The organism is Mameliella sp. LZ-28 (assembly GCF_012274245.1).
GTDB classification, from domain to species: Bacteria; Pseudomonadota; Alphaproteobacteria; order Rhodobacterales; family Rhodobacteraceae; genus Antarctobacter; species Antarctobacter albus.
Genome location: NZ_JAANYX010000007.1, coordinates 56908 through 112747, shown reverse-complemented (window position 1 = coordinate 112747; position 55840 = coordinate 56908). Strand labels below are relative to the sequence as shown.

Below are 55840 nucleotides of genomic sequence, written 5' to 3'. Positions count from 1 at the left end.
GGCGCGGCTGGATGCCAAGCTGGCCCGGATCACCCTGCCGTTGGGCCGGGCCGAGGCGTTGAAGCCCGGCGACCTTCTCTCGCTGCCCCCGGATGCGCTGGACAGGATCGAGGTGACGGCAGGCCGTGGCGACCTGGTCGCGCGTGGCCGTTTGGGGCAGTTGAACGGGTTGCGCGCGGTGCGGTTGAACTGGCCAGCGACGGGTGTGACAGCAGCCTCGCTGGGGATGCCTGCTGCTGCGGAAACGCCGGAGGCGGGTTTCGGCCATGAGGCGCCTGAGGCGGCTGCGGCGGAACCGGCCGTGCCCGACCTGCCGCAGGTGACGGAACCTGCCGAGGAAGAACTGCCCGATCTGCCGCCGATGGATTTCGATGGCGGCGATTTCGATTTCTCGGACCTTGGGGGCGATACCTCGGCGGAGGATGGCGGGGAACCGATGGCCGCCTTGCCGGAGATCGACATGGGGGACGGTTTTGACGCCGCGCCACTGGATTTCGATTTCGAGGAGGATTGAGCGGCGTGCTCAAAAAGAAGTCACGTGCCGATCATTCAGGGGTGCACTAACGGGGCGCGGGGCCAACATGAAAGGCCCCCGTGTCGCGGACGCGGGAGCCTGACGTTCAACACTTCAGGGCTTGGACAGGGTTTCCAGCGTCGGGCGCAGCCCGGCAAGGTTGTAGCCCGCCTTGGCCGCGGTCTCGATCACCGCATCGGCGCCCAGCGTCTCTGCCTGACCCAGCGCCCAGATCACCGAGCAACGCGTGCCCGAGGCGCAGTAGGCCAGAACCGGCCCTTCGGCACCTGCGATCAGCTCTGCCTGCCGCAGGATGTTCTCCGCGGTCATGGTCTGATGCGTGATCGGCAGCACCTCGAACCGCAGGCCCTGCGCCTCGATCGCCTGGCGCATGGCGTTGGCCTGATGCGAAGGCGGAACCTCCGCATCGGGCCGGTTGTCGATGACCAGGGCATAGCCCGCAGCCTTGATCGCCTCCGCATCCTCGGGGTCGATCTGGGGAGAGACGTGATACTGGTCGGTCAATACGCGTGGTGTCATGGCTTTTGGTTTATTCCGCCGGAACGGCCCTGTCCAGACGCGCGCGCAGCATCGGTGCAATCAGCATCCCGCCGATCATCGCAACGAGGAAGGCATAGAGACCCGGGCCGCCATAGCTGAGCGAGGCGATCGAGGGGCCGGGGCAGAGCCCGACGAGTCCCCAGCCGATCCCGAACATGACAGAGCCGAGGATCAGCTTGCCGTCGATTTCTTTCGACGGCGCCGGCGGCAGCGGCAAGCCGGTCAGCGAGGTCGTGCGGCGGCGGCGGATGAGCCAGGCAATGGCCATCGGGATCATGGCGCCGCCCATGACAAAGGCCAGCGTCGGGTCCCAGTTGCCGAAGACGTCCAGCCAGCCCTGCACCTTGGTGGTGTCGGTCATGCCCGAGATGAAAAGCCCGGCGCCGAACAGCCCGCCGGCAAGGAATGCAACAAGAAGTCGTGCCATGTCAGATCACTCCAAGGATGTGGCGGAAGAGGACGACGCCAAGGCCGCCAGCAAGGATGTAGCAACAGGTGGCCACGATCCCGCGCACCGACAGCCGAGACATGCCACAGACGCCGTGCCCCGAGGTACAGCCGTTCGCGATGCGCGTGCCGATCCCGACCAGCAGGCCGGCGGCCACCAGAACCGTGTAGTTGTCGGTGATATGCGTATCCACCGCACGGTAGAAGGGCATCAGCAGCACCGGCAGCAGCGCCACGCCCACCAGGAAGACGATGCGCTCGGCGGCAGTGGACCAGCCCGAGCCATCGACGAGGCCGCCGATGATGCCGCTGGCGCCCATGATGCGGCCGTTGCCCAACAGGTAGACAGCGCCGCCTGTGCCGATCAGCATTCCGCCGATCAGGCCCCAGATCCAGTCGATAGGCATGTGTATGTTTCCTTTTTTGTCAGCCCGGCCCGCTCCCGGTTCGCCGCGGGAGGAAGTCTCGCCGGAAAAATGCCTCTGCGCGGAGGCAGGGACGCCCCCCGCGCAGAGTGCCGTCAGGGTCAGAGCTTGTTGACCGGGACCTTGAGAAAGACGTTGCCCTTTTCATCCGCCGGCGGCATCTGGCCCGCGCGCATGTTCACCTGCAGCGAGGGGATGATGAGCTTGGGCATGGCCAGCGAGGCATCGCGGGTGTCGCGCATGTGCACGAAATCTTCCTTGGTCTTGCCTTCGCCGACATGGACGTTGGTCGCTTTCTGTTCGCCCACGGTGGTTTCCCAGGCGTATTCGTCGCGGCCCGGGGCCTTGTAGTCGTGGCCGACAAAGATCCGGGTCTCGTCCGGAAGGGCGAGGATCTTTTGCACGGAGTCATACATGGTCTCGGACGAACCGCCGGGGAAGTCGCAGCGGGCAGTGCCGAAATCGGGCATGAAGAGCGTGTCGCCGACAAAGGCCGCGTCGCCGATGACATAGGTCAGGCAGGCGGGCGTGTGACCCGGCGTATGCAGGACGTCGACGCGCAACTGCCCGATGTGGACCGAGTCGCCCTCCTGGAAGAGCTGGTCGAACTGCGAGCCGTCGCGCTGGAACTCGGTGCCTTCGTTGAAGACCTTGCCAAAGGTGTCCTGCACGATCTTGATGCGGTCGCCGATGCCGATCTTGCCGCCCACGCGCTCCTGGATGTAGGGCGCGGCGGAAAGGTGGTCGGCGTGGACGTGGGTTTCCAGCAACCACTCGACCTTGTAGCCTTTTTCCTTGACGAAGGCGATCACGGCGTCGGCGGATTTCGTGTCGGTGCGGCCGGACGAATAATCGAAGTCCAGAACGCTGTCGATGATGGCACAGGACGTGCCATTGGGGTCGCGCACGACGTAAGAGATCGTGTTCGTGGCGTCGTCAAAGAAGGCAGTGACTTCGGGTTTCATGTCTGTTCCCTCCAAACTTTCCGGATCATCATATACGTAAACATGAATATGTTTCAAGAGGGAAGGTGCGATTGATATGCATCAAGGTCTGTGCTGCGACGGTTTGACAGAGTGCCGGAAAGGTCATGGAGGCTTGCATCATGTCGCATCACGCACGGAAACTGGCACTGCTTGAACGGCTGCGCGCGCTGGGCGTGCGGCTGGACGGAATCGAAGAGGCGCTGGAAGCACCTCATTCGAAGGACTGGGAAGACCAGGCCATCGAACGCGAAGGCGAAGAGGTGCTGGAGCGGCTGGGCGCCAGTGGACAGGCAGAGGTGGCGCGGATCCGCGCCGCCCTGGGTCGCATGGCGCGTGGCGAATACGGGATCTGTACCCGCTGTGGCGAGGAGATTTCACCGGAACGACTGGAGGCGGTGCCAGAGGCGCCGCTGTGCAAGACCTGCGCCGCCGAGGTTTGAGGCGGCCCCAAGTTCAGGAGGTACGAGATGTCAAAGGAACTGGAGGCGCGGCTCGAATCGTTGCGCGAGGAATTGGCGGCAGCCCAGGGCGAGGCGCGGGACGATCTTATGGAACACCTGGAACAAGCGGTTCTGGGGCTGGAAGGCGTCGGCGCCGAAATTCCGGCCTGGGCGCGCGAGATGGTCGAGGCGCATCACGAGGACGAAGCCGAGGACGGCTTTGACAACATGCCCGTCTGAATCGCGTTTCAGCGCGTTTCGGACGTGTCGGCCCGGGGTTAGACCAATAGGCAGGGCAACGCCCGCCGTCGGCCATGCCGGCCGGGCGGATCTGCTTGTGGTCCCTCTTGGAAGGGCCTGAAAACGGCGGCCGCCGAAACGGATCGGTATTCCGGGATTGCCAGGCCCCGGCCCATCGGGGGCTTTCGCCCCCTCGTCGCGCGCATCACGGGTGGCCCGAAGGGGCCAGGTGATCCGGTTTTCAGTGATCGATCGCGGGCAAGACTGCGCGCCGCGGGTTAAGGAAGGCTGACAGGACCGCGCGGTGCCTCGCGGGCCCGGACACGATCCGGCGCTTCAGCCCATGAAGATACCAAGGATCACCATCATCAGCCCGATCACCGACAGGAACAGCGCGCCCATGTTCAGCGGCACGACCTTGCGCACCACCGCGCGCAGCTCTTCGTCCGACAGGTTCGCGCGCCGCGCGCTCCAGACACGGACGATGCACCAGACCAGCCCGGCCAGTCCCGCCACCGAGAGCGCCGCGCCTCCCCAGATCAGTGCCGCCATTGTCGCTGTCCCCCTGGATATCTACGCCGCTGCGCCTAGCGCATGCCCGCCGCAGAGTGCAAGCCCCGGCTTGCGCGCTCTTGATGGGGGCCACGGGCCTGGGGTATCGAAGGACCCTATAAGGTCACGAGGCTGAAGAGGCAGACATGCAGGATACGGGAACCGACAGCTATGGCGTCGCCGCGGGCGAGCTCAAGCAGTTCATAGAGCGCGTCGAGCGGCTCGAAGAGGAAAAGAAGGAGGTCGCCGAGCAGATCAAGGAGGTCATGGCCGAGGCCAAGGGGCGCGGCTATGACACCAAGGTCATGCGCAAGGTGATCGCCCTGCGCAAGCGCGACGCCGACGACATCGCCGAGGAAGAGGCGGTTCTGGACATGTACAAGGCCGCGCTGGGCATGGGCTGAAGGCCCCGGAGGGCAGGGCGGGCCGGGGTCCGGCGCGCTCTGCCCGGTTATTGAGCATTTTGCCCGCAACGGGATCAGCACAGCCTTTCACGCCCGTTGCACCACTCGTCACGGCCCGTTAGCGTACCTGTTACAAGACAGTGATGGGGTGGACCGCACGGGCATGAACGATCAAGTCTATTTTGACGAGATGCTGGGCACGGAGGGCAAGGTACGCAGGCCCTACCAGCCCTTCAACACCTGGTTCGAAGGCGAGGATCCCAAGCATCTGCGCGCCAAGCAACGCGAGGCAGAGGACCTGTTCCGCCTCACGGGCATCACCTTCAACGTCTATGGAAGGGCCGAGGCAGAGGAACGGCTGATCCCCTTCGACATTATCCCGCGCATCATATCCGGCCGCGAGTGGCAAAAGCTGAGCCGTGGGATCGAACAGCGGGTGCGCGCGATCAATGCCTTTCTCTACGACATCTACCACGGCCAGGAGATCGTGAAGGCCGGACGCCTGCCCGAAGAAATGATCTCTCGCAACGACGCCTTCCTGCCCGAGATGATCGGCATGCGCCCGCCGGGCGGGGTCTATACCCATATCGTCGGCATCGACCTGGTGCGCACGGGTCCGGACGAATTCTATGTCCTCGAGGACAACGCGCGCACGCCCTCGGGCGTCAGCTACATGCTGGAAAACCGCGAGACCATGCTGCAGATGTTCCCCGAGCTCTTCTCGGAGAACCGGGTGCAGCCGGTGTCGACCTATCCCGGCGATCTCTACAATTCTCTTGCCGCCTGCGCGCCCGAGGGCCTCGGCCGCAAGCCCACCGTCGGCCTGTTGACGCCGGGGATCTACAACTCGGCCTATTTCGAACACAGCTTCCTTGCGGACGAGATGGGCGTTGAGCTGGTCGAGGGTCACGACCTGCGGGTCGAAGACGGTCGTCTTTGCATGCGCACGACCCTGGGGTACAAGCCGATCGACGTGCTGTATCGCCGGGTCGACGACGATTTCCTTGATCCGCTGACCTTCAATCCCGACAGCGCGCTGGGCGTGCCGGGGATCATGGACGTCTACCGCGCCGGCAATCTGACCATCGCCAACGCACCCGGCACCGGCATCGCCGACGACAAGGCGATTTACAGCTACATGCCTGAAATCGTGGAGTTCTACACCGGGGAACGGCCCTTGCTGGAAAACGTGCCGACCTGGCGCTGTTCCGACAAGGAGTCGCTGGCCTACGTTCTGGACAACCTCAAGGAACTGGTCGTCAAGGAGGTGCATGGCTCTGGCGGCTACGGCATGCTGATCGGCCCCACCGCCACCAAGAAAGAGCTGGCCGAATTCCGCAAGAAGCTGGAAGCGCGGCCCGGAAACTACATCGCCCAGCCGACGCTGAGCCTGTCGACCGTGCCGATCTTTACCAAGTCGGGCCTGGCGCCGCGCCACGTCGACCTGCGGCCCTTCGTGATGGTCAGCCCCAAGGGGATCAACATCACGCCGGGCGGGCTGACCCGCGTGGCGCTGAAGAAGGGCTCGCTCGTGGTGAACTCCTCGCAGGGCGGGGGCACCAAGGACACCTGGGTGCTGGAGGACTGACGCGCGATGTTGGGAAAAACGGCAAACGGCCTGTTCTGGATGTACCGCGCGCTGGAGCGCGCCGAAAACACTGCCCGCCTGATCGAGACCGGACAGCGCATCGCACTGACCCGCATGGGCGCTTCGGACGAGGAATGGCGGTCCGTCCTGCAGTCGGCGGGCGCGCTGGACGGGTATACTGCGGGCCATGAGAAAGTGACCAAGGACGCGGCCATCGACTGGTTGCTGCGGTCGCGTGACAACCCGTCTTCGGTCCTGTCCTGTGTCGAACAGGCGCGGTTGAACGCCCGTATGGTGCGCACCGCCCTGACCGGCGAGGTCTGGGAGGCGATGAACGGCACCTACATGCGGGTCAAGGAGGTGCTGTCCCGCAAGGTCGGCGAACGCGACCTGCCACAGGTGCTGGGCATGATCCGGCAACGCACCGGGCTGGTGCGCGGTGCCACCCACGGCACCATGCTGCGCAACGACATCTACGATTTCGCGCGCATCGGCACCTTCCTGGAACGGGCCGACAACACCGCGCGCATCATTGACGTGAAATACTATGTCCTGCTGCCATCGGTCACGGCGGTGGGGACCTCCATCGACAACGTGCAGTGGGAAACCATCCTGCGTTCCGTCTCGGGGCAGGGGGGCTACCGGATGGAATACGGCGGCTCGACGGAGCCGCGCGACATCGCGCAGTTCCTGATCCTGAACCGCCGGATGCCGCGCTCGCTGGCCTTTTGCGCGCGCAAGCTGCGGGACAACCTCGGATTCCTGGGGGGGGACTATGGAGAACGTGCGGCCTCTTACGCCAAGATCGACCATATCGACCGCGCTTACCTGAGTTTCGACATCGACGCGGTGTTCGACTACGGCCTGCACGAGTACATCCAGAAGATGCTGTTGCTGCTGGGTGACCTCGGGCGCCAGATCGAAGTCGACTACCGGTTCTACGAATGACTGCCCAGAGGCCCCGATGAACCTGACCATCCGCCACATCACCCGCTACCGTTTCGAAGAACCGGTGAGCTTTGGCCTGCAACAGCTGCGCAAGACACCCAAGTCGCGGCACAGCCAGAACGTGCTGCGCTGGGAGACCACCGTCACCGGCGGCACGCAGGCGCTGTCCTATACCGACCATCACCAGAACACCGTTGATCTGATCGAGATCGAGCGCGGCGCGCAGGAACTGGTCATCACCTGCGAGGGTGAGGTCGAACTGGCCGACAACCACGGCGTCGTGGGCCGCCACCTGGGCCCGGCGCCGCTCTGGCTTTACCGCCGGGTAACGCCGCAGACCAAGGCGGGGCATGGCGTGCGCGCGCTGGTCCGCAGCGTGTCGGGCGATACCGAGCTGGACCGCGCCCACGCCCTGATGGCGGCTGTGGCCGAGGCCGTGACATACGAGGTCGGATCCTCCGAATCCGACTGGACCGCCGAGGAAGCGCTCTCTGCGGGCCGGGGCGTCTGCCAGGACCATACCCATGTCTTCATCGCCTGCGCCCGCGAAATGGGCCTGCCGGCGCGCTATGTCTCTGGCTACCTGATGCTGGATCACACCACGGAACAGGACGCCATGCACGCCTGGGCAGAGGCGCATCTGCCGGGTCTTGGCTGGGTCGGTTTCGACTGTTCGAACAGCATTTCGCCTGACCAGCGCTATGTCCGCGTGGCCACCGGCATGGATTACCACGACGCGGCACCGGTGCGCGGCACCCGTCAGGGCGGCGCGCTGGAGGCTCTGGACGTGGAAATAGAGGTTGCCCAGCAGTAATCGCGAGGCGGCCCGCGAGGCACGTCCCGCCACGGAATCCGTGCTGCCCGGAACTGGCGCTTGTCGGCTCCCTGTCCTGACCGTAGAAGGCGTCTGGATACGGGCAGGAAAGGCACGCGCGGGATGACCTATTGCGTTGGGATGATGCTGAACCGGGGGTTGGTCTTCATGTCCGACACCCGCACCAATGCCGGGCTCGACAATATCTCGACCTACGGCAAGATGAAGATCTGGGAAGCCGAGGGTGATCGTGTGATCACGCTGCTCAGCGCAGGCAACCTTGCCACGACCCAGGCCGTGGTCAGCGAGCTTGACGAACGCGTCAAGGCACATGGCGAGCGTAACCCTTCGGTGCTGGAGTCCGCCTCGATGTACCAGGTGGCGCGGCTGGTGGCCGACACACTGCGGGACGTGATCGCGCGCCATTCGGATACCGGCCAGCGCGCCTCGTCGGTGTTCAACGCCACGCTGATCCTGGGCGGACAGATCGCCGGCGGCCCGCCGCGCCTGTTCCTGATCTATCCCGAGGGAAATTTCATCGAGGCAGGGCCGGACACGCCCTTTTTCCAGATCGGCGAGATCAAGTACGGTCGCCCGATCCTGGTACGGGCCTACGATCCCGACCTGGATTTCAACGAGGCCATGAAGCTGTTGCTGGTGAGTTTCGACAGCACGGTCAAGGCCAACCTGACCGTGGGCGCGCCCTTTGACTATCACCTTTACACGGTGGACAGCCTGGTGCGCGGCGACACCGGGCGGGTCGAGCAGGACGATCCCTATTTTCAGACCATCAGCCAGGGCTGGGGTGATGCATTGAAACAGGCTTTGGACAGCCTGCCGGCCTTCGGGTCGATGTCCGGCAAATAGGTCAATGGCGCGGCCCTCCGACCGCGCCTTTCAGAATGGCTTGACGGGACCCCGCCGTGCGGCAAACCACTACCGGCAGGTGTGTGCCATACGGTCAGCCGGCCTCCTGGATGGTGGCCAGGAAGAAGACCAGTTCGAGAATCCGGGCCTGGGCCGACGGCATGTCCGTCTGACCGCCGCCGTATTCGCCTTGCTGCGCAATGATCTCGGCATTGAACCGGTTGCCCCAGATCGGCATCTCGCTGGTGCCATGCGCGCGAGTCTGGCCGGCATCGGCAATGAGGTCATAGACCTGTTGCGCCGGAAACTGGCCGCCGTTGCGCTCTGATATCCTCGTCAGGTCAGATGGCGCGGACTTGAGGTAGTCGAGGATCGGACCGCCCCCTTTTCCGTCCGTGCCGTGACAGACGGCGCAGTTCGCCTGGAACGCCTCTTTCCCGATCTCCTGGGACAGGGCCGCGACAGGCAGTGAAAGAAAACCCAAAAGCACCGGAAAAACAATCTTGGCGGATTTCAACATGATTTCCTCCCGAGTGACTGGCCGGGCATCAGGGCCGACCATGCCCCGAACGGTAGGCAGGGGGCGAAGGCGCACATTGATCCCGATCATGGCAGACAGGTGAAACCCGTGGTTTCAGGGCGTGAGCAGCCGCACACCCTCCATCGCGGAGATGACTTCGAGGTCATCCTCGTAGAGTTCCGTCAGCATGTCGACGTAAGGCCCGTCCCAGCCGTCAAGGTCCAGTTCTTCCTCCATCGCCTCGTCCAGCGCGTACTTGTCGAGAAAGGCCATCATCACGCGCCGCTTCTGCGATTCCGTGATCGTGGGGTTTTCCTTGAGGAAGGCGCGGAACCGCTGCATCCCCTCGCGCGAGATGATCTGCGAGTAGAGGTCGAAGGCGCCGGTGATCTTGCGGTTGAGCTTGATGCCGGCCAGTTCGCGGATGATCTGCCCCCAGAGAAAGGGGGTGTCCTCATTGCACCACAGCACGACCGGCAGGTCCGGCTGCGCGCCCTTGATGCGCCGGATCAGGTCGGACCAGCGGAACCGCATCGGGTTCACGCCTTCCATGAAATCCGAGAATGTCTCGTGCGGGGTTGCGGCAAAGGCGGCGGGCAGGAAGCTTGCCGGGTCGCGCAGCCCCATGAACAGCTGCACCTCGTCGCCCTCGAAGGCCTGCATGAAACTGGTCAGGCGTTCCTCGGCCCGGTGGTAGATGTAGCCATTCTGGAACATCAGCTTGGGCACGGAAAAGAAGTTGTCGTTTGAAAGGACAAGGCGCGAGATCTGGCCCGAATCCTCTTGCAGGATGGCATCCAGCAAGAGATCGCGCGTGCCCGGTTCAGGGATGCCGCCGCGCAGCTTGTTCAAGGCCTCGGTCAGCAGGGTGCGGTATTTCGACGGGCCGGGAATGGCCACGCCTTCGTGGCGCCAGGCCTCTGCGTTGCGCAGAAGCCCCTTGAGAAGGCGGTCGTCATCGGTGCAGTGAACGCCGGTGTGAAGAATGACCTGCATGGGCTTTGTTTGTCGTTGGCTCGGCGCGCAGTATAGCGGGCTTGACGGCGGGGAAAACCGCGGGTGTCGCAAAGCGGCGCATGGGTGACATCTGCGCCGCAAGAGATGAAAATCGAGGCTTTCTTTGCGCCGCGAGTCAGGCTAAACACCGCCCACGCCGAGACGCACCCCAGTGGGTTCGCGGCCCGGTGCCCCTATAGCTCAGCTGGTAGAGCAACTGATTTGTAATCAGTAGGTCCGCGGTTCGAGTCCGTGTGGGGGCACCATTCTATCCGAAAACAGTGATGGTAAACATCGATGTGAATGGTGCCAGAAATTAGCTGGCCAGTTGATTATCAACTACCCAGCCTCCGGCAAACCCAGGGCGGATCACCGGATTCCTTTGACTATTTCGAGTCAGGTCGCTCCTCCGGAGAGAACCAGCGTCTTGTGCGAGGGCAATTGCAGATCCTGGCGGCCGGGCTTTCGGGGAAGGGGGCTGGGCACCGCGGACAGCAGTCTTTTCGTGTAGGGATGATGGGGCGACCGCAGCACCTGCTCAGTCTCGCCCGCTTCGACGATCTCGCCCCGGTACATGACAGCAATACGGTGGCTGACACGTTCGACGACCGCAATGTCATGCGAGATGAACAGGAATGCGATCCCCAGCTTCTCCTGCAGGTCCTGCATCAGCGCGGTGACACGAGCGGCGGTGGAAACATCCAGCGCGGATACGGCTTCATCCGCAACAATCACCTTGGGGGAAACCGACAGTGCCCGCGCAAGGCAGAGCCTCTGGCGCTGGCCCCCTGAAAACTGATGCGGATAGCGGTCGGCGGTCGAGGCATCAAGCGTCACCATCTCCAGCAGGTCAGAGGCCAGCGCCGCACGAGCGGCGCCTTTCAATCCGCTGTGCAGATAGGCCGGTTCGGTGATGAGATCGCGCACCTTCATGCGAGGATTGAGGCTGGCGAACGGATCCTGAAAGACCATCTGCACATCGGCGCGTGCCTGTTGAAGTGCCTGCGTGCCAAGGCCGGTGAGCTCGCGCCCGGCCAGGATGACGCGTCCGGCATCCGGCTCGATCAGGCGCATCAGGGTGCGCGACAGGGTGGACTTGCCACAGCCGGATTCCCCGACAAGACCCAGCGTCTCGCCCGGGCGGATTTCAAAGGACACGTCCTTGACGGCGGGCACCTTGACCTTCGCCTTCAGAAAGCCGCCGCTGCGGGCAAAGCTCTTGGACAGGCCTTCGACCTTCAGCACCGGTTCCGCGGAGGGAACCTGCGGCCGCAGGGGCGACAGGCCCAGCTTGGGCGTTGCCGCAATGAGGTCGCGTGCATATTGCGATTGCGGGGCCTTGAAGAGAGCGCCGGTATAGGCAACCTCTTCGGTATTGCCGTGCCGCATGACGACGACACGATCAGCGATTTCCGCCACCACGCCCATGTCATGCGTGATGAACAGGATTGCCATGCCGATTTCCTGCTGAAGGCTTTTCAGCAGTTTCAGAACCTCGGCCTGTGTCGTGACGTCCAGCGCCGTTGTTGGCTCATCGGCAATCAGCACGTCGGGTTGGCAGGCCAGGGCAATGGCGATCATGACCCGCTGGCGCAACCCGCCCGACAGTTCGTGTGGATATTGGTCCAGACGTCTGGCGGGATCGGGGATGCGCACTTGGTCCAGTGCACGTTCGGCGGCGATGCGTGCCTCTTTGCGGCCCATGCCCTGGTGACGGCGCAGCACTTCGCCCAGTTGTTCGCCGATCCGCATGACCGGATTGAGGGAGGTCATCGGCTCTTGAAAGATCATCGAGATGCGGTTGCCACGGTGGGTCTGCATCCCGTGGTCGGACAATTGCGCCAGATCGATCGGCGCCTGCGCGCCCAACCGGATCTGACCGGCGGTGATGCGCCCGCCCTCACGTTCGATCAGGCGCATGACCGACAAGGCCGTTGCCGATTTGCCCGAGCCGGATTCTCCGACAAGTGCCAGCGTTTCGCCGGCATGGATGTCAAAGGACAGATCGCGCACGGCGGTATGGCTGCCAAAGGCGACAGTCAGCGATTTTACGGAAAGGACGGGAGCATCAAGCATGGGTCAGAACGGCATCAGGGCGGGCGTCCAGCGCCCGGGTTTCGGGGTAATGCGCGCCTCGAACGGGTCTGCGCCAAAGACTTGCCAATGCAGGGTGTCGGACAGTTCGATCATCCCCCAGGCGGCGGCGGGCGCGCCCTGGGTGGTAAAGCTTTCGGTCAGGCTCTGCTGGGTCAGATGGGTGATCCCGTCCACCGTGGTCACGGTGTTCCAGTGAACGTGGCCGGACAGGCAGACCACCGGCACGCGGGCCTGCGACAGGGCCTGCCGGGCGCGGTCGCTTTGCGGATAGCGAGAGACACCGGGGTTGCGTTCAAAGTAATAGTTGCCGGTCTGGCCGTGTCCGGAAACCGGGACATGGCTGACCACCAGCGTCGGCTTTTCGGCGGCCTGCATGGTGCGCGACAGCCAGAGCAGGTCCGGTTCCGGCAGGTCGAACCCGATCCGGTCGGTGCCCCGGCTGATCTTGGGATCGGCCCGCCACAGGGCGATCTGCCAATCGCCGCAGTCCAGCACATCGTTCCCAAGGCTTTGGCCCAGGATATCTTCGTTCTGGGCCGTGGTCAGGTGGTCGCGGTCGTGGTTGCCGTTGACGTGATGGATGGGCGCGTTCACGGCCTTGAAGGCCTCGGCCACCTCGGCTTCCAACCGCAGGTCCGTGGTCTCGTCGATGTCCGAGATACGGTCGCCCAGGTCCAGCACAAGGTCGGGGGCCTCGGCATTGGCCCATGCGGCGAAATCCGCCATCAGCGAGAGCGCGGTATCGCCGCGCTTGGTGTGCGAGGGGGCGCCGTGGTGAATGTCGGCGATGGTGGCGATGCGGAAGGTCATGGTGTGTGTGGTCCTGAAGGGAGGGGTGGCGCGCCCCGTTCGGGACGCGCCAAAGGTGTTCAGCTGTCGGCAAGCGCGATGGCGCCGGCGCGGAAATCCAGAACGTAGGGGATGTGGCCGGGCTGCGGCGCCCAGGCGATGCCCTTGTGCATGCCCCAGCTTTCGAAGGGACGGTACAGCGGCAGGACCGGCGGATCCTGCTTGATGCGGTCCATCAGCTCGACGTAGGCGGCCTTGCGTGCCTCGACGTCCTCGGAAAAGCGGAAGCGTTCCCAGATCGCGGCATATTCGGCGTCGGTGTTGAAGCGGCCCGAGCCTTCGGAGGGGCCGTTCGGCGCCCACATCACCCCGAACGAACCGAAGGGGTCGGCAAAATACATCGGGTTCGACCAGCTGCGCGCCATCAGCTCCGGGCTGGCGCCTGTCCACTGTTCGGTGACGTTCACGCGGCCCTTGATGCCGACCTCGGCCCACATTTCGGTGATGGCCTGCGCGGCCAGCACGCCGTTGGTGTAATAGACCGGGTAGGCGTCAAAGACGATTTCCTCGCCGTCGTAGGACGATTCCGCCAGCAACTCGCGTGCCTTCTCGGGGTTGTATTCGAATGTGTCGAGCTCGGGCATGTGCAGCTCGCCCATCTCGGCCATCGTGTGGGTCGAGGGCACGATCGCCTTGCCCAGCCACAGCGCCTCGTTCAGCAGGTCGCGATCGATGGCCATTGACATGGCCTGGCGGACCTTGGGGTCGACCAGGTTGGGATGGTTCACGTTCATGATCATGACGTGGAACAGCGCGGTGGCCGAACCTTCGGTCTTGAGGTTCGGGTCGGCGTTGATCAGGTCCAGCTGGTCGGGCGCGATATTGGTGACGATGTCCGCTTCGCCGGTCTTCAGTGCGGTGATACGGCTGGCGGTTTCGGGGATGCGGATGACGGTAGCCTGTTCCAGAGGCGCGCGGTCACCCCAGAACGCGTCAAAGCGGCTGTAGACGACCTTTTGCCCCGGAACGAATTCCGAGATCGCGTAGGGGCCGGTGCCGACGGGGGCCAGCGAGAAGGCCTCGAAATCGCCGTCCTCCGCCACGTCCGGGTCGCCGGACAGCGCCTTGGTATAGTCTTCGGGGATGATCATGACCTGTTGCAGCGAAACCAGCGTTTCCCACAGCGGCTCGGGGCGCTCGACCTTGATCTGGACGGTATGGTCGTCGATCTTCACCGCCTCGGCAAAGTTTGCCAGACGGTCCTTGGAGCGCACGACATAGGGGGCAAAGGTCGCCTGGTACATGCGGTTTAGAGAGAACACCACGTCGTCGGCGGTCATGTCTTCGCCGTTGTGGAACTTGACGCCTTCGCGCAGCTTCAGCTCCATCGTGGTGTCATCCACCAGCCGCCACTCGGTGGCCAGCGCGGGCACCCATTCGGGCTCCAGCTTGGAGTGGTCGCGGTCGATCAGCGTGTCGAAGCTGTTGTAGTAGAACTGCGATCCGACGTTGGAATGGTCGCGGCCGGGATCGAGGTAGTCCGAGATATTGGCCGCGCCGACGGTGATCGACTGGGCAAGAGCAGAGCTGGCCAGAAGCGCAGCAGCGGTGGTCATCAGAAGGGTTTTCATGATTGTCTCCATTGAAGGACGTTGACGGGCGTCTTCGGCCTCTTGTTTAGCGGTCGCGCAGGCGGACATCGGCGCGGTCACGCAGCCAGTCGCCGAGGATCTGCACGGAAAAGGTGACAAGGATGATCAGCGCAGCAGGGGCGATCACCATCCAGGGGGCGGTGGGCATGTAGTCGCGGCCATAGCCGACCATGCTGCCCAAAGTGGCGGTCGGGGGCTGTACCCCGAGGCCCAGGAAGGACAGTGTCGATTCGAGGATCACGATGTTGGACAGGGACAGGGTGAACTGCACCACCAGCGGCGAGACGATGTTGGGCAGGACATGGGTCAGCGCGATATACCGTTGACCGCCGCCCGAGGCGCGGGCCGCCTCGATGAAGGGCAGTTCGGTGATCTTGCGGACCTCGGCGCGCACGATGCGGGCGTATTGCTCCCAACCGGCGATGCCCAGGACGCAGATCATGACGGTCAGCGACGACCCGAAGAGCGCCAGGATCAAGAGCGCCAGCAGGGTGAAGGGCACGGCGATCTGCAGGTCGACGGCGGCCATGATCGCGTCCTCGGCCCAGCCGCGGCGCAACCCGGCGAACAGGCCCAGCGAGCCGCCGATCAGCAATCCGATGGTGGCCCCCGCAAGTGCCAGCCCAAGGGTCAGTTGCAGGCCGTGCAGGCTGCGCGAAAGGACGTCGCGGCCCAGTTCGTCGGTGCCGAGGTAGAACCCGTCCTTGTAGCGCTCGAACCCCAGCGGCGGGCGCAGGCGCGAGATCAGGCTTTGGGCCAGCGGATCGTAAGGGGCGATGAGTGGCGCCAGCAGCGCCATGAGGACCAGCGCCAGGCCGATCAGGGCAGCCGCTTTCTGGATGACATTGCTGTCGCGCCAAAGCGTCAAGAGGAAGGGCGCGCGCGAGGGGATATGCGTGGTGGCGGTCATGGTCTTATCCTTTCGCCATGCGGATGCGCGGATCCGCGACGACATAGGCGATGTCGGTGAGGGCATTGATGACGACCACGGCGAAGGCGACGGAGATCACCCCGAATTGCAGCACCGGGTAGTCCCGCATGATGGCAGCGGAGACGAGCAGCTCTCCGATGCCGGGCCAGCTGAAGATGGCCTCGACCACCACGTTGCCCGCGGCCGCCATGCCGGCGATCTGCAAGCCCAGCACAGACAGCACCGTGACACCCGCGTTGCGCAAGCCGTGTTTCAGGATCACGACCGTTTCCGGCAGGCCCTTGGCGCGGGCGGTGCGCATGAAATCCTGCCCCAGCACGTCCAGCATGGCGTTGCGGGTAAACCGGGTCAGCGCCGCGATCAGCACCCCTGACATGGCAATCGTAGGCATGATGAAATGCCAGGCCGTGCCGTTGCCCACCACCGGCAACCAGTTGAGCGAGAAGGCAAAGATCAGCACCATGAAGGTGGCGATGACGAAATTGGGCACCGCGTAGCCGATAAAGGCCAGCCCCATGACCGCGCTGCCGATCCAGCTGTCGCGCCACAGCGCTGCGACCACGCCCAGCGGGACCGACACCACCAGCGTCAGCGCAAGCGCGCTGCCCAGAAGTTGCAGCGTGGGCCAGATGCGTTCGGCCACGATGTCGGCCACGGGGCGGCGCTCGATGAAGGATAGGCCAAAGTTGCCTTCCAGGATGCCGCGCAGATAGGCGAGGTATTGATGCCAGATCGATCGATCCAGACCGAAGTACTCGATCATCAAGGCGCGATCTTCCGCTGACAGACCGTCACCAAGGGCGGTGTCCAGCGGGCTGCCCGACATGCGCGTGGCAAAGAAGACCAGGGTGATGATGGCGAACAGGGTCAGCACCATCTTGAGCAGGGTGCGCAGGATATAGAGGGTCATTCCGGGGCTCCCGTGCGGCGAAGCAGGACAAAGCGGGTGCCGATGGCCCGCGCGATGGCGCCATCCGTGTCCGGGTTATCCCCGACAAAGACGGCCTCGGAGGCGGAAACGCCGGTGCGAGACAGCGCCAGCGCGGCGAGATGGGCGTGGGGTTTGCCGATGCTCTCGAACTTCAGTTCCGTCAGCATGGCGCGCAGCGCAGCCAGCAGGGCGCCGGTTTCGGCGATGGGCTGGCCAGCGTGGCCGGGGTGCGCGGTATCGGTATTGGAAACCCAAAAGGCAGCGCCGTCCTGGACCAGGGCCGCGACCGCGTTCAACCTGTCCAGCGACAGTTGCGTGTCACGGCACAAGAGCACCAGGTCGGGCCTATCCCCTGTCAGGGCAAAGCCCAGGCGCCGCGCTTCCTGTTCCATTGCCGGGCTGGCGAACAATGCCAGGCGCGCGCCGGGATGCAGGCGCGCCAGGTGCGCCAATGTCTGCTCCCCAGCCAGCAGGATCCGTTTGGCCGGCACGGTCAGGCCAATTTCCGCGAGCCGGGCGCTGAGGTCCGCGGCGCAATGGGACGAATTGTTGGACACCAGCCACAGGCGCTCTCCGCAGCTCTGCAGGAAGGAGGCGGAATCCGTGTAGGCGCGGCCTTCCGAGACAAGACAGCCATCGAGATCGCACAGAACAAGACGATCCTGCGCGACCAGGTCGGGCGAAAGTTGGCTGGCGATCTGGTTGTTTACGGTCAGTACTGAGGCCACGGGCAAAGGCTCCCTGGACCTCGGCGCAACCTGCGCCGAGGTGGTCTGGTGTGGGGACAAGTGATCGTTCAAGTTCGAGTGCGACCGTTTCCGGCCTCGGCGGCACATTTGCCTGCTTGCCGTGACATGGCTGTGACAAAGCAAAGCTATGCTTTGGGAAACCCATAGACCTGCTTTGGATCGGCCATGACTATTCCCCTTCGCACCCTCGAAGCGCTTCGTTCAGTGGCCGAATCCGGCTCTTACGCTGCGGCTGCACGGCAGTTGAACGTCACCCAGCCGGGAATCTCGCAGCATGTGCGCAAGCTGGAAGAAGGGTATGGCGTGGTGCTTTTCGTCCGCGAAAAGGGAAAACTGCATCCGACGCCCCTGTGCGAAAGGCTCTGTGATGCGGCCGAGCGCGTGATCAGCGAATACGAAACGCTTGAGCAGATGCTGCGGCGCCACGGGTCGCTGACCAAGGGGGAGCTGTCCGTGGGGCTGGGCAACGCGATGCCCGGCATGTCGGTGATCGCGGCTTTCAACAAGGCCTACCCGCAGGTCGCCTTGCAGGTCACCACCGGTTCGCATGACAAGATCATGCGGCAGGTCATCAACCACACCGTCGACGTCGGCATTCTGCCAGAGGTGCCCAAGGACGGGCGTTTCCGCCGCCAGGTGCTGTTGACGAACAATGTCGTCGCCATCGTGCCGCTGTCACACCCTCTGGCCAGCGCAGAGGCTGTCACCTGCGAAGACCTGCTGCGCCACAGGTTGATCTTTCGCACGACCGGATCGTCGACGCAGAAGGTTCTCGACCGCTATTTTCGGCGCCACGACGTGTACCCGGCGCCGTTCCTGACCCTCGACAACCGGGATGGCGTCTACGAGGCGGTGGTCAATGGCATGGGCATCGGCTTTGTCTGGCGGACAGGAACGGGGCGCAACGAGGATGTGAAACAACTGAGACTGTTGGGCGCCGATACGTCGAGCGCGGAGGTGGTCTTTGCCCCGGTCGAACGCAAGATGGAAACGCTGAACGCGCTTTTCGGATTGGTCGACGGCATCGAATTGCGGTGATGCCGGCAAGCGGGGCCCAACTCCTGTGGCGCCTCGAATCATCTTCCATACAGTCCGTCCGAACAGGTCGATCCTTGCCGGATCGGCCCGCGGGATTGCCCCGCCTTGAGAATGGGCATCCGGGGGCGTCAAAAGAGTGAATTTTGTCAACCGACGGACGATATTGAACTTTTTATGATCAAACAAAAGCCTTGCCAGTTTCGCGCAGTTCTGGAAGCCTTTAGGGACATCTCTGGCACGGATCTTCCACAGGGCCACGCAACCAGTTCCTTTTGAGGGGAATGATATGGGACAGCGTGTGCTATCCGTGCGCCACGGGGATGAGCCCCTTGACGATCGCGCAACCGCCTGGCTTGAGAACGCCGGCTACACGGTGGATACCCGTCGCCCGTTTGGCGGCGAGGCGCTTGGCGTGCCGGGCGACGATCTTGCCGCGACCATCATCTATGGCGGGCTGTACAATGTCTACGAGACCGACCGGCATCCGTTCCTGCAAGAGGAATACCGCTGGATCGATGCCTGCCTGACGGCCGGGATCAAGGTCCTGGGCATCTGCCAGGGTGCCCAGATGATCGCGCATCACCACGGTGCCTGGGCCGGTGCGCGCAAGCGCGAGATCTTCGAGTTCGGATATTACCGGATCACCCCGACAGAGACGGCGGGCGATTTTCTCAACCGACCGCTGACTGTCTGCCAGGCGCATTTCCACACCTTCGATCTGCCGACGGGGGCCGTGCGCCTTGCCGCGAATGACAACTACGCGAACCAGGCCTTTCGGATGGATGAAACGGTCTATGGCCTGCAGTTCCATCCCGAAGTGACAGAGCCGGGCTTTCGCCGCTGGCAGGTGCAAAAGGCCGGTGTCTATGGCCGTCCCGGCGTGCAGGACCGCGCCGAACAGGACCGCCTGCTGGCGCAACATGACTCGGTGCAGGGCGCGTGGTTCGAGGGGTTCCTCGACCGTTTCATCGGGCGCCCGGCATGAGCGCGCAGGGCTATTGGGCGGACCTGCCTTCGGCGGCGTTTCCGGACCTGCCGCAAGAGACGGTCGCGGTTCTGCCGTTGGGCGCGACCGAGCAGCACGGCCCGCATCTGCCGCTCTCGGTGGACAGCGATCTGATCGGCGCGGTGGCGGACCGGATGCTGGCGGCCCTGGCGCCCGAGCAGTCGGTGCTGGTGTTGCCCGGTCTGACGATCACCAAGAGCGACGAGCACATCGCGTTTCCCGGGACCCTGACGCTCTCGGCAGAGACGCTCCTGGCCGTGTTGCGAGAGATCGGCGCCTCGGTGGCGCGCGCCGGGGTGACGCGGCTGGTTCTGTTCAACGGGCATGGTGGCAACAGCGCGCTGTTGCAGGTGGCCGCGCGCGATCTGCGTTTGCAGCATGACCTTGTCGTGGTGAGCTGTTCCTGGGGCGGCTTCGCCGAGTGGCAGGAGATCTACGCACCGGAAAGCTATGCCCATGACATCCATGCCGGGGACAGCGAGACCTCGGCAATGCTGGCCCTGCGGCCGGACCGCGTGGACATGAGCAAGGCGCGGGATTTTCGCCCGGGGATGATGGATTGGGAAAGCGCCTTTCCGCACATCGGGTTGGGGAGCAAGCCCGCCAGCCCCGGCTGGCTGGCGCAGGATCTGAACGGGCAGGGGGCCTGTGGCAACGCGGCCGCCGCGACCGCGGACAAGGGGGCGGCCCTGCTCGACAGTGCAGCGCGCAGGTTTGCGGCCTTTCTCGCCGAATTCGCAGGGTTCGACCATCGGAGGGAACGGCCATGATGCGGCCCGAACGGATGGACAACTGCCTCCCCGGCGTCCTGGTGCCGCGGGCCTTGCTGGCCGATCCGGCGGCGTTCGGCGGCGCGCTGGCGGCGGATTGCATGGCCGGGGATCTGGTCATCCGGGACGGGCGCGCAACCGGCCTGATCGCCTCGGGCGGCACTCCGCGGCGCATGGTCCTGCCACGCCTGACAGAGCCGCATGTGCACCTGGACAAGTGCCACAGCATCGGCCGCATGCAGGGCGTCGGCGGGGACCTGGCCACGGCCATTGCCGCGCAGAAGGCGGACAAGGTCAACTGGACGGCAGCAGACCTGCGCAGCCGCGCCACGCGGGGACTGCAAGAGCTGGAGCAGGCCGGATGCAGCGCGGTCCGGACGCATGTGGATTGGGGCGAAGCTGCCGATCCCCGGGCCGTTCCACTGGCCTGGGATATCCTGGGGGACCTGGCCGCAGACAGTGCCCTGACCGTGCAGCGTGCGGCCCTGACGGGGATAGAGCGCATGGCCGATCCGGACTACGCCCGACACTGTGCGCAGGGCCTCCGCGATCAGGGCGGCGTGCTGGGGGCATTTGTCTTCGACCAGCCAGAGCGCGACGCCGGGCTTGCCAACATGTTCCGCGAGGCCGACAGGCTGGGACTGGCGCTGGATTTCCACGTGGATGAAGGTCTGGCAGAGGGGCTCGACGGGCTGGAACGCGTCGCGGATGCGGCGCTTGCGACGCGGTTTCAGGGGCCGGTCCTGTGCGGCCATGCCTGTTCGCTGGCAAACTTGGCGGATGTGGACGTGGCCCGGATCGCGGACAAGCTGGCGCGGGCGGGCATTGCCGTCGCCATGCTGCCGCAGACCAACCTCTACCTTCAGGGCCGCACCGGGGGCACGCCCGACCGGCGCGGTGTCACGCGGCTGCACGAATTGCAGGCCGCTGGCGTCACCATGACGATCGGCGCCGACAACGTGCGCGATGCCTTCTGCCCCATCGGGCGGCATGACCCTTTGCATGTGCTGGGCCTGAGCGTGCTGGCGGCGCATCTCGACCCGCCGCTGGGCGACCACCTGCCACTGATCACCACCAACGCGCAGAGCGCGCTGGGACTGGCGCCCCGAACCGTCGACGGGGCCGCCATCGGGGATCTGCTTGTCTTCGACGCAACCGACAGCTCGGACCTGTTGGGCGGCACCGCGCCGCGCCGCCTGTCCGACGCTTTGGGAGCCCTGTCATGACAGAAAAACAGACCAACTGGCGCGGGATTGCCGCCGAGCTTGCCCCCGTCGAGGTGATCGAGGAGCCGGTGCTGATCAAGAAACGCTCGCGCGATTTCTTCTGGTACTCGCCGATCCTGAACGCGCAGCTCAAGAAATGCTTCGGGGACCTGGTGGCCCGGCCCGCGACGTCCGGGGAACTCGCACAGTGCCTGGCCGTTGCCTACGCGCATGACCTGCCCGTCGTGCTGCGCGGTGGCGGCACCGGCAACTACGGGCAGGCCGTGCCGCTGCAGGGAGGGCTGATCATAGAAACCACGGCGATGAACCGGATCCTGGAAATCGGTGAGGGTTTCGTGCGCGTCGAGGCGGGGGCCTTGATGGCCGACATCAACGCGGCCCTTATCGCGCGGGGCTGGGAAATGGCCATGTTCCCCTCGACCCAGGACATCGCGACCATCGGCGGCTTTGTCGCCGGGGGCAGCGCCGGGATCGGGTCCATCGCGAACGGCGCGCTGCGCGAAAAAGGCAATATCATCAGCCTTAAGGCGCTGTCGGTGGAGGAGGCGCCACAGGAGCGTGTGTTCGACGCTGAAGAGGCGCTGCAACTGCACCACGCCTGGGGCCTGAACGGTGCGATTACAGAGGTGACGCTGCGGACCGTGCCGACCCGCGACTGGATCGGCTGCATGGCCACCTTCGACAGCTATCGCGACTGCTATGCCGCCGGCTACGCGCTGGCGCAAAGCGAAGCGATCGGGCGCAAGCTGTGCTCGACCGTCGAGGCGCGGATCGTCGACTATTTTCCCCGGCTCGAAGGGCACTTGACCAAGGGACGGCACCTTCTGGTGGCGCTGGTCCCGCGAGAGGCCATGGAGGCTTTTCACGCCCTGATCGCGGCGCAGGGCGGGACGGTGGACCTCGCCCTCGACGATGCCGAACGCAAGGCCAAGGGCATCCCGCATGTGTTCGAGTTTGCCTACAACCACACCACGCTGCAGGTGCTCAAGGCCGACCGCTCTGCCACCTACCAGCAATACGGTGTCGGCGATCCGTCGGACGCCGAGGCCGTGGCGTGTCTGGGTGCCGCGGTGGGCGATGACGTCTGGCAGCACCATGAATTCGCCCGGGTGGACGGAAGGATCGTCGCGTTCGATCTGCCGATCATCTGGTTCACCGACGAGACCCGCCTGCGCGAGATCGACGACATCTACCGCGCGCATGGGTTTTCCGTGGCCGACGCCCATACCTACCACGTCGAGGGCGGCGGTCTGAAGAATGCCGATTACCGGCACCTGGCGTGGAAAAAACGCATGGACCCCAAGGGACTGCTGAACCCCGGCAAGTCACGGGCCTGGGAGATGGTGCGCCATCTCTCCGCAGACGACATTGAAGCAAAGGCCAAGGACTGAACCAATGACCATCCAGACAAAACCGCTGACGCCACACTTCGGCGCGGACGTGCAGGGCATCGACCTGAACACCGTCACGGCAAATCACCTGTTCCCGCAGATCCGCGCCCTGTTCGAGGAGCATTCGGCGCTGCTGTTCCGGGCGCAGGACATGACGGACGAGACACACCTGCGGATCGCCGGGCTGTTTGGCCCGATCGAGGATCGCGAGGCGGATGAGCGCAAGCCGGGCGAAGGGTTCAAGATTCCCAAGGTCTCGAACGTCCAGGAGGACGGCACCACCTCGGGCGAGATGGACCTCAAGACGCTTAACTTGAAGACGAACTTCCTTTGGCACTCTGACAGCACCTTCCTGCCCACGCCCGCGTTGATCAATATCATTACCGCGCGCGTCGTGCCCTCGTCCGGTGGCGCGACAGAGCTTGCCTCGACCCGCGCGGCCTGGGCGATGATGCCCGAAGAGATGAAGGCCAGGATACGGGGGCGTGGCATCTGGCATCGTTACAGCCATTCGCGGCGCAAGATCTCGCCCGAACTGGCCGAATTGCCGATGTTCAACAAGTGGCCGGACACCCATTGGAACGCGGTCTGGGAAAACCCGATCAACGGGCGCGAGGCGCTGTATATCGCCAGCCATGCCTTCAAGGTCGATGGTTATGACGAGGCCGAAAGCGAGGCGCTGCTGGCAGAGCTGACAGAGTTCTGCACCCAGCCCGCCTTTGTCTATGCGCACAACTGGCAGGTGGGGGATGTGCTGATCTGGGACCAGCGCGCCGTGATGCACCGCGGCACGCCCTGGCCCTACGAAGAGCCGCGCACCCTGTCCAGCATCTGCGCCACCGTCACCGAAGAAGACGGCCTGGACCGCATCCGCGTCCCGGCCTGACACCGAAACCCGCGCGGCCGACCGGGCCCCTTGCGGCCGCGCGCCTTCCCGCAGTCCTCACGCTGCTTCCCGACAGGGCGGTCCCCCTCACGACCCAACAGAGAGGAATGAACATGACCTTCACGACGCCAAGCGGCAAACCCCTTCCGGATTTCCTGGCCAAGTCGGCGGCGCGGGTCGGTGACGATGCCGTCAGCCGCCGCGAATTCCTGGCCACGGCCTGTTCCTTTGGCGCCTCGGCCGTGACGGCCTATGCCATGCTGGGCATGCCGGCCCCGGCGCAGGCGGCCAGCCATGCGCAGGTGGGCGGAACCGTCCGCATCCAGCAGGAAATCGTCGGCATGCGCGACCCGCGCAAGTTCGACTTCAACAGCCTCGCCAACTTTACCCGTGGCTGGCTGGAATACCTCGTGCAGTACAACTCGGACGGGTCGTTCACGCCCGCGCTGCTGGAAAGCTGGGACATCAACGAGGACGCGACGCTTTACACGCTCAATGTCCGTCCCGGCGTGACCTGGAACAACGGCGATCCCTTCACCGCTGCGGACGTGGCGCGCAACATCGAACGCTGGTGCGACAGCCGGGTCGAGGCGAACTCGATGGCGATCCGTTTCGCGACCATCGTCGACCCCGAAACCGGCACCATGTTGCCGGATGCGGTCACGGTCGTCGACGATCTGACGGTGACGATCACCCTACCCAAGCCGGACATCTCGCTGATCGCAGGCATGTCCGACTATCCCGCCGCCATCGTGCACGAGAGCTTTGACGAGGCCACGATGGTCGACAATCCCGTCGGGACCGGCCCCTACCTGCCAGAATTCTACACCGTCGGCGAGGCCGCCGCGCTGGTGCGCAACGCGGATCACACCTGGTGGAACGCCGGGAACGGCGCCTTCATGGACCGCGTGGAACTGATCGACTTCGGCACCGATCCGGCGTCGCATTTCGCGGCAGCAGATGCGGATGAATTCGACGTGACTTATGACACCGAGGGCGATTTCATCCCGGCCTTCGATGCCCTGGACGGCTGGACCAAGCACACCGTGACCACAGGGGCCGTGGTTTTGGCGCGAACCAACCAGAATGCGGAAACCGGCGGCAGCAGGCCCTATGCCGATGTCCGCGTCCGCCGGGCGCTGGCGCTGGCGGTGGACAATGCCGTGGTGCTGGAACTGGCCTACAACGATCTTGGCGCCGTGGGCGAAAACCACCATGTTTCCAAGGTTCACCCCGACTATGCCGACATCGGCCCGGCCCTGCACGATCCGGCGCAGGCGATGACCCTGCTGGAAGAGGCGGGCATGGCGGATTTCGAGCATGAACTGATCTCGCTCGACTCGGCCTTCTGGAAGGCGACCGCGGATGCGATTGCCGCGCAGCTGCGCGACGCAGGCATCAACATCAAGCGGACCGTCATCCCCTCGTCGAGCTTCTGGAACGACTGGGCCAAGTATCCGTTCTCCGTCACCAACTGGAACCACCGCGCGTTGGGCATCCAGACCTATGCGCTGGCCTATGTCTCGGGCACGTCGTGGAACGAGACCGGCTTTGCCAACGAGGCCTTCGACGCGCTTGTCGAACAGGCGCTGGCGACGCCGGATGTCGAAGCGCGCCGAGCCCTGATGGCGCAACTCGAGCAGATCATGGTCGACGAAGGCGTGATCATTCAGCCGTATTTCCGGGGCCTTGCGAACCATTCCAAGACCAACCTGAAAGGCGCGGCGATCCACATCTCGCAGGAAATGTACCCGCAGTACATGTACTGGGAGGCCTGAGCCTGCCACCCTGGTCCGCCCCGTTCCGGGCGGGCCACATCAGCCACGGATACGACCGACCGACATGCTCGATACCGTCATTCTTGCCCTCTGTGGCGCCAACCTTTTTTTCATGGCCGCATGGATGACCGTTGGGGCCCTGGAAAACCTGTTCCATCCCTTTCTCAACGAAACCTACACCGCCGAGGTGATGGACATGGCGCGCATGCGCGAGGACTACCCCGAGGCCTATGTGCATGTCGCCTATCGCCGCCTGACCAACACCCGTTTGCGGAAATGGCTGTTCGGGGTGATCGTGGCCTTCGAGCTGCTGGCGATGGTGCTGCTCTGGGCGGCGGCGGTCAGCGTCCTGCTGGCCTTGCTTGGTGCCGCTTCGGTCGCGACGGCACTGGCGCTTGGCCTGGTCGGGGCCGGGGCGTTCAGCTTTGTCTGGGCCGGGTTTCTCGTGGCCGGAAATTACTTCTGCTACTGGTTCGGCCACGAGGGCGGCCAGAACACCCATTTCCAGATGCTGCAATGGGGCATGCTGAGCACCATCGTGCTGATCGCGGCCTCCGTGGCGCTTGCCTAGCGGCCCTGCGTCCCGGGCTGGGCGCGGGTCCGGAACGCCCGGGGCGTGACGCCTGTCGCCTGGCGAAAGGTCCGGCTGAACCCCGCATGTGATCCAAAGCCGGTGGCAAGGGCGATCTCGGTCACGGACATTCTGGTACCTTTCAGCAGCGCGCGGGCATGGTCCAGCCGGAGCCGCAGATAGTAGGGCGACGGGGTCTGCCCCAGCGCGGCGCTGCACCGTGATCGCAGTTGCCGGGGGCTTTGGCCCAGCCGCATGGCGATCTCTTCCACGGGAAGAGGGGCCTCGAGGTGGGCAAGCATCAACGACCGCATCGCCTGCAGGATCGGGTCCGTCGTGTCCTGGGGGCGCTGGCTTTGGGCGGCGGGGCGCATGGAGCCGTGGACCAGATCCTGCGCCACCTCATCGGCAAATGCGGGGGACCGGGTCCGCGCCATCCAGGCCAGCATCGCATCCCCGGTCGCGGTTCCCCCCGCCGCTGAAAGTCGCCGGTCATCGAGGGCATAGATCGCGTCGATCACGTCGATCTCGGGCCAGGTCTCGCGGAACTCCGGTTCGGCCTCGTGGTGCAGGACCACGGAACGGCTGCCCAGCAACCCGCAACTGGCCAGCACGGCAACGCCCGTGTCGATGCCCCCCAGGATGGCCCCGCCCCGGTCGGCACGATGCAGGAAGGCGGCAAGCCCCGAAGGCACCACGGCCAGCGGGTCGTAGCCCGCGATGACAAGGACAAGATCGGGCGGCGCCGAGGCACCCCATCCCCGGATGTCAGGCGCAACGCTGCGCCCGTTGGAGGCCTCGACAGGGGCGGACAGGGCCGACCGGGTTTCCCATGTGAACAGGGAATGACCCGCCCGCTTGTTGCCGATCCTCAAGCTCTCGCTCGCCAGGACATAGGCCAGCATCTGGAACCGTGGATGAAGGACGAAACAAACGTGGGGCATGGGCTTTGACGGATAGTTTTTCGTGTTTCATGGACAGTATTGAAAATGCGGCGCGATAGCATGTCGGAAAACAGACCCGGCAGGAGAAAAGCCATGACCGTCATGACCCCGACCCCGATCCCGGGCCGCCGCGCGGATTGCAGCGATGCCGAATGGGAGGCGCGCTGCGAATTGGCGGCGATCTACAACGCGCTCGTGAAATACCGCCTGACCGACCTGACGAACCAGTGGCACGCCATGCGCGTGCCCGGAGAGGACGCCCTGCTGACGCATCACTATGGCTGGATGCACGAGGAGGTGACGGCCTCGAACCTGGTCAAGGTGGGTTTTGACCGGACCAACCAGACCCCCGAAAACGGAGAGCCGAACCCCTCGGCGACCGAGATCGGCAAGCTTTTCTTCGAGGCCGATCCAGGCATGAATTGCATCATGCACATCCATACCAAGGCGATCATGGGCGTCAGCGCCCAGGCCGAAGGCGTCGGCCCCTACAGCCAGGCCTACCTGATGATCGGGGGCGCCGATGTGATCGGCTATACCGACTATGAATTCGAATGTACCGATGATTTCCTGTCCGGTCTGCGTGCGGCGGGGCAGGGCAGAAAGATGATCGTCGAAGCCTGGCACGGCGCCTTTGTCTTCGGGCGCAGCGCAGGCGAAGCCTTTTTTCGGTCGTTCTACCTGGATCAGGCCTGTGCCGTGCAATTGCAGGTCCAGCAGGCGGCGGCCGGTGGCGCGACGGTCCGGACCATCCCCGAGGCAGAGCAGGCGCGCCACCTGTCCGACATGGATGCCAGCGAGTGGTACGGCTACGAAGGGGAACTGGAATGGCACGCGATCCGGCGGCGGCTGGACGTCGAGATGCCGGGATATTCGGACTGATCGGCGAGCCGACCGAAAGGCGATAGCGCCTTGGCGGTGCGCGAACACCGGGCGCGGATGGAGAGGCTTGCCATTCGCGCCACGTCGACAACAGTCCCAAACGACGGTCGAAGACGCCATTTGGCGGTATCCGGGTTAAATTTCGCCCCGGTATGGCCGGCCTCGATTTCGGAGATCTGCTTCGGCCACGCCGCCGCAAAATGACCTTTGACTTAGGGGGGGCGAAATTGCACGATGGCCCGGTTTTGACCAGACATGGTTAATTTTCGGCATCGATTGTTTCAAATCCCGCGAGGCGAGATTGGCGGCGGCAATAATCGTGACAACGCCACAATTGCCGCGCCAAGGGGGAATAACATGCCCAACTTCTTCACCGCCACCAGCGGCGGCGTTTCCGGCATTGTGGGCGGAAACGGATTCAGCGCAATCGCCAACGTCCTGACAATCGCCGGCACCGTTTACACCATTGCATCCGAAATTGGCTCTCATGTGAACGGCAACGGGTCTTTCAGCGATGTCGAGGATCCCAGTCTGGCGGCGATCGCCGCGTTGAGAGAAGAGTTGAAGGCCGAGATCGACGGACTTCGCGACGATATCACCGAACTCGAAGCCGCCTTGACAGATCTTATCGTTTCGCAGTTTTCCGGCGTGCAGCAGCAGCTTCTGGCAAGTGCACAGTCACGCGCGAAAAGCGCGCTTGACCTGTTGGCGTCTTACGCCATCGACCAGGACGTCGACCGGGGCGAAATCATTTCCGATGCCTCGCGCGCTCTGCGAGATGCGCTGTCGCAGGCCGAACAGTTGCTTCGTCCCGGACAGGACCTGGAAACGATCAAGGTGGCGATCGGTGCCGTGGCCTACACGCTTTACGCCAGGATGGAGGTCGCGCGCGAACTGGAGGGCGGCGAAATCGCCTCTGACAAGATCACGCGTCAGATCGAAGATGTCATGACGTTCTTCGACAACGTGGTCACCTATGTCATTTCACGCCTGAGCGTTGAATACGGCTTTGAGGACTTGAGACAAACCGAAGGTTCGCCCGACTACGATCCGGCACTTCAGGCCTTGTACGAACAATATACGGCAGACTACCCCCCCTCGTCCTCGGTGTTCGTGGTCTTTCTTGACGATCGCGAGTTCCTTCCGTTCTATTCCGCAGGTTTTGAAGAATTCGAGGGCCGCCTTGCGTCGGGGTACTACGGCACTCCCTTCGCCTTTTCCCCCGACGTTGTCGACAACGCTGCAGGAGACTTCGAGGGGCCCTACCTGGTCGCGGGCACGACCAATCAGTACTACATCCCCTCCATCGACAGGATCATCACGCTCAATTCGGGCGAATTTTATGACGATGCCGGCAACCCGGTGGCCTCGGATCACCCCGAGGCGCGATCGGCAAACGAAATCTGGTTCGCCGAGTGCAGCGCCTGGGTCCTGGAACAGACGCTGCAATGGTTCGGCATCGACCGCGTCGAATTCGCCGAACTGGTCGCCAACTATCTTGACCTGACCGACGGCGAACAGTTCATCCTGCCCAGCATTCCGGGTTTCGACAATGCCGGCACCGTGGTCGGCACCGATGGCGACGACCTGATCATCGGCAACGACGGCGACGACCTGCTGCAGGGGGGCGGCGATCCCGACATCATCAAGGGCAATGAAGGCAACGACACGGTCGAGGGTGGCACCGGCGGCGACCGGCTGGAAGGCAATGAAGGCAATGACATCCTCAATGGCGGCGAGGATAACGACGCGCTGATCGGCGGGCCGGGCGACGACACGATAGACGGCGGCGACGGTCTCGATCTGGCGATCTATTACGGGAAACGGTCGGAGTATGTCGTGACCTCCTACGCGGATGCGGGCATCCGCTATGTCCAGGTCGAGGGGCCAGAGGGCACCGACACGCTGACCAATGTCGAGCGGCTCGTCTTTGACGATCGTACGGTGCAAATCCAGAGCGGCGGTAGCCCGGGACTACTGGGTGACATCCTGTTCTCCGACGGGGTCCGGCGGATTGCGGATGACTTGATGTTCCTTTCGGGTTTTGGCCTTGTGCAAGCCGAAGGCGGCATGGGCGAGGATACCATCAGCGCCTTGGCGACAATTGACACGATCATCGACGGCGGCCCCGGAAATGATCTCCTCCGCGGGAGCTGGTCGTCCGTTCTCGACAACCAGAGCACGGCGCTTTTTTCCGGGCCGCGTGGGTCCTATCTCATCCATCCCACCGAGTTCGGCATCAACCCCGTCATCGAAGTGAGTGGCCCGGACGGGATGGATATCCTGACCAGCTTCACAGGGCTCGAATTCTCCGACATGACGGTCGGGATCGTTCGCGCCAGTTTCAACTTCACGACCTTCGAAGCCGAAGGCATCGGCGACCTCAACGACGATATCGTGCTTGGCACGCCCGGGGCGGCCTATCTCGAAGGTGGTGGCCGCAACGATACCATCCTTGCCGGGAGCGGCGATGACACGATCCACGGCGGCAGCACGGCCCCCGGTCCGGACGGGTCGGACCTGATCGAGGCCGGCGCGGGCGATGACCTTGTCTGGGGCGACGCGGGCAACGATACGATCCGGGGACAGGAGGGCGACGACACCTTGATCGGCGGCATGGGAATGGACATTCTCGACGGTGGCGGTGACTCCGACACCGCGTCGTATCGCGACTCCTCGGCTGGCCTGATCGCGGACCTGCAATTCCCGGCGATGAACTCGGGCGAGGCGAAAGGCGACAGCTACATCGGGATCGAGAACCTGGAGGGCTCCGCTTTCTCCGACAGCCTGCGCGGCGACCCGAACGACAACGGGCTGACCGGCGGCATCGGCGACGACACGTTGATCGGTCGGGGCGGCAACGATCTGCTTCAGGGCGATCTTGGCGGCGACCGGCTCATCGGCGGAACGGGGACGGACACGGCCAGCTACCTGTCCTCCGATGCCGGTATCATCGCCGATCTTGCCGCGCCCGCCTCGAACACGGGCGACGCCCGGGGCGATACCTATTCCTCGGTCGAGAACATCCTGGGATCGACCTGGGGCGATGCGCTGCGCGGGAACCACCTGGGGAACCTCATCCAGGGCCTGGGCGGTGACGACATCATCATCGGGCGACAGGGGGCGGATACGCTTGTCGGGGGCGAGGGGTTCGACAACCTGCGCGGCGACGGCGGCAATGACGTCCTGCGCGGTGGCGATGACGAGGATCTGCTGATCGGCGGAATGGGGCGTGACATGCTGACCGGCGGCGCCGATGCCGATTGTTTCGCCTTTGCCTCTGCAGCCGAGATGGGGGCCAACGCCAACCGGGACCAGATCCTCGACTTTGAGCAGGGGGTAGACATGATCTCGCTGGCCGGGGTGGTGCCCGGCGTGCTCGAATTCCGCGGCACGGCGGCGTTCGACCCCTCCGGCAATCCCGAGCTGCGGCTGATGGAGATGCCCTCCGGCTCGACCATCATCCAGGTGGATGTCGACGGCGATGGCCTGGTCGATGGTGAAATCCGGGTGGCGAACGTGGTCGGGCTGACCGAGGACGACTTCACGCTCTAGATGCGGGATCGCCCCGGCGCCTTCCGGCAAACGCCGGTCAGAGGCCCTGTCGCAGGGCCTCCGGCCTTGGCTGATCTGTCAGGCCAGCGCCTCTTCCAGCTCGGTTTCGAGCCGCTGCATGGCCTGGACGCGCGGCTGCGAGAAGCGGGCCAGCAGCAGGTAGGCCACCGGCGTCAGGTAAAGCGTCGAGAAGGTCGCCAGACCCAGCCCGCCGACAATGACCCATCCCAGCGCCTCGCGCGCCTCGGCGCCCGCGCCCGCCGACAGGATCAGCGGCACGCCACCCAGCACGGTCGAGGTCATGGTCATCATCACCGGCCGCAGACGGATGGTCGAAGCGTCTAGGATCGCGTCGCGCACCGTGGCGCCGCCATCGCGCAGCTGGTTGGCGAACTCGACGATCAGTATGCCGTTCTTGGCCATGATCCCGATCAGCATCACCAGGCCGATCTGGCTGTAGACGTTCAGGCTCAACCCGGTGAACAGCAGCGCGAAGGCGGCACAGGCCAGCCCGATGGGCACCGTCACCATGACCACGATGGCCGAGATGAAGCTTTCGAACTGCGCGGCCAGCACCAGCAGGACCACCGCGATGGCAAAGCCGAAGACCAGCACAAGGCCGGAGGCCGTCTGGTCCAGCGTCGCGGCCTCGGCCAACGGGACGATGCGGTTTTCCTCGGCCAGGATCTCGTCTGCCAGTGCCTGTACCTGGGTCATCGCGTCGCCAAGCGCCAGGGTCGGCGTCAGCCCGGCCGAAATCTCGACCGAGCGGTTCTGGCCTTCACGGTCAAGCTCGGGCGCGATGGCGCGCTCTTCCAGCCTGACAAAGCTGGACATGGGCACGGTCTGGCCGTCCCCCGTCTGGACAAAGATGTTTTTCAGGTCGCTGGGGTCGTCGACCGGGTTCGAGGTCGACAGCATCTGGATGTCATAGCTGCGGTCGTCGATAAAGACCGATCCCACGGTGCGCCCGTCCAGGACCGCGCGCAGCGCGTCCCCAAGACCCGCGATGTCGATCCCCAGGTCAGAGGCCCGCTCGCGGTCGATCTCGATGAAAAGCTGCGGCTGCGTGGTCTCGTATTCCAGCCGGACCTGGCCGAAGGCCGGGTTCTCCTGCATCCGCTCCACCAGCCGTTGAGACACATCGGCAAGCTGCGCATAGTTATCCCCGGTGATGACAAAGGACAGGCCACGGCCCGCGCCCCGGATGCCCAGGGAGTTGGGCTGGATCGCGAAGGCCCGCACGCCGATCACGCCGCGCAGCTTGCCGTTGATCTCTCCGACGATCTCGTCCTGGCTGCGGTCACGTTCGTTCCAGGGCGCCAGGGAAAAGACCATGAACCCCCGGTTGTCCGAGCCGAAGCCGGTGATGGAAAAGATGTTGGTGACTTCCCCGGTCTCGCGCAGCGGTTCGATCAGGGCCTCGATCTCGTCCATCTTGGAGGTGGTGTACTGCAGCGACACGCCTTGCGGGGCAGAGACGGACAGCAGGGCAACCGCCCGATCCTCGCGCGGGGTCAGTTCCTGCCGGATGCCACCGGCGACAAAGACCGCCGTGGCCGAGAAGAGCACGGCCACCAGCAGCACGACAAAGGGCATCGCCAGGGCCCATTCCAGCGTCGCCTTGTAAAGCGCGCCCAGCCGGTTGCCCAGCCAGACAAAGGGGCCGCGCGGGTTCGGGTTCGGCTTGGCCGTCAGCAGGCGGCTTGCCAGAACGGGGCAGAGCGTCAGCGCCACGACCGAGGACAATAGCACCGCCATCGCAAGGGTGAACCCGAATTCCCGGAACAACCCGCCGGCCTGGCCGGGCAGGAAGGAGAGCGGCACAAAGACCGCCGCCAGCGTGGCCGTTGTGGTCACCACCGCGAAAAAGACCTGCCGCGTGCCAAGGACGGCGGCAGCGCGGGCGCCCATGCCTTCGCTGCGCCGCCGGACGATGTTTTCCAGCACGACGATGGCGTCGTCGACCACCATGCCGGTGGCCAGCACCAGCGCCAGCAGCGTCAGGATGTTGACTGAGAACCCCACCATGTAGATGGCCGCCACGGTGCCGATCAGCGCCACGGGCATGGTCAGCCCGGGGATCAGCGTGGCGCGCGCGTCGCGCAGGAACAAAAAGATCACCGCCACCACGATCGCGGTGGCCAGGCCAAGCGTCTTGAGCACTTCCTCGATCGAGCCACGGATGAACACCGCATCGTCAGAGGTGACAAAGATCGAGACGTCGTCGGGAAGCGCCTCGTCGAGTTCGGTCACGACCGCGCGCACCGCCGAGGAGATTTCCAGCGTGTTCGACGTCGCCTGGCGGATGATGCCCAGGCCAATGCCGGTCTGTCCGTTGGCGCGCAGGACGGTCTCATTCGGGGCCGGGCCAAGGGTCACAGTGGCCACGTCGCGGATGCGGACGTTCTCGGCGATTTCGAGGTCTTCGAACTCGGCCGTGGTTGCGACGGTCGCCGTGGTCCGCACGGCGATGCTCTGGCTGTTACCCGACAGGTCGCCCGCCGGCGCGTCAAAGGCCACATCCGCCAGCGCGTTCCGGACGTCGGCCAGCGTCAGGCCGCGCGCGGCTAGCGCCGACTGGTCGATGTCGATGCGAAAGATCGGGTCGCGGTCGCCGTAGATCTGCAGGTCGGCCACGCCGTTGACCGACAACAGCCGATCCTCGACCCGTTCCTGCACGATCCGGGTCAGTTCCTGCGGCGAGCGCCCGGCAGAAGTGACGGCGATGCGCACGACCGGCTGGGCGTTGGCGTCGGCCTTGACGATCTCTGGTGTTTCGGCGCCGTCGGGCATCTGGTTGGCGATCCGCGCCACCGCGTCGCGGACGTCGGTCGCGGCGACATCCAGGTCGACGTCATCCTCGAATTCCAGCGTCACCCGCGACCGACCAAAGCGCGAGTTGGAGGAAATCGAGCGCACGCCGGCCACACGGCCCACGGCGCCCTCGATGCGGCCTGTCACCTCCTGGTCGACGCTTTCGGGAGAGGCGCCGGGGAATTGCGTGGTTACGGTGACGACAGGGCGGTCCACGTTCGGCAGTTCGCGCACCTCGACGCCAAAGACGGCGGCCAATCCGGCCAGGACGATCAGGGCCGAAAGGACAAGCGCAAGGATCGGGCGGCGGACAAAAAGCGCGGTGCCCGACCCGGAAACGGCTGCAGAGCTTTCCTTCATCGCGTGACACTCGGCTTGGTGGCGCCAGGCAGGGTGGCGCGAGCTTCGGTGCGTCCGGCGATGGCCACCTCTGCGCCGGGGCGCAGGGTCTGCACGCCCTGGGTGACGACCAGGTCGCCGGGGCTCAGGTCTCCGTCCACCAACACCCGGTCGGCGTCGCGCTGGCGGATGGTCACGCCAACGCGCCGGACCTTGTCGTCGCGCACGGCCCAGACGTAGGACCCCTCGCTTGACCATTGCACGGACAGCGGGTCGACGGCGGCCAGGGTTTCCCCCGGAAAGCGCAGGGTGACGGTAAAGGCCATGCCCGCGCGCAGGCGGTCGTCCTCGTTGGCAAGTCGGCCCTGCACCCGCAGGGTCCGGCTGTTGCGGTCGACCACGTTGTCGACGGCGTGGATCTCTCCGGTCAGGGCGTCCGCCCCGTCGACGCCCAGCAGGCGGGCTTCGATCGGCATGCCGGGCTCGACCTGGCCGACCACCCGTTCGGGAACGCGGAAATCCACCAGGATCTCGGACCGGTCGGTCAGGGTGGCGATCACGTCCGTGGGCGACAGGCGTTCACCGATGGCCACGTCCACAAGGCCGATCCAGCCCGAGAAGGGCGCGCGCACGGTGCGCAGCGACAAGGCGAACTCGGCCTCGCTCAGCTCCAGTTCGGCGGTCCGAAGGCGCAGTTGTGCCTCGCGCTGGCGCACTTCGGTGACAGAGCCGCCATCCTGCAGGCGTGAAAACCGGCTTGCCGCGTCGCGGGCGTCTTCCAGCAGCAGGCGTGCCCGTTCCACGGCGATCCGTTCCGCCTCGTCGTCCAGCCGGAGGATCACGGCGTCCTTGTCCACGAACCCCCCGGTTTCCAGCGCCACTTGCACGACCTCGCCACTGACCTCTGTCCGCAGCGTCGCGCTGCGCAGGGCGCGGATGTCGCCGATGGCATCGACCCGGTCGTTGGTCGTGGCTTCTGTCACGACGGCCACGACGACCTGCGCCGGACCGCGCGGACCAAAGCCGCCACCGGTGTTCGAGACGTCCGCCGCCGCGGCCTCGATCCCCAAAAGGCCCGTCACGCCGGTGCGGTCCAGGAAAGATGCCGCGCCGGGGACATAGTTCAACCAGAGGAAGAGGGTCGCGATCAGGATCACGGCGGACAGGATAACTTGTTTCAGGAAACGCATGTTCGATCCGTTCTTGAGAGCTGCGAGCAGGGCAGCCATGTCGGCTGGATACCGTTTCGCATCTCTTTCACCTTTCGTATAGTCGTTCGCAGAGAAAGACGTCCGGAACGGCTTTCGACGGGGATGTTTGCTTACATAGTTGCCATCCACCGCCTGTCCCGACCAGTGCCCCCGACTGCACGGTTTCGTGTTCGGATGCCCGGGTGTCCGGCCCGTGGACATGGCTTTTCCCTTCCACCATTCGGCGGCCCGGTTCGGGCGGGGCAAGACGATTTACTGAAATCTGGGATCGTTCAATGTTCGAATAAGATTAAAATATCAATCAATAATAAAATACCAAGGGAGGGCGGCATGACCATTTTTTACCAAGACGACGTGCCTGGCTGCCTTGCTGGCGGCGGGGCTGGCCGGCGCAGCACTGGCCGAAACCACCATTCGCATCGGCGGGGTCCTGGCGCCGGACGATCCAATGGGGCAGGGGCTGGACAAGTTCGCTGCCGAGGTCGCAGAGGCGACGGGCGGCGGGGTGACCGTCGAAGTCTTTCACAACAGCCAGCTGGGTGACACGACAGAGATGCTGGACCAGGTCCGCGCAGGGGCCGGGGTAGGCACCGTGACCGACGTGGCGCGGCTGTCGGAATTCGTCCTTTCGCTGGTCATCATGTCGGCACCGTTCCTTTTTGACAGCTACGAGGACGCGGACAAGTTCGCTCTGTCCGGCGCCTACCTTGGCTGGGGTGACGAACTGGCAGAGGAGGCAGGGCTCGTGATGCTGGCCTCGACCTGGTACCAGGGCGCGCGCCATGCGCTAACCCAGACACCTGTAAGCGGCCCGGTGGACCTGGCGGGTGTGAGGATGCGCACCATCGGCGCACAGGTCTGGATCGAGACCATTCGCGCGATGGGCCCCGAACCGACGCCGATTGCCAGGGGCGAGGTCTATTCCGCGCTGCAACTGGGCACCATCGACGCGGCAGAGGCGCAGCCGACTGCGATCAAGGGGGCCAAGCGTTACGAGGTCATCAAGCATGTCACCAAGACCGGGCACATCCAGCTGGTCACGGCGCTGGTGATCTCTGCCGACTCGTGGAACCAACTGTCGGACGAGCACAAGGCAATCCTGCGCGACCTGGCGGTCGAGAACGGGCGCTTTGCCTCCAACCTCACCATCGAGCTGGGGGACAAGGCGCTGGCCGATGTGGCCCCGCCCGCAGGTGGATCGAGCTGGTCAACATAGCGGTGGTGATGGGGCTGCTGGCCTACCTGCTGTACCATGCCATGATCAACGTGCCCCTGATGCACAAGCGGATGCAGGGCGCACTGCAAATCCCCAAGTCCTTCATCCATCTCGCCGTGCCCGTGGGGCTGTGCCACTGAATTCCTGGCCCGCGTGAGGGAAAGCTGATGCTGCTTCTGATCGCGGCGCTGTTCGCCCTGTTCCTGCTCATTGGCTTGCCGGCCGCCTATTCGCTAATGCTGGCGGTGATCCCGGTTTGCGTGTTGACGGCACCATGCCCACCACCGTCGCGATCCAGAAGATGGTGACGGCGCTGGAAAGCTTTCCGCTGTTGGCGGTTCCCTTCTTCATCCTGGCGGGCAACCTGATGAACGAGGCCGGCATCACGGAGCGCCTTGTCCGCTACTCTCGCCTGCTGACCGGCTGGCTGGCGGGCGCAGGTCTCCATCGTGCTGTCCATGCTGATGGGGGGCATTTCCGGCTCTGCGGTGGCCGATGCCTCGATGGAGGCGCGGCTCCTGGGGCCGTCGATGCGCGAGCAGGGCTATTCCCCGGCCTTCATCGCGGCGGTGCCTTTCTTCCTGGCGGTGGTGGTCTTCTTCGTCTTGCTGCTTGCCTTCCCCTGGCTGTCGCCAGCACTACCCAAGGCGATCATGGGATGACGAGACCAGCCTTGCCGGTCCAGACATGCATAGATCGGGGGCGCCCATGACACGCCCTGACCTGCGCGGTGCCCGCGCATCGGAAAGGATATCGGTCAATGCCAATGTCGCGGCTTCTACCCGCGTCTTCGAGGAGTTGCGCGCGCGGATCGTGACGCTGAAACTCCCGCCGGGGACGATCCTCAGCCGGGCCGAGCTGGCCGAGGCATTCGGCGTCAGCCAGTCGCTGATCCGCGAGGCGATCCAAAGGCTGGAAGAGATCGACCTGGTGGTGTCCTACCGGCAGTCCCGCACCGAGGTGACGCGCATCAATTGCGAAGGCCTGCGGCACGAGAGCTTCCTGCGCAGCGGCCTGGAATGCGAGGTTGTGGACCTTTTGTGCCGGACGCCGGACGCGGACCTGACCAAGGCGCTGGGCTATCTCAGGATCCAGCAGGCGCTGGTCGACGAGCCGGACCAGATCGAGCTGTTCCGCGAACTCGACGAGAGTTTCCACGAGGCGCTGTTCATCGCCGCCGGGCACGAGGCCGTGCACCGCCTGGTGATCGAGCAATCCAGCCAGATGGCCCGCCTGCGCACGCTGGACCTGCCGCGCAGCGACAAGCTGCATTCGGTTGTCGCGGGGCACCGCGCGGTGGTCGACCGCATTCAGGCCGGCGACCGGCAGGGGGCAACCGACGCGATGCAGGCGCATCTGTCCGGCACCATCGGCCGGCTGCCCGACATTATGGACGCCAACCGCGATCATTTTACCTGGCCCGGATCAGCAGATCCGCGGCAGCTGTTCGCCCACCAGCGTATCGACCAGCCTTTGGCCGCCAAAGGCGGTGCGCATCGTGACCCGTCCCGCCGGGCCGGGTTTCGCCAGGCCGATGCGCGCCGCGCCGTGCCCGGCCTCGGTATCACGCATGGCGTGCAGGGCGGCCTCTGCCTCTGCCTCGGGCACAAAGATCACCAGCGTGCCCTCGTTGGCCAGGTAAAGTGGGTCCAGCCCCAACACCTCGCAGACGCCTTTGACCTCTGGCCGCAGGGGCAGGGCGGTTTCGTCGATCTCAATGGCGACGCCGGCGGTCTCTGCCATCTCGTTCAGGGCCGAGGCCAGCCCGCCGCGTGTCGCGTCTCGGGCGGCGCGGGCATTGGGGGCGGCATGCAGCACCGCTTCGACAAGGGCGTTCAGGCTCTGGCAGTCCGACTGGATGTCGGTGGACAGGGCCATGTCACCACGCGCGGCGAGGATCGTCGCGCCGTGATCGCCCAGCACGCCGTTCACCAAGGCCACGTCACCCGGACGGATGTTGCCCGCCTGCAGGTCACGGGCCGGCGGTATCACACCCACGCCGGAGGTGGTGACAAAGACCTTGTCCGCGGCGCCACGCCCGACGACCTTGGTGTCGCCGGTCACGATGCGCACGCCGGCCTTCTCGGCCTCGGCCTGCATCGAGGCGACGATGCGCCGCAGCAGCTCGAATTCACAGCCTTCCTCGATGATGAAGGCCGCCGACAGCCACAGGGGTTTTGCCCCACCGACGGCCAAATCGTTGATGGTGCCGCAGACCGCGATCTTGCCGATGTCGCCGCCGGGAAAGACCGGCGGCGAGACCACGAAACTGTCCGTGGTAAAGGCCAGCTGCGCCCCCGGTTCCGCAAGCGCCTGCGCGGTCAGACGGGCCTGGTCCTCGGTGCCGGGGGGCTGGAAGACGCCGGTAAAGATCTCCTCGATGAGGTCGCGCATGGCCTTGCCGCCGCCACCGTGGGCCAGTGTTACGCGCTCTCCCCGCAGGCGCGACGGGATGATCGGGCGTTCCATCGTCATTGCACGGCCTCCGTCACGGCATCTTCGGTTGCGCCGTACTGGTAATAGGCCGCACAGGCCCCTTCAGAGCTGACCATCAGTGCACCCAGCGGCATTTCCGGCGTGCAGCCGGTGCCGTATTGCGGACACCCCGTGGGCTTGATCCGGCCCGTCATCACCTGGCCGCAGGCACAGCCCTCGGGTTCGGAGACGATACGCGGACCCGCCCCATAGCCCACGCCGAATTTCTCCTCGGCGTCATAGGCGGCATAGGCGGGGCGGATGCGCAATCCGCTGGCGTCGATCTCTCCAAGGCCGCGCCATTCGAAACTCGGGCGGGGTTCGTAGACATCTGCAATGGCCGCCAGCGAGACCGGGTTGCCGTTTTCCGGGACGATGCGGGCATATTGGTTTTCGACCTCGGCCCGCCCGTCGCGGATCTGTTCCAGTACCATCAGCACGGATTGCAACAGGTCCAGCGGCTCAAACCCGGCGACGACGATGGGCTTGCCATACAGCTGCGCGATGAAATCATAGGGATGCGTTCCGATCACCATGCTGACATGGCCCGGCCCGACGAACCCGTCCAGCACCATGTGCGGATCGTCCAGCAGTGCCTTGATCGGGGGCGGCACGGTGATGTGGTTGCAGAATACGCTGAAATTCTTCAACTCTTCGCGTGCCGCCTGCTGGATCGACAGCGCGGTCGAGGGTGTCGTCGTCTCGAATCCCAGGCCGAAGAAGACCACCTCACGGTCAGGATTTCGCCGGGCGATTTCCAGCGCGTCGAGCGGGGAATAGACCATGCGGATGTCGGCACCATCGGCCTTGGCCTGCATCAGGGACTTGTGCGTTCCGGGCACCCGCATCGCGTCGCCAAAGGTGGTAAAGATCACCTCGGGGCGTTCGGCGATCTCGACGCATTCGTCGATCCGGCTCATCGGCAGCACACAGACCGGACAGCCGGGGCCGTGGATGAACTCGATCCCCGGAGGTGTCAGCCGGTCCAGCCCGTAGCGAAAGATCGCGTGGGTGTGCCCGCCGCAGATTTCCATGATGTGCACGGGGTTTTCGGCGGTGGCGCCGATCTGGTCGACCACCTTGCCGATGGCGGCCAGCACGCCCCTGGCGGCGATGGGATCGCGGAATTCCTCGACATATCTCATTGGCTGCCCTCCAGTGCGGCGGCGCCGTCGGCCATCGCCTCCAGCGTTTCCTGCGCCTCGCCCAGGCCGCGCAGGGCCTCCAGCGTCTTGGCGGCTTCGTCCTCGTCGATCAGGCTCATGGCAAAGCCTACGTGGATCAGCACCCATTCGCCCACCAGGTCGGACAGGTCCGGCGTTGCGACGCAGGCGACAGAGACCTCACGACGCACGCCGGACACGTCCGCCAGCGCCATCAGGCGGGTTTCGTCGGTGATCTTGACGATCTGTCCGGGTATTCCCAGGCACATGGCTCAGTCCTCCTCCTCTTCGGCCGGGTCGAACTTGCCCGGTTGCTGCACGCCGTAGCGATCGAGTTTCGAGCGCAGGCCGACGCGGCTGAGGCCCAGCTCTTCGGCAGCGCGGCTCTTGTTCCATTTCATGCGGGTCAGCGTCTCGCGCAGGATGCGAGCCTCCATCGCCTCGATCCGGTCCTTGAGCGTACCCTCTGAGGCCAGAAGCCCGGCCTCGAACGGGTCGGGGCGGCCGGAAACCGACGGGTCGGCCTGCAGGATGTGGCGCGAGATCAGTTCCGGCCCAAGGCGTGGTTCCTGGCTGAGGATCAGCATCCGGGTCAGCTCGTTGCTCAGTTCCGGCAGGTTGCCGGGCCAGTCGTAGTTGCCCAGGAATTCCAGCGCCAGGTTGGTCAGCCCCTCGACGGGCTTGCTGTGCTGGGCGGCCAGGTCGCCCAGGATATGCCGGGTCAGGATGTCCAGGTCGTCGATGCGCGCGCGCAAGGGCGGCAGGGAAAGTTCGGTGGTGGACAGGGCATAGAACAGGTCCTTGCGGAACCGGCCAGAGGCCAGCGCCGGGGCCAGGTCGCTGTGGCTGCCTGCCATCAGGCGCGTGTTGGTGGTCAGGGTCTCTGTCCCGCCCAGCGGTTCGAAACTGCCCTCGGTGGCGATGCGCAGCAGGATCAGCTGCATCTGCGGGCTGAGCGTGTCGACCCCGTTCAGGAACAGCGTCCCGCGCGAGGCCTTTTGCAACAGGCCGATACGGTTGCTGGGGGCGCCGCCCAGGGCACCTTTCTTGGCGCCCAGCAGTTCGGCCATCAGCACCTCGTCCGGCAGGCCGGCGCAGTTGAGTTCGTAAAAGGACTGGTCCGACCGCAGCGAGGCATAGTGCATCGCGCGCGCCATCACGTCCTTGCCGGTGCCCGCCTCGCCGGTGATCAGCACCGGCACGTCGAAACTGGCCACCTGCCGGGCCAACTCGACCGTGGCGTTCATCGGCGAGTTGGGTGCCCGCAATACCCGCTCAAAGCCAAAGCCCTCGCGCAGGGTACGGCGGCGGGCCTCCAGCTTGTTTTCGGCGGTCTTGCCCATGAAGCGCATTTCCAGCGAAAGCCGGTCGTGATCGCGGCTGAGCTGGAACAGTTGCGCAGCGTTCTTGGCCGCCATGACCAGCTGGTCGGGGTGCCAGGGCTTTGTCAGGAACTGGTAGATGCCGGCCTCGTTGATGGCGGCGATCATGTCGTTGGTCTCGGTATAGCCGGTGATGATGATCCGCACCGTTTCCGGCCAGCGTTCGCGCACCTCGGACAGGAACTCCACCCCGGTCTTGCCCGGCATCCGCTGGTCGCAAAAGATCGCCTGGACAAAGTTCTCCTCCATCAGGCGCATCGCGTCCTCGGCGCCCGGCGCGGTCAGGCAGTCAAAGTCATCCTCCAGCGCCATGCGCATGGCGGCCAGGGAATGCTCCTCGTCGTCGACCAGCAGAAGGGTGGGCAGGGCGGTCATTCCGCCGCCTCTGGGGCGGACTTGTCGGCCAGGTGGGTGCGGAGCCAGTCGATCCACTCCGTCATGCCTTCGCCGGTGCGGGCCGAGACGCGCAGGATCTCGATCCCCGGGTTAACGCGGCGCAGGTTGGCCTCATAGAGGTCGAGATCCACGTCGCAATGCGGCGCCAGGTCGATCTTGTTGAGGATCGCAAGCCGCGCGGCGGTGAACATGTCGGGGTATTTCAGCGGCTTGTCCTCGCCCTCTGTCACAGAGAGGATGGCGACCTTGCCGTCCTCGCCCAGGTCGAAGGCGGCGGGACAGACCAGGTTTCCCACGTTCTCGATGAACAGCAGGCTGCCGGGGGCAAGGTCCAGGTGGTCCATCGCGTGACCGACCATGTGCCCGTCGAGGTGACAGCCCTTGCCGGTGTTCACCTGCACGGCGCGGGCGCCGGTGGCGCGGATGCGGTCGGCGTCGTTCTGGGTCTGCTGGTCGCCTTCGATCACGCCCAGCGGCTGATCGCCCAGGGACTCGATCGTCTTGCACAGCAGGGTCGTCTTGCCGGACCCGGGAGAGGAGACAAGGTTCACCGCCAGGATGCCCCGCGCCGCCAGGCGCGTGCGGTTGGCCTGGGCGTATTGGTCGTTCTTGGCCAGGATGCCGGTCTCGATCTCGATCAGCCGGTCCTGCGACATGCCGGGCACCTCGGTGCCTGCGGGACCCTGGCCGTAGTGGTGGTGATCGTGATGATGGTGGTGGTGTCCATGCCCGTGGTCATGATCAGGTGAATGACCGTGGCCATGCACCTTCGTTTCGCCGTCTCCGCATCCGCATACCGTACACATCTCAGGCCACCTCCAGGTCCTTGATTCTCATTTCGTCCCCGCCCTGCGGCATCAGCTTGCCGCCACCGCAGGTGGGGCATGGGTCGAGGCGGTCCATGATTTCCACCTCTTTCATGCAGTCGTAGCACATCGCCCGTCCGGGCAGTTCCAGCGTCACCAGTTCGGCGCCCTCGGCCACGGATCCGCGCATCACCACGTCAAAGGCGAAGTGCAGCGCCTCGGTCTCGACCCCGGCAAAACGCCCGATCTCGACCCGCACGCGCCTGATGCGCGTAACGTCATGTTTGCGGGCCTGGTCCTCGATCACCCGGCGGATGCCCTCGCAAAGCGACATTTCATGCATGGTCAGCCTCCATCGGTGCGAAGGGTTCCAGCCTGACCGGGCTGCAGGGGTCAAGCAAGGACAGAACCAGCGGTGCCAGGGCCTGTGCCCGCGCCGGGCGCAAGGATGCAAGCGATTGCTCGAGGGCGCCACCCGGGGCCAGCAGATGATCCGTCGGTGTCTGTCGTGCAAAGGCCGTGACGCGCCCGTGTTCGACCGCAGCCGTGATCCCGTAGAGCCCGCGCGCGGCGGGCACGACAGCGCAGCCCCGCGAAATGACGGCGGCAGGCAGCCTGCCGTCCAGCACCGCCTGCAGGTCACAGGCCAGAGCGGTTGCCGACCAGAGCGGCCCGCGCCCCCATTGCGTTTCGATGTCTTGCAGCACGGGGTGCGCCGACTGCCGGGCCGCATTGGAATTCTCGGTCACGCGAGGGCCGAAGAACCCCCCGACACCCGGAGCGGGCAGGGCGGTCCGGCAGGCCTCGAACGGGGCAAAGAGTCGGCTGATCGCGCGCAGCAGGCGCGCGCAGCCCTGTTCCGCCTCCAGAAAGGCGCGGAACTGTTCCGGCGTTTCGGGCATCTGTCCGGCGGGACCGAAGATCACGCGCCGTGTCTCGGCATTGCCCGCCTGCCAGTCGCGCGGCAGCGCAAGCGGCGGGAGCGAAACCAGCGCGGGCCACCGGAGACAGAGTTTCGCGACGTGTTCGCGCAGAATCTCTGCGCGCAGGTCGTCTTGCCAGCCGGTAGGCAGGGGCAGGCCAAAGGCGGCGCGGGCCGCGACGCCCTGTGCCACGCGGCACAGGTTGAACAGGCGTGGCAACAGTTCTGCCGCCTCAGCCGCCGGTTTGCCGATGACCAGGCGGGCAACGGGCAGACCGGGCACCGTGACGGCGCGCAGCGCGGGATATGCGGCCCCGGTCAGCACGGGGTCAGTCGGATCCGGCCATGCCGGCGGAAATCACCGCGCGGCGCGTCGGAGCATCCGAAAGGGCGCTGTCGGTGTCCTCGGCCTCGGCCGGGGGCGCCAGTTCGATCTCGCGGGCCGCACGAATGTCGGCGGCGCGATCGGTTTCGGCCCGATTCCCCTCGTCGAAGAGGGCGACCATGACCGCCCGGGCGACCTCTTGCGCCTGCATCTGCGATGAGAAATCCCCCATCGGCGAGAACAGCGAACAAGCCTTGTAGCCGCCGATCATGTCGCGGGTATTGTGGATGAACTCGTACTCGCCCGACGGAAAGGCGAGCAACTCCTTGGCGCCTGCTGTCAATCCGGACCAGTCCTCGCCCTCTCCGGGCAGTTGTACCAGGTTCATGAACCAGGGCGAGATCAGCACCCCCAAGGGGCGCCCGTCGATCATGCGAAAGCCGACCGCCTCGACGCTGAGCAACTTGTTGACCATTGGAACGTCGCGCATCTTGGCGTGCCAGATTTCGCGGAACTCGGCCACCAGCCGCGCTGTCAACTCGTCCAGTTTCGCGGCCTCGGCCACGGATTGCGCGCCGGGGTCCTCCAGCACCATGAACTGCGACTTGGGGGCGCTGCAATTGGGGCAGGACCAATCCTCTGGCAGGTCGGAAAAGGCGGTGCCGGGGTCGACCTGGCGAAAATCGTCGCCTTCGGCCGGGTGGTAAGGCGTCCAGCAGATCTTGCATTCCATGATCGCCAGCGGGCTGATCTTGTCGGTGGCGCCCAGGAAACTGCCCTCGAACCCGCCATTCATCGGATCACCTCCAGCACCTTGAACAGGCGGTCGGCGCTGTCGGTCAGGTCCTCGGGCGCGGCGCAGGCGACCTCGGGCACGGTCGTGACCTCGAAGGTGTCCAGGATCAGCGCGTCCTGCGAGTTGAAGAACTGTACCCGCCAGACATGGGGCAGGGCGGTGGCGGTGACACGGCAGTTGCCATAGCCGCGCGACAGGATCGTGACCGCACCTTCGCCCAAGGCGCGGTCCAGCCAGGCCATGTCTTCCTCGGTATGGGGCAGGAGGGTGAGGTTGATGACATGCAGGGGCGCCGCGGCGTCAAAGGCGGCGGACTTGTCCGTCAGCTCGACCAGCAGGGGCGGGGCGTTGACCACCCCGGGGGACAACGGCTCGGCGCCACCTGTCGCGGCGCGGTGCGGGGCAAAGGGCGTTTCGGTCACGCAGGCGGGAATCGCGGCGACCTCGATCACATGGGCCTTGGCGCTTTTCAGGGTCCAGATCCCGGCAAAGACGCTTTCCTGCACCGCGATGGCGGGAATGTCGCGGACCTTGGCGGCGACCTCGCCGCTGCCCAGGGTTTCGGCGATCAGGGCGCGGTTCGCCTCGTCCAGCGGGGCAAGGTCGAAACGGGCGTTGCCGCCGTCGCCGCCGATCCGCGCGGCAGCCTGGGCGACATCATGCAAGAGATCCAGCGCCGGGGAAAGATCCGCCGCTCCCAACGCCTCGACCTCGGGGATGCGGGGGGAATAGGTGCGCATGTCCTGCGGCAAAGGCATGTATTCCAGCGCCTCGTCCTGGCTGTCCAGGGGCTGCGATCCGGGGCCGAAGCCGGTGGGCGGCATCATGAAGGGATTGGTCATCGGGTCGGTCCTTATTCGGCGGCAAGGGGCTGCGAGAGCAGTTGCGTGATCCGGTCGACGTAATCCGACCAGTCGCGCACCTTGGGGATGCCGCCCAGCACCTGCCCGTCGCGGAAGAAGATCAGGCTGGGGGTTTTCAGCACGCCAGTGGATTCGCGCAGGCCGGTTTCGATGCTGTCGGCGGCCACAGCGCAATCGAACCGGCCTTGGAAGGCCTGGCGCAACTCGGGCAGCACCACGGCCACGTCGGGGGTTTCAAGGTTGCGGCGTGCGTCCCCGGGGACAAAGATCACATGCGTGCCGGGCGCCTCGGTGAAGGCGGCGATCTCGGCCTCTGTCGTCAGGGCGGGATAGCCGAATTCGTCGGTCAGGCGGGTGACAAGGGGATGGGTCATCTTGGGTCCTCAACCGTTGGTGCGGCCCGCGTCCAGCGCGGCCTGAAGGTGGGGGGGAAGCTGCGGGCCTGCGGCCTCGAGATCGGCAAAGGCCTCGCCGGGGCCGCCGCCCTGCATGACCGCGCGCAGACCGTCCAGCGCGGCGGTGATCTTTTGTGCCTCATCGGCGGAAATGATTTCGCGCGCGGCGCCCAGAAAGGTCAGCACCCAGTCGCCGGGGCCCGCCTCTGGTGTCAGCGACAGGTCGATCAGTTCCGTCTCCGGGCCGTTGGTGGCCGTGGCGGCGATGCCGTCGACAGAACGGATGCAAAGGGGGAGGCCGACGCACATGGGATCAGTCCGCAGCCTGAAAGAAACGGTTGTCGCCGATGCGGCAGGCCTCTTCCTCGGTCGGGCGGCCGGCCTCATAGGCGTCCTGCATGATCGAGGGGTCGGCCAGCAGGTTGCTGTGGGTCCGGCCCGGCAAGACCGTGATCCCCTTGTCGGCCAGCCGGTCCAGTGCAACCGATACCGCCGGCTCGATCCGGGCCGCCACGACAGGGCGCAGCCCGCCGCCGTAGTCCTCAAGCTCCTCGGGCTGGCAGCCGATCAGCAAGAGCGACGGCGGGCAGTAGCCCATCAGTTGCGCGGTCGCGATCACGTCCTGAAAGCCGGTCTGGTGCAGGGACATCTTCTTGGCGCCCATGAACCTCGGCACCGCGTCGCCCTCGACGATCTTGAGCGTGCCGGGCGCGAGGCCATAATCCACCGCGTCGAAGACGATCAGCGTGTCCGCCTGTTCGAGGAACGGCAGCAGGTAGAGCCCTTGTGTGCCGCCGTCCAACAGGGTGATGTCCGCGGGCAGCGCCCAGTTCTGCGCCAGGTGCTCGACGCAGCGCACGCCAAACCCCTCGTCCGCCCAGAGCACGTTTCCAATGCCCATGACCAGCACGTTCGATGCCATCTGTCCCTCCCTCACCCGGATGCCAGTCAGCTTTCCATCCGGGGCTTTGGTGCAGGGTAGCTTACCATCTGACTGCCGGTATGTAAAAAGGATGAATTTCAGTGCATTTTATAAAGCTATGAAAACAATATGTTTTATTTGCCCTTTGAATTACTGGGTGCAACAATGATGGAAAGTAACTTTCCGTATATTCGTGATAATGGTTTGAGCCTGTCCATCAAAAAAGCGGGCGCAGGGCGCCCGCTTTCCAGGAATTGACGATCTGCCGGGATCAGGTCGGATCGTCGTCCTTGAAGGTACGCGTCCCCGAGATGATGGTCGAGACCATCGACTGCCGGGACATGATGTCCTCGCGGATGGCGGCATAGATGTGGATCATGACGAAGACGACGATGGCCCACATGCCCAGGTGGTGCAGCTGGTGCATGACGTGGCTGCCGCCCACGAGGTCGCGCAGGGGGCCGAAAACCTGGTCCAGAAGGCTGCCGTAGCCCTCGGCCTCAGCATAGATCGCAAAGCCTGTCAGGATCATGAAGCTCATGCCAAGCGTCATGAAGAAGAACATGGCGATCTGGGCCAGCGGGTTGTGCCCGACGTATTTCTTGGGCCGCTTCTTGAGAAAGGCGTACCACTTCGCTTCGTCCACCACCTCTGACCACCAGCGGCGGTTCCAGATCGGCAGGCGAAACAGTTGCCGCGAATGCGAGTTGCCGACGAAGGCCCAGTAGATGCGCCCGAAGAACCCGACGGTCATGATCATCGCCGCCGCGAAATGGGCAAAACGGATGTAACCGAACAGGAACTGGTGCGTGGCCTCGCCCATGTCGACACTGGGCAGGGGCGAGCCGATCAGGTAGCCGGTGACGCAGAGCACGAGGATCGCCGCCGCGTTGATCCAGTGCCAGAGCCGCACAGGCGCCTCGTAGACATAGACCGAGGTATTGCGCGTGATCGTGGCCAGATCCGCCTCGGTCGCGTCCCCCGTCAGGGGGACGGCCGGGTCCGACCTTTGCGCGGCCTCAAAGTTCATGACGTCCACCGCTTGTGGATCAGCAAGGCCAGCGCCGCCACGATCAGCGCACCGCCCAGCAGGGGCGCGGCATGGGTCATGCCGTGTGCTGCCTCCGGCACCGGGGCATGGCCACCGTGGGCCAGCGCGGCACCGGGAAGGACGGTCATCAGGGTCACAAGTCGTTTCATGGGTCTTTCCTTCCTTCAGCGAACCTTGACGGTGGTCAGCTCGTCACCGTCTTCGGACATGACATGCGTGGAACAGGCCAGGCAGGGGTCGAAACTGTGCAGGGTGCGCAGGATCTCGACCGGCTCTTCGGGGCGTTCCATCCTGGTGTTCATCAGGCTGGCCTCGAAGGCGCCGATGTTGCCCTTGCTATCGCGCGGAGAGCCGTTCCAGGTGGTGGGCACCACGCATTGATAGTTCTCGATGCGGCCGTCCTTGATCCGGATCCAGTGGCCAAGAGCGCCGCGCGGGGCCTCTGTCATGCCCACGCCCTTGGCCTCTTTCGGCCAGGTGGACGGGTCCCACTTGGCCACGTTGGCGGTGCTTTCGTCGCCGTTCTTGATGTTGGTCACCAGCTTGTCGAAAAAGTACTTTTGCAGCCGTCCGCAGTATTCCGATTCCAGCGCCCGCGCCGCCGTGCGGCCAAGGGTCGAGAACAGCGCCTCGACCGGCAGGTCCATCGTTCTTAGCAACCCGTTGACCTGGTCCGTGATCTCCTCGTGGCCCTTGGCATAGCCGACGACGTAACGCGCCAGCGGGCCCACCTCCATCGCGTGCCCCTTCCAGCGGGGTGCCTTGATCCAGCTGTATTTCGCGCCTTCGTCGATCTGCTCGATGTTGGTTCGGGTGCCTTTCAGCTTCGGTCCCAGCTCGAACTTGGCCTCTGTGACGCCGTCCCAGGGGTGCAGCCCCTTGCCCGCCTCGCCGTAATCGTACCACGAATGATCGACGTATTCCTGGATCTGCTCGGGGTCGCGCGGGTCGACGTCATGCACGGTCGACAGGTCGCCGCCGATGATCGCGCCGCGCGGCAGGTGCAGCTGGTCAGGCGAGAAATCGTTGGGATGTTCGGGAATATCGCCGTAGGCGAGGCAGGCCTGCGAAGACAGCCCGCCACCATACAGCCAGTTCTTGTAGAAGCCGCCGATGGCCACGACATCGGGCAGGTAGACGTTCTTGTTGAACTCGATACACTTGTCGATGATCGAGCTGACAAGATTCAGCCGCTCCATGTTGATCGCGCCCACCGCGCCGGTGGAATGCACGTTGATCGGGCAGGGCACGCCGCCCACCAGCCAGTTCGGATGCGGGTTCTTGCCGCCAAAGATCGTGTGGACCTTCACGATCTCCTTTTGCAGGTCCAGCGCCTCCAGGTAGTGGGTGGTGGCCATCAAATCCGCCTCTGGCGGCAGAAGGTAGGCGGGGTTGTCCCAGTAGCCGTTCTTGAACAGGCCCAGCTGGCCGCTTTCGACGAATTGCTTCAGGCGGTTCTGCACGTCGCGAAAATACCCCGGCGAGGAGAGCGGGTGCGACGGAGAAACCGCCTGCTGCAGCTCGGACGTGGCCTTGGGGTCGGCGCGCAATGCGTTCACCGGGTTGACCCAGTCCAGGGCGTGCAGGTGGTAAAAATGCACGACGTGGTCGTGAATCTGCAGGTTCAGCTGCATCATGTTGCGGATGGAATTGGCGTTGTCGGGGATGGTGATCCCCAGCGCATCCTCCACCGCGCGCACCGAGGTCAGCGCATGGGTGCCGGTGCAGACGCCGCAGATGCGTTCGGTAAAGGCCCAGGCGTCGCGCGGGTCACGCCCCTTGAGGATGACCTCGAGGCCGCGCCACATGGTGCCGGTGGAAACGGCGTTGCGGATGATGCCCTCGTCGTCGACGTTGACCTCGCAGCGCATGTGGCCCTCGATGCGGGTGACTGGGTCGACCACGATGCGCTGACCGCTGTCGTCAAGGCTGAAGCCGTTGGGTGTCTGGACGACCATGCGTCAGGCCTCCTCGTTGGTTTTGCTGGGGGATTTCTGGGCCTTGCTCTGCGCGGACTTCAGCGCGGATACGGCGGCGTGCAGGGCGATGCCGCCGCCGACGACGCCCGCCGCGGCAAGGCCGATCTGGTCGGCGTTCTTTTCGACGCCGAACTGGGTCAGGTCGGTCACCCGGTCGTAGAAGGTGCCCTGGTCCCAGAAGCCGTCCTCGGAACAGCCGATGCAGCCGTGGCCGGACTGGATCGGGAAACTCACGCCTTCGTTCCAGCGTACGGTGGAGCAGGCGTTGTAGGTGGTCGGGCCCTTGCAGCCCATCTTGTAGAGGCAATAGCCCTTGCGCGCGCCTTCGTCGTCCCATTCCTCGACGAATTGCCCGGCGTCGAAATGTGGCCGGCGATAGCATTTGTCGTGGATGCGCTGGCCGTAGAACATCGCCGGCCGCCCCTGCCGGTCCAGCTCGGGCAGGCGGTCAAAGGTGAGCATGTAGGTGATGACGCCGGTCATGACCTCGGCGATGGGTGGGCAGCCCGGCACCTTGATGATCGGCTTGTCGGTGATGACCTTGTGGACGGGCGTTGCCTGCGTCGGGTTGGGCTTGGCCGCTTGTACGCAGCCGTAAGAGGCGCAGGCGCCCCAGCTGATGATCGCCTTGGCATCCTTGGCGGCGTATTTCAGTTTCTCGACAAAGGGTTTGCCGCCCGAGATACAGAACATCCCGTCCTCGTTCAGGGGCGGGTTGCCTTCGACGGCGAGGATGTAGTTGCCCTTGTATTTCTCGATCGTGTCCTTCATCGCGGCCTCTGCCGCGTGACCTGCGGCGGCCATCAGCGTGTCGTCGTAGTCGAGGCTGATCATCGACAGGACCACGTCCTTGGCCAGCGGGTGGGCCGAGCGGATGAAGCTTTCGGAACAGCAGGTGCATTCCAGCCCGTGCACCCAGATGACGGGCGTGCGGGGCTTGGTTTCCATCGCGTTGGCGATCTTCGGCACGAAGGCGGGCCCAAGGCCCAGGGCGCTTGCCGTCAGCGCGCAATATTTCATGAAACTGCGGCGGGTGATCCCCTGCCGGCGCATCACGTCGTAAAAGGTTTCTATCTCGGCCAAGTCTGTCTCCTCCGCCATTGACCCGGATGGCGGGGCCGCCGCCGGGATGTCTCCATCCTCTTGATCGCGCAGGGGTGGGGGCAAAGGCTGCAAAAAAGCACCGGATCGCGGAGTACGCGATTAATAATGTCTGGACAGCGGGTTAGGCGGCATTTTTCGGTATGCCGAAGGATGCCGGGCGGATAGGGGTTTACCGGCGCGGGGTGCAGGGTGGCACGGGGCTTACCGGCGATGCAGGTGGCGTGCCGCGGCAATCACCGCCTGGCCCAGGGCCAGCCCGCCGTCATTGGCCGGTGTCCGGTGGTGCAGGTAGACGCGGCTCCGGTCCAGCCCCAGCGCGTCCAGCGTGTCGCGCAGCAGGCGCGCATTCTGAAAGCATCCGCCGCTGATCGCGACGCGCTCCGCCTCTCCGGCATCGACCAGAGCGCGGGCTACTTTGGAAAAGGCATGGGCGAGGCTGAGGTGGAACAGAGTGGCGCAGTCGCCCGGGCTGGTGCCCCGGGCAAGGTCGGCGCGCAGGCGGTGGAACAGGGGGGCGGGGTCGATCCCCGCGGCACCATGATCCAGCGGGACCGGCGCGAACACAGTCTCCGAGGCCAGCGCCTCCATGCGCATGGCCGCCTCGCCCTCGTAGCTTTGGCCGTCCGGGCAGATGCCCAGAACCGCGGCCACGGCATCGAACAGCCGCCCGGCGCTGGAGCTTTGCGGCGCATTCAACCCCTTGCTGGCGGCCATCCGGGCAATCTCCAGCGGTTTGTCCGCGAACAACTGGTCCGCCCAGTTCGACAGCCCCGCCTGGTCCAGTCGCATCAGCGCGTTGCGCCAGGGCTCTGCCTGTGCGCGGTCGCCGCCGATCAACGGTGCCGGTGTCAGCCAGGCGCGGCGGTCAAAGCCGGTGTAGTCCCCAAGCAGCAGCTCTCCACCCCAGACCGTGCCATCCGGGCCAAGGCCCAGACCATCCAGCACGATGCCGGCGACCTTGCCACCGTTCAGGGCGTGCCCGTTCTCGGCCATGCAGGCGGCGAGGTGGGCGTGATGGTGCTGGACCGGCTCCAGCGCCAGCCCCTCGTCGCGTGCGCGGGCCTCGCCGTGGCGCGTGGCCTGGAAATCCGGGTGCAGGTCGACGGCCACCACATCGGGGCGATGGTCGAACAGAGCCGCGTAATCCGCATCGGCCTGCAGGAAGGCTTCCAGCGTCAGGGCCTCGTCCAGCTCACCCAGGTGGTGTCCCAGAAGGGCCTGCCCGTTCTTGAGCAGGCAGAGCGCGGCCTTCATCTGGCCGCCATAGGCCACGACCTGCGGCGCATCGCCGAACCCATCGGGCAGGGGCAGGGTGTCCGGAACCATCCCCCGCGCCCGGCGCAGGATCATCGGTCCCTCGGGCGTCAGCCGCATCACGCTGTCGTCCAGCCTGCGGGCGATGTCGCGGTCGTGGTCCAGGATTGCGTCTGCGATCCCGCCCAGCTTGTCCCGGGCCTCGGCGTTGCCGATCACCTGCGGCTCGCCGGACAGGTTGCCCGAGGTCATGACAAGAGGCCGGGCGACCGTATCCAGCAGGAGATGGTGCAGTGGGGTATAGGGCAGCATCCAGCCCAGGTGGTTCTGGCCGGGCGCAAGGGCCTCGGGCAGCGGATCGCCCTTGGCCAAGAGGACGATGGGCGCGGCGGCGGACCCCAGCGCGGCGCGTTCCTCGGTGTCTGGCCGGGCGTGCCGGTCGATCTCCTGCCATCGGCCCATCAGGGCCAGCGGCTTGGACGGGCGATGCTTGCGGCGGCGCAACCGGTCGATGGCCTGGGCATTGGTGGCGTCGCAGCACAGGTGAAACCCGCCCAAGCCCTTGACCGCCAGGATCGCCCCGTCCAGCAGGGCGCGAGCCGCCGCCGCGATCGCGTCCGGATGTGCGCCGTCGGCATCCTCGAACCCCAGGTGCGGACCGCAGAGGGCGCAAGCCACGGGTTGCGCGTGAAAGCGGCGGTCGCCGGGGTCGGCGTATTCGGCAGCACAGTCGGGACACATCTCGAAGCCGGCCATCGTCGTGCGTGCCCGGTCATAAGGCAGGCCCTTCAGGATCGTGAACCGCGGGCCGCAATGGGTGCAATTGGTAAAGGCATAGCCCCGGCGGCGCGGATCATCGCCCCGGATGTCAGCCAGGCAATCGGGGCAGGTCGCGGCATCCGGGGTGACACGGGTTTCCGCGCCGGTGCCTTGGCTGGCGGCTATCTCGAAGCCGGTGGGTGGGGTGTCGAAGGCATAAGCCGTCGTTTCCACCGCATCGACCCGGGCCAGCGGCGGGGCCTCGGCGGTGATCGCGGCGACAAAGTCGGCGATCCGCGCGCCTTGGGCATGGATCAGGACCCCCTCGGGGTCGTTCAGCACCTCGCCCCGGATGTTCAGCCGATGCGCCAGTTGCCAGACGAAGGGGCGGAAGCCCACGCCCTGCACCTGGCCGCGTACCCGGATGCGCAGGGCGCCGCTCAATGGACCGTGCAGACCATGCAGGGGTCGAAGCTGCGCACGATGTGCTGCACCGACAGCGGCGTTTCCTCGCCGGGGCCGACCGGCGCGCCCTCCAGCGCGGCCTCGACCGGGCCGGGGGTGCCGCTGGCGTCGCGGGGGCTGAAGTTCCACGTCGTCGGCGCGACGATCTGGTAACCGGAGATCCGCCCCTTTTCGACCTTGATCCAGTGTCCAAGCGCGCCCCGGGCCGCCTCGACTAGGCCCTCTCCGCTGCCTGCATCCGGCAAGGCGACATCGGTGATGAATGGGGCGTCGGTTTTTAACGCCGCGACCCACGTTTCCAGCAGGATCTGCGTGCGCGCGATTTCCAGCAGGCGCCCGGCGACGCGCGCCCGGACATTGGTGCCGCTGGCCACCAGATTCCGTGCGGCCGGGTGGCCGTCGATGACCTGCCGGGCCAGCGCGCCGGTCTCGACCGTGCGGCCGGCAAGGCGCGGCGCCTTGCACCAGCTGTAGGCCGGGGACTGCATGTCTTCGTCGGGGTCGGTTTGGCCCTCGGTCGGGTGGCGCGCCTCGCCCAGCATCCAGGCGTGGCTGAGATCCTCGCGGATCTCCGTCGTGTCGACCGGCCCATGCGTGCCATTGTCCCAGGTCCCGGCGGCAAGGGCTGGGCCGTCTGGCAGGGGATAGGCCCCGAAGGACAGGAAGCGCCCCGACCCGTGCCCCATGTCGGCCAGGCCAAGGTCCTCGGCGATTTCCATGAACAGACCGGCATCGCCCCGGGTCCAGCCGGTCAGGGCTTGGGCGGTAGACAGTTCGGCGAATTCCTCGACCGGGGCGCCGAACAGCGTGCTTTCCAGGTAGCGGCGAAAGGCGGCCAGGATGCTGGTCATGCGGATGCGGTCACGCGCGGTGGGCGCGCGGGTCACGCCGCCGGGCTGGATGGCCAGCGTGTGCGGCCACTTGCCCCCCAGCAGCCCGACGATGTGCAGGATCTGGGCGCGGGCCTCGACACTGGCGCGCACGGCAGAGCCGTCCATCGCGGTAAAGCGCGCTACGGCGCGGTCATGCCAGGGCCGTCCGGCATAGGCGGCGCGGGCGAAATCGGCGCAAAAGAACAGGTTGAAATGGGTCAGGTGATCGCAGAGGTTCTCGACCCCGTGCATGATCGCCGCGGCCAGTGCCCCCTGCGGCGCCGGCGGCAAACCGGCCAGCGACCCCAGCGCGGTCGAGGCGGCGGCGGACTGGCTGATCGAGCAGATCCCGCAGATGCGCGGCGTGATCGTCAGCGCGTCCATCGGCGATTTGCCCAGCATCATGATCTCGAATCCACGGAACATGGGCGAATTGGCAAAGGCCTGCGCCACGCGTCCGTCCTTGACCTCGAGCCGGATTTCAAGGTCGCCCTCGACCCGGTTGAAGGGCCCGACCAGCAGCGAACGCTCTGTCATTTGCGCCCCGTCCGCAGCGTGGGCGGCACCTCGATCCGGTCGGCCACGGCGTTTTCGGCCAGTCGCTTGGGCGTCGCCGCTTTTGACAGCGAGGCCAGCGCCATGAACCAGGCCTTTGGCATGTCCGAGGGCAGGCCGACGGGGATGCCCGCGAACTTGGGCGTTTCGGTGAAGGGGTGGTTGGGTTCCTCGAACTCGGGGGCGGTGCAGTTGATGCAGGCGTAACCGGCGCGGGTGCAGCAGCTGCCTCCGTTCCAGCCGCGGATGTTGCAGTCCCCCACCGCCTGCGTTCC

At 65.2% G+C, this 55840-nt stretch carries 56 protein-coding genes, 1 tRNA gene and 2 pseudogenes (2 of these 59 running past the window's edge); 24 read left to right on the top strand and 35 right to left on the bottom strand.

What is annotated here, in order from left to right:
• Window positions 1-514: the final stretch of a FliM/FliN family flagellar motor C-terminal domain-containing protein gene (locus G9Q80_RS05050; protein ID WP_088716671.1), read on the top strand. 662 nt of this gene lie to the left of the window's left edge; 514 of the gene's 1176 nt are visible here — the last part of the coding sequence; its start codon lies beyond the left edge, outside the window; it ends in the stop codon at window positions 512-514.
• Between the two features lie 114 nt (window positions 515-628).
• On the opposite strand, the gene G9Q80_RS05045 is transcribed toward G9Q80_RS05050, so the two are convergent.
• The 4 genes from G9Q80_RS05045 to G9Q80_RS05030 all read right to left on the bottom strand — a co-directional run bounded on the left by G9Q80_RS05045 (window position 629) and on the right by G9Q80_RS05030 (window position 2912).
• Window positions 629-1054, bottom strand: a complete 426-nt coding sequence (locus tag G9Q80_RS05045; RefSeq protein ID WP_088716670.1) for a protein tyrosine phosphatase family protein — start codon at window positions 1052-1054, stop codon at window positions 629-631.
• 10 nt (window positions 1055-1064) lie between these two features.
• Entirely contained in the window at window positions 1065-1502 is a 438-nt protein-coding gene (locus G9Q80_RS05040) for a DUF6691 family protein (RefSeq protein WP_043146422.1), read from the bottom strand.
• A gap of 1 nt (window position 1503) precedes the next feature.
• Complete coding sequence (locus G9Q80_RS05035; RefSeq protein WP_069210812.1) at window positions 1504-1929, bottom strand: YeeE/YedE family protein; 426 nt, start codon at window positions 1927-1929, stop codon at window positions 1504-1506.
• A gap of 119 nt (window positions 1930-2048) precedes the next feature.
• A complete protein-coding gene (locus tag G9Q80_RS05030) occupies window positions 2049-2912 on the bottom strand; it encodes an MBL fold metallo-hydrolase (protein ID WP_043146420.1) in 864 nt (287 codons plus the stop codon).
• Between the two features lie 140 nt (window positions 2913-3052).
• Between G9Q80_RS05030 and G9Q80_RS05025 the strand changes: the two genes are divergently transcribed.
• Complete coding sequence (locus tag G9Q80_RS05025) at window positions 3053-3373, top strand: TraR/DksA family transcriptional regulator (protein WP_043146444.1); 321 nt, start codon at window positions 3053-3055, stop codon at window positions 3371-3373.
• Between the two features lie 27 nt (window positions 3374-3400).
• Window positions 3401-3613 (top strand): hypothetical protein, encoded by a 213-nt coding sequence (locus G9Q80_RS05020; RefSeq protein WP_043146419.1) that lies wholly within the window; start codon window positions 3401-3403, stop codon window positions 3611-3613.
• A 336-nt stretch (window positions 3614-3949) separates the two neighbouring features.
• On the opposite strand, the gene G9Q80_RS05015 is transcribed toward G9Q80_RS05020, so the two are convergent.
• Window positions 3950-4165: a hypothetical protein gene (locus G9Q80_RS05015; RefSeq protein WP_043146418.1), complete on the bottom strand. Its 216-nt coding sequence runs from the start codon at window positions 4163-4165 to the stop codon at window positions 3950-3952.
• 146 nt (window positions 4166-4311) lie between these two features.
• On the opposite strand from G9Q80_RS05015, the gene G9Q80_RS05010 reads away from it, so the two are divergent.
• From G9Q80_RS05010 to G9Q80_RS04990, 5 genes are all read left to right on the top strand, one after another.
• Window positions 4312-4569 (top strand): DUF2312 domain-containing protein, encoded by a 258-nt coding sequence (locus G9Q80_RS05010; protein WP_043146416.1) that lies wholly within the window; start codon window positions 4312-4314, stop codon window positions 4567-4569.
• Between the two features lie 163 nt (window positions 4570-4732).
• Window positions 4733-6157 (top strand): circularly permuted type 2 ATP-grasp protein, encoded by a 1425-nt coding sequence (locus G9Q80_RS05005; protein WP_043146443.1) that lies wholly within the window; start codon window positions 4733-4735, stop codon window positions 6155-6157.
• Window positions 6158-6163: 6 nt separating this feature from the next.
• On the top strand, window positions 6164-7105 hold the full coding sequence (locus G9Q80_RS05000) for an alpha-E domain-containing protein (RefSeq protein ID WP_043146414.1): 942 nt from the start codon (window positions 6164-6166) through the stop codon (window positions 7103-7105).
• A gap of 16 nt (window positions 7106-7121) precedes the next feature.
• On the top strand, window positions 7122-7919 hold the full coding sequence (locus G9Q80_RS04995) for a transglutaminase family protein (RefSeq protein ID WP_088716669.1): 798 nt from the start codon (window positions 7122-7124) through the stop codon (window positions 7917-7919).
• A 123-nt stretch (window positions 7920-8042) separates the two neighbouring features.
• A complete protein-coding gene (locus G9Q80_RS04990) occupies window positions 8043-8786 on the top strand; it encodes a proteasome-type protease (RefSeq protein WP_168246429.1) in 744 nt (247 codons plus the stop codon).
• A 94-nt stretch (window positions 8787-8880) separates the two neighbouring features.
• Here G9Q80_RS04990 and G9Q80_RS04985 read toward each other — a convergent pair whose 3' ends face one another.
• On the bottom strand, window positions 8881-9306 hold the full coding sequence (locus G9Q80_RS04985; RefSeq protein WP_052244855.1) for a c-type cytochrome: 426 nt from the start codon (window positions 9304-9306) through the stop codon (window positions 8881-8883).
• Window positions 9307-9420: 114 nt separating this feature from the next.
• On the bottom strand, window positions 9421-10302 hold the full coding sequence (locus G9Q80_RS04980) for a hypothetical protein (RefSeq protein ID WP_088716667.1): 882 nt from the start codon (window positions 10300-10302) through the stop codon (window positions 9421-9423).
• Window positions 10303-10492: 190 nt separating this feature from the next.
• Between G9Q80_RS04980 and G9Q80_RS04975 the strand changes: the two genes are divergently transcribed.
• A tRNA-Thr gene (locus tag G9Q80_RS04975) sits at window positions 10493-10568 on the top strand.
• Between the two features lie 130 nt (window positions 10569-10698).
• Here G9Q80_RS04975 and G9Q80_RS04970 read toward each other — a convergent pair.
• The 6 genes from G9Q80_RS04970 to G9Q80_RS04945 are packed head-to-tail and all read right to left on the bottom strand — an operon-like array spanning window position 10699 to window position 17430.
• Window positions 10699-12378, bottom strand: coding sequence for an ABC transporter ATP-binding protein (locus G9Q80_RS04970; protein WP_088716666.1), 1680 nt, complete (start codon window positions 12376-12378; stop codon window positions 10699-10701).
• A 3-nt stretch (window positions 12379-12381) separates the two neighbouring features.
• Window positions 12382-13209: a metallophosphoesterase family protein gene (locus G9Q80_RS04965; protein ID WP_069209627.1), complete on the bottom strand. Its 828-nt coding sequence runs from the start codon at window positions 13207-13209 to the stop codon at window positions 12382-12384.
• A 59-nt stretch (window positions 13210-13268) separates the two neighbouring features.
• Window positions 13269-14819, bottom strand: coding sequence for an ABC transporter substrate-binding protein (locus G9Q80_RS04960; RefSeq protein WP_088716677.1), 1551 nt, complete (start codon window positions 14817-14819; stop codon window positions 13269-13271).
• A gap of 46 nt (window positions 14820-14865) precedes the next feature.
• On the bottom strand, window positions 14866-15750 hold the full coding sequence (locus tag G9Q80_RS04955; RefSeq protein WP_074622799.1) for an ABC transporter permease: 885 nt from the start codon (window positions 15748-15750) through the stop codon (window positions 14866-14868).
• A 4-nt stretch (window positions 15751-15754) separates the two neighbouring features.
• Window positions 15755-16681 carry an ABC transporter permease gene (locus G9Q80_RS04950; RefSeq protein ID WP_043145587.1) on the bottom strand — a complete coding sequence of 309 codons (927 nt, stop codon included), beginning with the start codon at window positions 16679-16681 and terminating at the stop codon, window positions 15755-15757.
• Window positions 16678-17430, bottom strand: a complete 753-nt coding sequence (locus tag G9Q80_RS04945; RefSeq protein WP_168246428.1) for an HAD-IIA family hydrolase — start codon at window positions 17428-17430, stop codon at window positions 16678-16680. The genes G9Q80_RS04950 and G9Q80_RS04945 overlap by 4 nt, the downstream gene beginning before the upstream one ends.
• Window positions 17431-17616: 186 nt before the next feature.
• Here G9Q80_RS04945 and G9Q80_RS04940 point away from each other — a divergent pair, with 186 nt between their 5' ends.
• The 8 genes from G9Q80_RS04940 (at window position 17617) to G9Q80_RS04905 (ending at window position 26117) form a co-directional block, all read left to right on the top strand.
• Entirely contained in the window at window positions 17617-18489 is an 873-nt protein-coding gene (locus tag G9Q80_RS04940; RefSeq protein WP_088716664.1) for a LysR substrate-binding domain-containing protein, read from the top strand.
• A 286-nt stretch (window positions 18490-18775) separates the two neighbouring features.
• Complete coding sequence (locus G9Q80_RS04935; protein WP_088716663.1) at window positions 18776-19474, top strand: glutamine amidotransferase-related protein; 699 nt, start codon at window positions 18776-18778, stop codon at window positions 19472-19474.
• On the top strand, window positions 19471-20265 hold the full coding sequence (locus G9Q80_RS04930; protein WP_088716662.1) for a creatininase family protein: 795 nt from the start codon (window positions 19471-19473) through the stop codon (window positions 20263-20265). The genes G9Q80_RS04935 and G9Q80_RS04930 overlap by 4 nt, the downstream gene beginning before the upstream one ends.
• Complete coding sequence (locus tag G9Q80_RS04925) at window positions 20262-21491, top strand: amidohydrolase family protein (RefSeq protein ID WP_088716661.1); 1230 nt, start codon at window positions 20262-20264, stop codon at window positions 21489-21491. The genes G9Q80_RS04930 and G9Q80_RS04925 overlap by 4 nt, the downstream gene beginning before the upstream one ends.
• Window positions 21488-22882 (top strand): FAD-binding oxidoreductase, encoded by a 1395-nt coding sequence (locus G9Q80_RS04920; protein WP_088716660.1) that lies wholly within the window; start codon window positions 21488-21490, stop codon window positions 22880-22882. The genes G9Q80_RS04925 and G9Q80_RS04920 overlap by 4 nt, the downstream gene beginning before the upstream one ends.
• Window positions 22883-22886: 4 nt before the next feature.
• On the top strand, window positions 22887-23768 hold the full coding sequence (locus G9Q80_RS04915; protein WP_088716659.1) for a TauD/TfdA dioxygenase family protein: 882 nt from the start codon (window positions 22887-22889) through the stop codon (window positions 23766-23768).
• 113 nt (window positions 23769-23881) lie between these two features.
• The gene (locus G9Q80_RS04910; protein WP_088716676.1) at window positions 23882-25546 is read left to right on the top strand and encodes an ABC transporter substrate-binding protein; all 1665 of its coding nucleotides are present in this window, start codon (window positions 23882-23884) and stop codon (window positions 25544-25546) included.
• A gap of 64 nt (window positions 25547-25610) precedes the next feature.
• Complete coding sequence (locus G9Q80_RS04905; protein WP_088716658.1) at window positions 25611-26117, top strand: DUF2165 family protein; 507 nt, start codon at window positions 25611-25613, stop codon at window positions 26115-26117.
• On the opposite strand, the gene G9Q80_RS04900 is transcribed toward G9Q80_RS04905, so the two are convergent.
• Entirely contained in the window at window positions 26114-27061 is a 948-nt protein-coding gene (locus tag G9Q80_RS04900; protein WP_088716657.1) for a GlxA family transcriptional regulator, read from the bottom strand. The two genes, G9Q80_RS04905 and G9Q80_RS04900, sit on opposite strands and share 4 nt — an antisense overlap.
• Before the next feature lie 93 nt (window positions 27062-27154).
• Here G9Q80_RS04900 and G9Q80_RS04895 point away from each other — a divergent pair, with 93 nt between their 5' ends.
• Both G9Q80_RS04895 and G9Q80_RS04890 read left to right on the top strand, forming a co-directional pair.
• Window positions 27155-27943, top strand: coding sequence for a class II aldolase/adducin family protein (locus G9Q80_RS04895; protein ID WP_088716656.1), 789 nt, complete (start codon window positions 27155-27157; stop codon window positions 27941-27943).
• Window positions 27944-28300: 357 nt separating this feature from the next.
• A complete protein-coding gene (locus G9Q80_RS04890; protein WP_168246427.1) occupies window positions 28301-31498 on the top strand; it encodes a calcium-binding protein in 3198 nt (1065 codons plus the stop codon).
• Window positions 31499-31576: 78 nt separating this feature from the next.
• Here G9Q80_RS04890 and G9Q80_RS04885 read toward each other — a convergent pair whose 3' ends face one another.
• Together G9Q80_RS04885 and G9Q80_RS04880 are read right to left on the bottom strand one after the other, a co-directional pair.
• The gene (locus tag G9Q80_RS04885) at window positions 31577-34675 is read right to left on the bottom strand and encodes an efflux RND transporter permease subunit (protein ID WP_088716654.1); all 3099 of its coding nucleotides are present in this window, start codon (window positions 34673-34675) and stop codon (window positions 31577-31579) included.
• Window positions 34672-35883 carry an efflux RND transporter periplasmic adaptor subunit gene (locus tag G9Q80_RS04880; RefSeq protein WP_232786324.1) on the bottom strand — a complete coding sequence of 404 codons (1212 nt, stop codon included), beginning with the start codon at window positions 35881-35883 and terminating at the stop codon, window positions 34672-34674. Before G9Q80_RS04880 ends, G9Q80_RS04885 begins: the two co-directional genes overlap by 4 nt.
• Window positions 35884-36232: 349 nt before the next feature.
• Between G9Q80_RS04880 and dctP the strand changes: the two genes are divergently transcribed.
• From dctP to G9Q80_RS28715, 5 genes and pseudogenes are all read left to right on the top strand, one after another.
• Window positions 36233-37081 carry a TRAP transporter substrate-binding protein DctP gene (gene dctP, locus G9Q80_RS04875; protein WP_198550041.1) on the top strand — a complete coding sequence of 283 codons (849 nt, stop codon included), beginning with the start codon at window positions 36233-36235 and terminating at the stop codon, window positions 37079-37081.
• Window positions 37082-37086: 5 nt separating this feature from the next.
• Window positions 37087-37221: a hypothetical protein gene (locus G9Q80_RS28390; RefSeq protein WP_282593838.1), complete on the top strand. Its 135-nt coding sequence runs from the start codon at window positions 37087-37089 to the stop codon at window positions 37219-37221.
• Window positions 37222-37248: 27 nt separating this feature from the next.
• Entirely contained in the window at window positions 37249-37389 is a 141-nt protein-coding gene (locus G9Q80_RS28725) for a hypothetical protein (RefSeq protein WP_198550040.1), read from the top strand.
• Window positions 37356-37743: pseudogene (locus G9Q80_RS28720) on the top strand (TRAP transporter large permease subunit). The gene G9Q80_RS28725 and the pseudogene G9Q80_RS28720 overlap by 34 nt, the downstream one beginning before the upstream one ends.
• 25 nt (window positions 37744-37768) lie before the next feature.
• A pseudogene (locus G9Q80_RS28715) lies at window positions 37769-38383 on the top strand (GntR family transcriptional regulator); the annotation flags it as partial.
• Window positions 38384-38506: 123 nt separating this feature from the next.
• Here G9Q80_RS28715 and hypE read toward each other — a convergent pair.
• The 19 genes from hypE to G9Q80_RS04770 form a co-directional block, all read right to left on the bottom strand.
• Complete coding sequence (gene hypE / locus G9Q80_RS04860) at window positions 38507-39550, bottom strand: hydrogenase expression/formation protein HypE (RefSeq protein WP_088716675.1); 1044 nt, start codon at window positions 39548-39550, stop codon at window positions 38507-38509.
• Window positions 39551-39552: 2 nt separating this feature from the next.
• Window positions 39553-40701: a hydrogenase formation protein HypD gene (hypD, locus tag G9Q80_RS04855; RefSeq protein WP_088716652.1), complete on the bottom strand. Its 1149-nt coding sequence runs from the start codon at window positions 40699-40701 to the stop codon at window positions 39553-39555.
• Window positions 40698-40988, bottom strand: coding sequence for a HypC/HybG/HupF family hydrogenase formation chaperone (locus G9Q80_RS04850; protein ID WP_043145603.1), 291 nt, complete (start codon window positions 40986-40988; stop codon window positions 40698-40700). The genes hypD and G9Q80_RS04850 overlap by 4 nt, the downstream gene beginning before the upstream one ends.
• 3 nt (window positions 40989-40991) lie before the next feature.
• A complete protein-coding gene (locus tag G9Q80_RS04845) occupies window positions 40992-42476 on the bottom strand; it encodes a sigma-54-dependent transcriptional regulator (protein WP_069209640.1) in 1485 nt (494 codons plus the stop codon).
• Window positions 42473-43303, bottom strand: coding sequence for a hydrogenase nickel incorporation protein HypB (hypB, locus tag G9Q80_RS04840; protein WP_088716651.1), 831 nt, complete (start codon window positions 43301-43303; stop codon window positions 42473-42475). Before hypB ends, G9Q80_RS04845 begins: the two co-directional genes overlap by 4 nt.
• A 1-nt stretch (window position 43304) precedes the next feature.
• Window positions 43305-43646: a hydrogenase maturation nickel metallochaperone HypA gene (gene hypA / locus G9Q80_RS04835; protein ID WP_043145609.1), complete on the bottom strand. Its 342-nt coding sequence runs from the start codon at window positions 43644-43646 to the stop codon at window positions 43305-43307.
• Window positions 43639-44550, bottom strand: a complete 912-nt coding sequence (locus G9Q80_RS04830; protein WP_088716650.1) for a hydrogenase expression/formation protein HupK — start codon at window positions 44548-44550, stop codon at window positions 43639-43641. The genes hypA and G9Q80_RS04830 overlap by 8 nt, the downstream gene beginning before the upstream one ends.
• A 4-nt stretch (window positions 44551-44554) precedes the next feature.
• On the bottom strand, window positions 44555-45346 hold the full coding sequence (locus tag G9Q80_RS04825; RefSeq protein WP_088716649.1) for a [NiFe]-hydrogenase assembly chaperone HybE: 792 nt from the start codon (window positions 45344-45346) through the stop codon (window positions 44555-44557).
• The gene (locus G9Q80_RS04820; protein WP_088716648.1) at window positions 45343-46188 is read right to left on the bottom strand and encodes a hydrogenase expression/formation protein; all 846 of its coding nucleotides are present in this window, start codon (window positions 46186-46188) and stop codon (window positions 45343-45345) included. The genes G9Q80_RS04825 and G9Q80_RS04820 overlap by 4 nt, the downstream gene beginning before the upstream one ends.
• Before the next feature lie 11 nt (window positions 46189-46199).
• Complete coding sequence (locus G9Q80_RS04815; protein ID WP_088716647.1) at window positions 46200-46583, bottom strand: thioredoxin domain-containing protein; 384 nt, start codon at window positions 46581-46583, stop codon at window positions 46200-46202.
• Between the two features lie 9 nt (window positions 46584-46592).
• On the bottom strand, window positions 46593-46913 hold the full coding sequence (locus tag G9Q80_RS04810; RefSeq protein WP_088716646.1) for a HypC/HybG/HupF family hydrogenase formation chaperone: 321 nt from the start codon (window positions 46911-46913) through the stop codon (window positions 46593-46595).
• Window positions 46914-46917: 4 nt separating this feature from the next.
• On the bottom strand, window positions 46918-47526 hold the full coding sequence (locus tag G9Q80_RS04805) for a HyaD/HybD family hydrogenase maturation endopeptidase (RefSeq protein ID WP_088716645.1): 609 nt from the start codon (window positions 47524-47526) through the stop codon (window positions 46918-46920).
• Between the two features lie 271 nt (window positions 47527-47797).
• Window positions 47798-48556 (bottom strand): Ni/Fe-hydrogenase, b-type cytochrome subunit, encoded by a 759-nt coding sequence (gene cybH, locus G9Q80_RS04800; RefSeq protein WP_088716644.1) that lies wholly within the window; start codon window positions 48554-48556, stop codon window positions 47798-47800.
• Complete coding sequence (locus G9Q80_RS04795; protein WP_157903882.1) at window positions 48553-48726, bottom strand: hypothetical protein; 174 nt, start codon at window positions 48724-48726, stop codon at window positions 48553-48555. Before G9Q80_RS04795 ends, cybH begins: the two co-directional genes overlap by 4 nt.
• 15 nt (window positions 48727-48741) lie before the next feature.
• On the bottom strand, window positions 48742-50535 hold the full coding sequence (locus G9Q80_RS04790) for a nickel-dependent hydrogenase large subunit (protein WP_043145622.1): 1794 nt from the start codon (window positions 50533-50535) through the stop codon (window positions 48742-48744).
• Between the two features lie 3 nt (window positions 50536-50538).
• Complete coding sequence (locus G9Q80_RS04785; protein WP_069209676.1) at window positions 50539-51639, bottom strand: hydrogenase small subunit; 1101 nt, start codon at window positions 51637-51639, stop codon at window positions 50539-50541.
• 222 nt (window positions 51640-51861) lie between these two features.
• A complete protein-coding gene (gene hypF, locus G9Q80_RS04780) occupies window positions 51862-54117 on the bottom strand; it encodes a carbamoyltransferase HypF (RefSeq protein ID WP_168246426.1) in 2256 nt (751 codons plus the stop codon).
• Window positions 54114-55547: a nickel-dependent hydrogenase large subunit gene (locus tag G9Q80_RS04775; protein ID WP_088716642.1), complete on the bottom strand. Its 1434-nt coding sequence runs from the start codon at window positions 55545-55547 to the stop codon at window positions 54114-54116. The genes hypF and G9Q80_RS04775 overlap by 4 nt, the downstream gene beginning before the upstream one ends.
• On the bottom strand, window positions 55544-55840 hold the final stretch of the coding sequence (locus G9Q80_RS04770) for an NADH-quinone oxidoreductase subunit B family protein (protein ID WP_088716641.1). It continues 696 nt past the right edge of the window; only the last 297 of its 993 coding nucleotides appear in the window; the start codon falls outside the window, past its right edge — the gene reads right to left on this strand; it ends in the stop codon at window positions 55544-55546. The genes G9Q80_RS04775 and G9Q80_RS04770 overlap by 4 nt, the downstream gene beginning before the upstream one ends.

Excerpts from the sequence above, each read along its gene's own strand:
- G9Q80_RS05005 (WP_043146443.1), top strand. The coding sequence starts at position 4,733 with ATGAACGATCAAGTCTATTTTGACGAGATGCTGGGCACGGAGGGCAAG.
- G9Q80_RS04845 (WP_069209640.1), bottom strand. The coding sequence starts at position 42,476 with ATGACCGCCCTGCCCACCCTTCTGCTGGTCGACGACGAGGAGCATTCC.
- G9Q80_RS04915 (WP_088716659.1), top strand. The coding sequence starts at position 22,887 with ATGACCATCCAGACAAAACCGCTGACGCCACACTTCGGCGCGGACGTG.
- G9Q80_RS04925 (WP_088716661.1), top strand. The coding sequence starts at position 20,262 with ATGATGCGGCCCGAACGGATGGACAACTGCCTCCCCGGCGTCCTGGTG.
- hypD (WP_088716652.1), bottom strand. The coding sequence starts at position 40,701 with ATGAGATATGTCGAGGAATTCCGCGATCCCATCGCCGCCAGGGGCGTG.
- G9Q80_RS05000 (WP_043146414.1), top strand. The coding sequence starts at position 6,164 with ATGTTGGGAAAAACGGCAAACGGCCTGTTCTGGATGTACCGCGCGCTG.
- G9Q80_RS04935 (WP_088716663.1), top strand. The coding sequence starts at position 18,776 with ATGGGACAGCGTGTGCTATCCGTGCGCCACGGGGATGAGCCCCTTGAC.
- G9Q80_RS04980 (WP_088716667.1), bottom strand. The coding sequence starts at position 10,302 with ATGCAGGTCATTCTTCACACCGGCGTTCACTGCACCGATGACGACCGC.
- G9Q80_RS04810 (WP_088716646.1), bottom strand. The coding sequence starts at position 46,913 with ATGTGCGTCGGCCTCCCCCTTTGCATCCGTTCTGTCGACGGCATCGCC.
- G9Q80_RS04825 (WP_088716649.1), bottom strand. The coding sequence starts at position 45,346 with ATGAATGGCGGGTTCGAGGGCAGTTTCCTGGGCGCCACCGACAAGATC.
- G9Q80_RS04995 (WP_088716669.1), top strand. The coding sequence starts at position 7,122 with ATGAACCTGACCATCCGCCACATCACCCGCTACCGTTTCGAAGAACCG.
- G9Q80_RS04900 (WP_088716657.1), bottom strand. The coding sequence starts at position 27,061 with ATGCCCCACGTTTGTTTCGTCCTTCATCCACGGTTCCAGATGCTGGCC.
- G9Q80_RS04990 (WP_168246429.1), top strand. The coding sequence starts at position 8,043 with ATGACCTATTGCGTTGGGATGATGCTGAACCGGGGGTTGGTCTTCATG.
- G9Q80_RS05030 (WP_043146420.1), bottom strand. The coding sequence starts at position 2,912 with ATGAAACCCGAAGTCACTGCCTTCTTTGACGACGCCACGAACACGATC.
- G9Q80_RS04955 (WP_074622799.1), bottom strand. The coding sequence starts at position 15,750 with ATGACCGCCACCACGCATATCCCCTCGCGCGCGCCCTTCCTCTTGACG.
- G9Q80_RS05040 (WP_043146422.1), bottom strand. The coding sequence starts at position 1,502 with ATGGCACGACTTCTTGTTGCATTCCTTGCCGGCGGGCTGTTCGGCGCC.
- hypB (WP_088716651.1), bottom strand. The coding sequence starts at position 43,303 with ATGTGTACGGTATGCGGATGCGGAGACGGCGAAACGAAGGTGCATGGC.
- G9Q80_RS04795 (WP_157903882.1), bottom strand. The coding sequence starts at position 48,726 with ATGAAACGACTTGTGACCCTGATGACCGTCCTTCCCGGTGCCGCGCTG.
- G9Q80_RS04790 (WP_043145622.1), bottom strand. The coding sequence starts at position 50,535 with ATGGTCGTCCAGACACCCAACGGCTTCAGCCTTGACGACAGCGGTCAG.
- hypA (WP_043145609.1), bottom strand. The coding sequence starts at position 43,646 with ATGCATGAAATGTCGCTTTGCGAGGGCATCCGCCGGGTGATCGAGGAC.
- G9Q80_RS05020 (WP_043146419.1), top strand. The coding sequence starts at position 3,401 with ATGTCAAAGGAACTGGAGGCGCGGCTCGAATCGTTGCGCGAGGAATTG.
- G9Q80_RS04805 (WP_088716645.1), bottom strand. The coding sequence starts at position 47,526 with ATGGCATCGAACGTGCTGGTCATGGGCATTGGAAACGTGCTCTGGGCG.
- G9Q80_RS05035 (WP_069210812.1), bottom strand. The coding sequence starts at position 1,929 with ATGCCTATCGACTGGATCTGGGGCCTGATCGGCGGAATGCTGATCGGC.
- hypE (WP_088716675.1), bottom strand. The coding sequence starts at position 39,550 with ATGGAACGCCCGATCATCCCGTCGCGCCTGCGGGGAGAGCGCGTAACA.
- G9Q80_RS04910 (WP_088716676.1), top strand. The coding sequence starts at position 23,882 with ATGACCTTCACGACGCCAAGCGGCAAACCCCTTCCGGATTTCCTGGCC.
- G9Q80_RS04905 (WP_088716658.1), top strand. The coding sequence starts at position 25,611 with ATGCTCGATACCGTCATTCTTGCCCTCTGTGGCGCCAACCTTTTTTTC.
- G9Q80_RS04985 (WP_052244855.1), bottom strand. The coding sequence starts at position 9,306 with ATGTTGAAATCCGCCAAGATTGTTTTTCCGGTGCTTTTGGGTTTTCTT.
- cybH (WP_088716644.1), bottom strand. The coding sequence starts at position 48,556 with ATGAACTTTGAGGCCGCGCAAAGGTCGGACCCGGCCGTCCCCCTGACG.
- G9Q80_RS04880 (WP_232786324.1), bottom strand. The coding sequence starts at position 35,883 with ATGGCTGCCCTGCTCGCAGCTCTCAAGAACGGATCGAACATGCGTTTC.
- G9Q80_RS04885 (WP_088716654.1), bottom strand. The coding sequence starts at position 34,675 with ATGAAGGAAAGCTCTGCAGCCGTTTCCGGGTCGGGCACCGCGCTTTTT.
- G9Q80_RS04890 (WP_168246427.1), top strand. The coding sequence starts at position 28,301 with ATGCCCAACTTCTTCACCGCCACCAGCGGCGGCGTTTCCGGCATTGTG.
- G9Q80_RS04930 (WP_088716662.1), top strand. The coding sequence starts at position 19,471 with ATGAGCGCGCAGGGCTATTGGGCGGACCTGCCTTCGGCGGCGTTTCCG.
- G9Q80_RS05045 (WP_088716670.1), bottom strand. The coding sequence starts at position 1,054 with ATGACACCACGCGTATTGACCGACCAGTATCACGTCTCTCCCCAGATC.
- G9Q80_RS04775 (WP_088716642.1), bottom strand. The coding sequence starts at position 55,547 with ATGACAGAGCGTTCGCTGCTGGTCGGGCCCTTCAACCGGGTCGAGGGC.
- G9Q80_RS04815 (WP_088716647.1), bottom strand. The coding sequence starts at position 46,583 with ATGACCCATCCCCTTGTCACCCGCCTGACCGACGAATTCGGCTATCCC.
- G9Q80_RS04850 (WP_043145603.1), bottom strand. The coding sequence starts at position 40,988 with ATGTGCCTGGGAATACCCGGACAGATCGTCAAGATCACCGACGAAACC.
- G9Q80_RS04940 (WP_088716664.1), top strand. The coding sequence starts at position 17,617 with ATGACTATTCCCCTTCGCACCCTCGAAGCGCTTCGTTCAGTGGCCGAA.
- G9Q80_RS04950 (WP_043145587.1), bottom strand. The coding sequence starts at position 16,681 with ATGACCCTCTATATCCTGCGCACCCTGCTCAAGATGGTGCTGACCCTG.
- G9Q80_RS04960 (WP_088716677.1), bottom strand. The coding sequence starts at position 14,819 with ATGAAAACCCTTCTGATGACCACCGCTGCTGCGCTTCTGGCCAGCTCT.
- G9Q80_RS05025 (WP_043146444.1), top strand. The coding sequence starts at position 3,053 with ATGTCGCATCACGCACGGAAACTGGCACTGCTTGAACGGCTGCGCGCG.
- G9Q80_RS04965 (WP_069209627.1), bottom strand. The coding sequence starts at position 13,209 with ATGACCTTCCGCATCGCCACCATCGCCGACATTCACCACGGCGCCCCC.
- G9Q80_RS05010 (WP_043146416.1), top strand. The coding sequence starts at position 4,312 with ATGCAGGATACGGGAACCGACAGCTATGGCGTCGCCGCGGGCGAGCTC.
- G9Q80_RS28725 (WP_198550040.1), top strand. The coding sequence starts at position 37,249 with ATGCTGCTTCTGATCGCGGCGCTGTTCGCCCTGTTCCTGCTCATTGGC.
- G9Q80_RS04820 (WP_088716648.1), bottom strand. The coding sequence starts at position 46,188 with ATGACCAATCCCTTCATGATGCCGCCCACCGGCTTCGGCCCCGGATCG.
- G9Q80_RS04895 (WP_088716656.1), top strand. The coding sequence starts at position 27,155 with ATGACCGTCATGACCCCGACCCCGATCCCGGGCCGCCGCGCGGATTGC.
- G9Q80_RS04920 (WP_088716660.1), top strand. The coding sequence starts at position 21,488 with ATGACAGAAAAACAGACCAACTGGCGCGGGATTGCCGCCGAGCTTGCC.
- G9Q80_RS05015 (WP_043146418.1), bottom strand. The coding sequence starts at position 4,165 with ATGGCGGCACTGATCTGGGGAGGCGCGGCGCTCTCGGTGGCGGGACTG.
- G9Q80_RS04970 (WP_088716666.1), bottom strand. The coding sequence starts at position 12,378 with ATGCTTGATGCTCCCGTCCTTTCCGTAAAATCGCTGACTGTCGCCTTT.